Source organism: Roseisolibacter agri (genome assembly GCF_030159095.1).
GTDB lineage: Bacteria > Gemmatimonadota > Gemmatimonadetes > Gemmatimonadales > Gemmatimonadaceae > Roseisolibacter > Roseisolibacter agri.
Genome location: NZ_BRXS01000005.1, coordinates 513,803 through 570,787, shown reverse-complemented (window position 1 = coordinate 570,787; position 56,985 = coordinate 513,803). Strand labels below are relative to the sequence as shown.

48 protein-coding genes (2 of these 48 only partly in view) are annotated in these 56,985 nt (G+C 73.7%); 29 read left to right on the top strand and 19 right to left on the bottom strand.

The window, feature by feature from the left end; genetic code table 11:
* Positions 1-528 carry the beginning of an aspartate ammonia-lyase gene (locus tag rosag_RS17995; RefSeq protein WP_284351555.1) on the bottom strand. It extends 1,338 nt beyond the left edge of the window, so the window shows 528 of its 1,866 coding nt (coding positions 1-528); the start codon lies at positions 526-528; its stop codon lies off the left edge, out of view.
* A 200-nt stretch (positions 529-728) separates the two neighbouring features.
* On the opposite strand from rosag_RS17995, the gene rosag_RS17990 reads away from it, so the two are divergent.
* From rosag_RS17990 to rosag_RS17950, 9 genes are all read left to right on the top strand, one after another.
* Complete coding sequence (locus rosag_RS17990) at positions 729-2,072, top strand: APC family permease (protein ID WP_284351554.1); 1,344 nt, start codon at positions 729-731, stop codon at positions 2,070-2,072.
* A 14-nt stretch (positions 2,073-2,086) separates the two neighbouring features.
* Positions 2,087-3,175 (top strand): aromatic ring-hydroxylating oxygenase subunit alpha, encoded by a 1,089-nt coding sequence (locus tag rosag_RS17985; protein ID WP_284351553.1) that lies wholly within the window; start codon positions 2,087-2,089, stop codon positions 3,173-3,175.
* 49 nt (positions 3,176-3,224) lie between these two features.
* Complete coding sequence (locus tag rosag_RS17980; RefSeq protein WP_284351552.1) at positions 3,225-4,559, top strand: M23 family metallopeptidase; 1,335 nt, start codon at positions 3,225-3,227, stop codon at positions 4,557-4,559.
* A gap of 85 nt (positions 4,560-4,644) precedes the next feature.
* The gene (locus rosag_RS17975; RefSeq protein ID WP_284351551.1) at positions 4,645-5,031 is read left to right on the top strand and encodes a hypothetical protein; all 387 of its coding nucleotides are present in this window, start codon (positions 4,645-4,647) and stop codon (positions 5,029-5,031) included.
* Positions 5,032-5,036: 5 nt separating this feature from the next.
* Positions 5,037-7,109 (top strand): Ig-like domain-containing protein, encoded by a 2,073-nt coding sequence (locus rosag_RS17970; RefSeq protein WP_284351550.1) that lies wholly within the window; start codon positions 5,037-5,039, stop codon positions 7,107-7,109.
* Positions 7,106-8,278 carry a YncE family protein gene (locus rosag_RS17965; protein ID WP_284351549.1) on the top strand — a complete coding sequence of 391 codons (1,173 nt, stop codon included), beginning with the start codon at positions 7,106-7,108 and terminating at the stop codon, positions 8,276-8,278. Before rosag_RS17970 ends, rosag_RS17965 begins: the two co-directional genes overlap by 4 nt.
* A gap of 489 nt (positions 8,279-8,767) precedes the next feature.
* A complete protein-coding gene (gene leuS, locus rosag_RS17960; RefSeq protein WP_284351548.1) occupies positions 8,768-11,278 on the top strand; it encodes a leucine--tRNA ligase in 2,511 nt (836 codons plus the stop codon).
* A gap of 13 nt (positions 11,279-11,291) precedes the next feature.
* Positions 11,292-12,383, top strand: a complete 1,092-nt coding sequence (locus tag rosag_RS17955; protein WP_284351547.1) for an endonuclease/exonuclease/phosphatase family protein — start codon at positions 11,292-11,294, stop codon at positions 12,381-12,383.
* Between the two features lie 83 nt (positions 12,384-12,466).
* Positions 12,467-13,669, top strand: coding sequence for a PDZ domain-containing protein (locus rosag_RS17950; RefSeq protein WP_284351546.1), 1,203 nt, complete (start codon positions 12,467-12,469; stop codon positions 13,667-13,669).
* Positions 13,670-13,890: 221 nt separating this feature from the next.
* On the opposite strand, the gene rosag_RS17945 is transcribed toward rosag_RS17950, so the two are convergent.
* The gene (locus rosag_RS17945) at positions 13,891-14,388 is read right to left on the bottom strand and encodes a hypothetical protein (protein WP_284351545.1); all 498 of its coding nucleotides are present in this window, start codon (positions 14,386-14,388) and stop codon (positions 13,891-13,893) included.
* A 189-nt stretch (positions 14,389-14,577) separates the two neighbouring features.
* Here rosag_RS17945 and rosag_RS17940 point away from each other — a divergent pair, with 189 nt between their 5' ends.
* From rosag_RS17940 to dacB, 3 genes are all read left to right on the top strand, one after another.
* Entirely contained in the window at positions 14,578-15,186 is a 609-nt protein-coding gene (locus tag rosag_RS17940; protein WP_284351544.1) for a hypothetical protein, read from the top strand.
* A complete protein-coding gene (locus rosag_RS17935; protein WP_284351543.1) occupies positions 15,183-16,493 on the top strand; it encodes an acyltransferase family protein in 1,311 nt (436 codons plus the stop codon). Before rosag_RS17940 ends, rosag_RS17935 begins: the two co-directional genes overlap by 4 nt.
* 141 nt (positions 16,494-16,634) lie before the next feature.
* Positions 16,635-18,293 (top strand): D-alanyl-D-alanine carboxypeptidase/D-alanyl-D-alanine endopeptidase, encoded by a 1,659-nt coding sequence (dacB, locus tag rosag_RS17930; RefSeq protein WP_284351542.1) that lies wholly within the window; start codon positions 16,635-16,637, stop codon positions 18,291-18,293.
* Between the two features lie 82 nt (positions 18,294-18,375).
* On the opposite strand, the gene rosag_RS17925 is transcribed toward dacB, so the two are convergent.
* Positions 18,376-19,518, bottom strand: coding sequence for a saccharopine dehydrogenase family protein (locus tag rosag_RS17925; protein WP_284351541.1), 1,143 nt, complete (start codon positions 19,516-19,518; stop codon positions 18,376-18,378).
* A gap of 104 nt (positions 19,519-19,622) precedes the next feature.
* Between rosag_RS17925 and rosag_RS17920 the strand changes: the two genes are divergently transcribed.
* Complete coding sequence (locus tag rosag_RS17920; protein ID WP_284351540.1) at positions 19,623-20,096, top strand: CoA-binding protein; 474 nt, start codon at positions 19,623-19,625, stop codon at positions 20,094-20,096.
* Between the two features lie 336 nt (positions 20,097-20,432).
* On the opposite strand, the gene rosag_RS17915 is transcribed toward rosag_RS17920, so the two are convergent.
* The 6 genes from rosag_RS17915 to rosag_RS17890 form a co-directional block, all read right to left on the bottom strand.
* Complete coding sequence (locus rosag_RS17915; protein WP_284351539.1) at positions 20,433-21,911, bottom strand: GGDEF domain-containing response regulator; 1,479 nt, start codon at positions 21,909-21,911, stop codon at positions 20,433-20,435.
* Positions 21,912-21,958: 47 nt separating this feature from the next.
* Positions 21,959-22,975 (bottom strand): threonine ammonia-lyase, encoded by a 1,017-nt coding sequence (locus tag rosag_RS17910; protein WP_284351538.1) that lies wholly within the window; start codon positions 22,973-22,975, stop codon positions 21,959-21,961.
* 245 nt (positions 22,976-23,220) lie between these two features.
* Positions 23,221-25,770, bottom strand: a complete 2,550-nt coding sequence (gene gyrA, locus rosag_RS17905) for a DNA gyrase subunit A (protein ID WP_284351537.1) — start codon at positions 25,768-25,770, stop codon at positions 23,221-23,223.
* A 268-nt stretch (positions 25,771-26,038) separates the two neighbouring features.
* Complete coding sequence (locus tag rosag_RS17900) at positions 26,039-26,779, bottom strand: mechanosensitive ion channel family protein (protein WP_284351536.1); 741 nt, start codon at positions 26,777-26,779, stop codon at positions 26,039-26,041.
* A 121-nt stretch (positions 26,780-26,900) separates the two neighbouring features.
* A complete protein-coding gene (locus rosag_RS17895; RefSeq protein WP_284351535.1) occupies positions 26,901-27,152 on the bottom strand; it encodes a hypothetical protein in 252 nt (83 codons plus the stop codon).
* 6 nt (positions 27,153-27,158) lie between these two features.
* On the bottom strand, positions 27,159-28,196 hold the full coding sequence (locus tag rosag_RS17890) for a zinc-binding dehydrogenase (protein WP_284351534.1): 1,038 nt from the start codon (positions 28,194-28,196) through the stop codon (positions 27,159-27,161).
* A gap of 265 nt (positions 28,197-28,461) precedes the next feature.
* Here rosag_RS17890 and odhB point away from each other — a divergent pair, with 265 nt between their 5' ends.
* Both odhB and lpdA read left to right on the top strand, forming a co-directional pair.
* Positions 28,462-29,727 (top strand): 2-oxoglutarate dehydrogenase complex dihydrolipoyllysine-residue succinyltransferase, encoded by a 1,266-nt coding sequence (odhB, locus tag rosag_RS17885; protein ID WP_284351533.1) that lies wholly within the window; start codon positions 28,462-28,464, stop codon positions 29,725-29,727.
* A gap of 96 nt (positions 29,728-29,823) precedes the next feature.
* On the top strand, positions 29,824-31,248 hold the full coding sequence (lpdA, locus tag rosag_RS17880; RefSeq protein ID WP_284351532.1) for a dihydrolipoyl dehydrogenase: 1,425 nt from the start codon (positions 29,824-29,826) through the stop codon (positions 31,246-31,248).
* A 239-nt stretch (positions 31,249-31,487) separates the two neighbouring features.
* On the opposite strand, the gene rosag_RS17875 is transcribed toward lpdA, so the two are convergent.
* The 3 genes from rosag_RS17875 to rosag_RS17865 all read right to left on the bottom strand — a co-directional run bounded on the left by rosag_RS17875 (position 31,488) and on the right by rosag_RS17865 (position 33,803).
* Positions 31,488-31,904, bottom strand: coding sequence for a hypothetical protein (locus rosag_RS17875; RefSeq protein ID WP_284351531.1), 417 nt, complete (start codon positions 31,902-31,904; stop codon positions 31,488-31,490).
* Positions 31,904-32,470, bottom strand: a complete 567-nt coding sequence (locus rosag_RS17870; RefSeq protein ID WP_284351530.1) for an RNA polymerase sigma factor — start codon at positions 32,468-32,470, stop codon at positions 31,904-31,906. The genes rosag_RS17875 and rosag_RS17870 overlap by 1 nt, the downstream gene beginning before the upstream one ends.
* A gap of 214 nt (positions 32,471-32,684) precedes the next feature.
* Entirely contained in the window at positions 32,685-33,803 is a 1,119-nt protein-coding gene (locus tag rosag_RS17865) for a CaiB/BaiF CoA transferase family protein (protein WP_284351529.1), read from the bottom strand.
* Positions 33,804-34,103: 300 nt separating this feature from the next.
* Between rosag_RS17865 and rosag_RS17860 the strand changes: the two genes are divergently transcribed.
* Positions 34,104-34,988: a hypothetical protein gene (locus rosag_RS17860; protein ID WP_284351528.1), complete on the top strand. Its 885-nt coding sequence runs from the start codon at positions 34,104-34,106 to the stop codon at positions 34,986-34,988.
* Between the two features lie 78 nt (positions 34,989-35,066).
* Here the strand turns inward: rosag_RS17860 and otsB are convergent, their stop codons facing one another.
* Complete coding sequence (otsB, locus tag rosag_RS17855; RefSeq protein WP_284351527.1) at positions 35,067-35,879, bottom strand: trehalose-phosphatase; 813 nt, start codon at positions 35,877-35,879, stop codon at positions 35,067-35,069.
* A complete protein-coding gene (locus tag rosag_RS17850) occupies positions 35,876-37,447 on the bottom strand; it encodes an alpha,alpha-trehalose-phosphate synthase (UDP-forming) (RefSeq protein ID WP_284351526.1) in 1,572 nt (523 codons plus the stop codon). The genes otsB and rosag_RS17850 overlap by 4 nt, the downstream gene beginning before the upstream one ends.
* Positions 37,448-37,549: 102 nt before the next feature.
* Between rosag_RS17850 and rosag_RS17845 the strand changes: the two genes are divergently transcribed.
* The 10 genes from rosag_RS17845 to rosag_RS17800 all read left to right on the top strand — a co-directional run bounded on the left by rosag_RS17845 (position 37,550) and on the right by rosag_RS17800 (position 46,130).
* Complete coding sequence (locus rosag_RS17845) at positions 37,550-38,554, top strand: GHMP family kinase ATP-binding protein (protein WP_284351525.1); 1,005 nt, start codon at positions 37,550-37,552, stop codon at positions 38,552-38,554.
* A gap of 156 nt (positions 38,555-38,710) precedes the next feature.
* On the top strand, positions 38,711-39,883 hold the full coding sequence (locus tag rosag_RS17840; RefSeq protein ID WP_284351524.1) for an ArgE/DapE family deacylase: 1,173 nt from the start codon (positions 38,711-38,713) through the stop codon (positions 39,881-39,883).
* Positions 39,884-39,990: 107 nt separating this feature from the next.
* Positions 39,991-40,212, top strand: a complete 222-nt coding sequence (locus tag rosag_RS17835) for a hypothetical protein (RefSeq protein WP_284351523.1) — start codon at positions 39,991-39,993, stop codon at positions 40,210-40,212.
* Complete coding sequence (locus rosag_RS17830; protein WP_284351522.1) at positions 40,209-40,838, top strand: ribonuclease H family protein; 630 nt, start codon at positions 40,209-40,211, stop codon at positions 40,836-40,838. Before rosag_RS17835 ends, rosag_RS17830 begins: the two co-directional genes overlap by 4 nt.
* 133 nt (positions 40,839-40,971) lie before the next feature.
* Complete coding sequence (locus rosag_RS17825) at positions 40,972-41,154, top strand: hypothetical protein (RefSeq protein WP_284351521.1); 183 nt, start codon at positions 40,972-40,974, stop codon at positions 41,152-41,154.
* A gap of 86 nt (positions 41,155-41,240) precedes the next feature.
* Positions 41,241-41,987: a zinc ribbon domain-containing protein gene (locus rosag_RS17820; protein ID WP_284351520.1), complete on the top strand. Its 747-nt coding sequence runs from the start codon at positions 41,241-41,243 to the stop codon at positions 41,985-41,987.
* Positions 41,988-41,990: 3 nt separating this feature from the next.
* Positions 41,991-42,644 (top strand): c-type cytochrome, encoded by a 654-nt coding sequence (locus rosag_RS17815; protein WP_284351519.1) that lies wholly within the window; start codon positions 41,991-41,993, stop codon positions 42,642-42,644.
* 118 nt (positions 42,645-42,762) lie between these two features.
* A complete protein-coding gene (locus rosag_RS17810; protein ID WP_284351518.1) occupies positions 42,763-43,944 on the top strand; it encodes a hypothetical protein in 1,182 nt (393 codons plus the stop codon).
* 381 nt (positions 43,945-44,325) lie between these two features.
* The gene (locus tag rosag_RS17805) at positions 44,326-45,198 is read left to right on the top strand and encodes a hypothetical protein (RefSeq protein WP_284351517.1); all 873 of its coding nucleotides are present in this window, start codon (positions 44,326-44,328) and stop codon (positions 45,196-45,198) included.
* Positions 45,199-45,242: 44 nt separating this feature from the next.
* Entirely contained in the window at positions 45,243-46,130 is an 888-nt protein-coding gene (locus rosag_RS17800; protein WP_284351516.1) for a 3-hydroxyacyl-CoA dehydrogenase family protein, read from the top strand.
* 67 nt (positions 46,131-46,197) lie between these two features.
* Here rosag_RS17800 and rosag_RS17795 read toward each other — a convergent pair whose 3' ends face one another.
* Complete coding sequence (locus tag rosag_RS17795) at positions 46,198-49,491, bottom strand: TonB-dependent receptor (protein ID WP_284351515.1); 3,294 nt, start codon at positions 49,489-49,491, stop codon at positions 46,198-46,200.
* 319 nt (positions 49,492-49,810) lie between these two features.
* Positions 49,811-50,896: a phytoene/squalene synthase family protein gene (locus rosag_RS17790; protein ID WP_284351514.1), complete on the bottom strand. Its 1,086-nt coding sequence runs from the start codon at positions 50,894-50,896 to the stop codon at positions 49,811-49,813.
* Positions 50,897-50,987: 91 nt separating this feature from the next.
* On the opposite strand from rosag_RS17790, the gene rosag_RS17785 reads away from it, so the two are divergent.
* The 3 genes from rosag_RS17785 (at position 50,988) to thyX (ending at position 54,280) form a co-directional block, all read left to right on the top strand.
* The gene (locus rosag_RS17785; RefSeq protein WP_284351513.1) at positions 50,988-52,682 is read left to right on the top strand and encodes an FAD-binding oxidoreductase; all 1,695 of its coding nucleotides are present in this window, start codon (positions 50,988-50,990) and stop codon (positions 52,680-52,682) included.
* A gap of 318 nt (positions 52,683-53,000) precedes the next feature.
* Positions 53,001-53,468 carry a hypothetical protein gene (locus rosag_RS17780; RefSeq protein ID WP_284351512.1) on the top strand — a complete coding sequence of 156 codons (468 nt, stop codon included), beginning with the start codon at positions 53,001-53,003 and terminating at the stop codon, positions 53,466-53,468.
* 62 nt (positions 53,469-53,530) lie between these two features.
* Positions 53,531-54,280 (top strand): FAD-dependent thymidylate synthase, encoded by a 750-nt coding sequence (gene thyX, locus rosag_RS17775; protein WP_284351511.1) that lies wholly within the window; start codon positions 53,531-53,533, stop codon positions 54,278-54,280.
* A 308-nt stretch (positions 54,281-54,588) separates the two neighbouring features.
* On the opposite strand, the gene rosag_RS17770 is transcribed toward thyX, so the two are convergent.
* The 3 genes in view from rosag_RS17770 to rosag_RS17760 are tightly spaced (at most 9 nt apart) and all read right to left on the bottom strand, a layout consistent with a single transcriptional unit that may run on beyond the window.
* Complete coding sequence (locus rosag_RS17770; protein ID WP_284351510.1) at positions 54,589-55,110, bottom strand: hypothetical protein; 522 nt, start codon at positions 55,108-55,110, stop codon at positions 54,589-54,591.
* Positions 55,111-55,115: 5 nt separating this feature from the next.
* The gene (locus rosag_RS17765) at positions 55,116-55,697 is read right to left on the bottom strand and encodes a hypothetical protein (RefSeq protein WP_284351509.1); all 582 of its coding nucleotides are present in this window, start codon (positions 55,695-55,697) and stop codon (positions 55,116-55,118) included.
* A gap of 9 nt (positions 55,698-55,706) precedes the next feature.
* Positions 55,707-56,985: the 3' portion of an NEW3 domain-containing protein gene (locus rosag_RS17760; RefSeq protein WP_284351508.1), read on the bottom strand. 1,628 nt of this gene lie beyond the right edge of the window; the window shows 1,279 of its 2,907 coding nt (coding positions 1,629-2,907); its start codon lies beyond the right edge, outside the window — the gene reads right to left on this strand; it ends in the stop codon at positions 55,707-55,709.

Below are 56,985 nucleotides of genomic sequence, written 5' to 3'. Positions count from 1 at the left end.
CGGGACGTCGCGCTCGCCCAGCAGGTCGTGCTCGCGGCGCGTCGCGCCGCCCGCGAAGCCCATCGTGCGCCCGCGGCCCACCAGCGTCGCGTCCGCGCTGCGCAGCCGCTGCGAGATCGCCCGCGCCGCGCGCGCCACCAGCGCCGCGTAGATCGGCGGGTTCTCCTTCATCAGCTCGTCCAGCTGCGGCCGCGTCATCACCGCCGCGTCCACCGGCGACAGCGCGCGCGCGGTCGAGCCGTGGCGGCCCGCCTCGCCCAGCAGCAGCCCCTCGCCCACCCCCTCGCCGGCGCCCAGGGTGCTGAGGCGCACCTCGCGCCCCTCCGCCTTCCGCTCGATCGCGACCGCGCCGTCGAGCAGGATCGCGAACAGGCGACGCTCGTCCCCCTCGTTGAAGAGTGCCTCGCCCGGGGCGTAGGACTCGGGCGTGACGGCGCGCGCGAGCCGCCAGAAGTAGCTGTCGGGCAGCCCGTGCAGGAACGCGGTGCCGCGCAGGCGGTCGGCGAGGACGGAGGAAGTCGGGGTCATATCGTACAGGGAGTGAACTAAACGCGGACGCCGGTGCTGTCTTGCAACACGCGTGACCGGCAGGACGGGTCACGCGTGGGCCACGGGGCTGGAAAGTACCCCGCGGCCACCGACGGAGGTACCGCGTCCGGCTGGCGCCCCGCGTGTACCGGCGGCATCGTGCGCCCGTTCCGTCCCGCCCCGCCTCCCTCCCCTCCCGCGTGCGCCCGACCGGCAGCCAGGCCCCACCCGCGCACCTCGAGCGCGTCATCGGCCCCTGGGCCCTGGGCGCCAACGCGGTGAACCTCACCGTCGGCGCGGGGATCTTCGCGCTGCCGGCCGTCGTGGCGGGGATGCTGGGGCCCGCGGCGCTCGTGGCCTACGCCGTCTGCGGCGTGCTCATCCTGCTGGTGCTGGGCTGCTTCGCGGAGGTCGGCGGCCGCGTCACCGGATCGGGCGGCGCCGTGATCTACGTCGAGGAGGCGTTCGGGCCGCTCGCCGGCTTCCTGACGTGGGTCGTGTTCGCGCTGCCGTTCTCGGTCGCGTCGGACGCCGCCATCGTGCACGTGCTGATGGACGCGCTCGCGGGCTTCGTCCCCGCACTGGGCAGCGGTGTGGCGCGGCTGGCGGGGATGGCGCTGCTGGTCGGCGTGCTGGCCGCCGTGAACGTGCGCGGCGTGCGCGAGGGCACGCGCCTCTCCGTCGCGGTCACGGTCGCCAAGCTGCTGCCGCTCCTCCTGCTGATCGCGCTCGGCGTCGCCGCGATGCAGTGGCGGGCGCTCGCGTGGAGCGGCTGGCCGTCGGCGCGCGCGCTGGGCGCCACGTCGCTCGTGCTCTTCTTCGCCTTCATGGGCGCGGAGAGCGCGCTCACGCCCAGCGGCGAGATCCGCGACCCGGCGCGCACGGTGCCGCGCGGCATGCTGGGCGCGGCGCTCGCGCTCGTGCTGCTCTACACCGCGCTGCAGGCCACCGCGCAGGGCGTCCTGGGCGACGGGCTGGCGCGGCAGACCGACGCGCCGCTCGCGGCGACGGCCGCACGACTCGCGGGCGACGCGGGCCGGCGCATCGTGCTCGCGTGCACGGCGATCGCCGGGTTCGGCGCGCTGGCCGCCGACATGGTGGGCGCGCCGCGCGGCTTCCTGGCGATGGCCGAGCGCGGGCTGCTCCCCGCACCGCTGGCGCGCGTGCATCCGCGACGCCGCACGCCGTGGGTCGCGATCGTCGCGTTCGCGGCGTTCATCTTCGCGGCGGCCGCCACGGGCAGCTTCCGCGGGCTCGCCGTGCTCTCCAGCATCTCGCTGCTGCTCGTGTACCTGGGCGTGTGCCTCGCGGCGCTGCGCCTGCGGCGCACGCGGCCGCCCGCGCCGGGCACGTTCCGGCTGCCCGGCGGCCCGACGGTGCCGCTGCTGGCCGTGGCCACCGTCTGCTGGCTGCTCGCGCAGTCCACGCGCACCGAGGCGCTCGGCATGGCCGCGGTGCTGGCGCTGGCGACCCCGTACTATGCGCTGCGGCGTCGCACGCGCGCCGCGCCGCTCGCGCCCGCCGTCGCCCATCCGCCGCACTGACCCGCGTCCCTCGCATGCCGATCGTCTTCCCGTTCGACCCCGACATCGCGCGCGCCTCCACGATCCCGGCGCGGCTCTACAACGACCCGGTCTACCTGGAGCTGGAGCGCGAGCGCGTGTTCGCGCACACGTGGCAGCTGGTGGGGCGCGCGAGCGACGTCGCGACGACGGGCCAGTACCTGACGGCCGAGGTGGGGAACGACAGCATCGTCGTGGTGCGCGACGGCGCGACGCTGCGCGGCTACCACAACGTCTGCCTGCACCGCGCGGGGCCCGTCGCGCAGGGGTGCGGCAAGCGGCAGACGCTCCAGTGCCGCTACCACGGCTGGACGTACGGGCTGGACGGCCGCCTGCTGCGCGCCCCCGAGATGGAGGGCACCGCGAACTTCCGCGCCGACGAGATGCGGCTGGTGCCCGTGCAGGTCGCGCAGTGGGGGCCGCTGGTGTTCGCGAACCTCGACGGCAAGGCGCCGCCGCTGCTGGAGGTGCTGGAGGACGTGCCCGCGCGCGTCGCGCCCTTCCGCTGCGAGACGATGCGCTGGGTGACGCGCAAGTCGTGGGACCTCGCGTGCAACTGGAAGGTCTACGTCGACAACTACCTCGAGGGCTACCACCTGCCGGTGGTGCATCCCGGGCTGCACAAGGAGCTGGACTACGACAACTACCGCGTCGAGCCGCACCGCTACTACTCGGTGCAGCACGCGCCGCTGCGCGCGGTGCACGGCGGGAACGCCGCGGAGCGCCGCTACGATCCGGCGAGGACCGACGTGCCGGAGGCCGTCTACGTCTGGCTCTTCCCCAACACGATGCTGAACGTCTATCTGGGGCAGATGCAGACGAACGTCGTGCTGCCGCTGTCGCACGACCGCTGCCGCGTGGTGTTCGACTGGTACGCGGCCGAGCCGCCCGCCGACCACACGACGGACGCCGAGTGGACGAAGCTGATGGCGTTCAGCGACGAGATCCAGGACGAGGACATCGAGATCTGCGAGGCGGTGCAGCGCAACCTCCGCTCGCGCATCTACGACCGCGGGCGCTACTCGGCCGCGCGCGAGACCGGGGTGCACCACTTCCACTCGCTCCTGCACGAGTTCCTGACCTGATTCCCGGCGCACTCGCGCGCGGCTCGCGGGTATCAGGCGCACCATGTCCGTGATCCGTCCCCTCGCGCTCGTCTCGCTTCTCGCGCTGGCCGCCTGCGGTCCCGGCGCGCTCCGTGAGCAGCTGGAGCCCCGCCCGCCGCGCGAGGCGTACGTGCGCCAGCTGCAGGCGGCCGACCTGCACCGCACCGCCGTCGGCCGCGACTGGCTCGCCGCCGGCGACCGCGCGCTCGCCGCGCCCGCCGTCGCCGCGCTCCCGTTGCGCGAGCAGGGCGCGTTCGCGGCCGAGCAGCCGGGCGCGGTGGCGTGGCGGGTGGCGCCGAGGCGCGGGCAGCGGCTCACCGTGCGCGTCGAGGCGGCGGCCGACTCGGGGACGCGGCTGTTCAGCGAGCTGTACGCGGTGCCCGCCGACACCGCGCGCGCGCCGCGGCTGCTGGAGAGCGCGGACAGCCTCGCGACGAGCTACACGCTGGAGGCCGACGAGGACGGGACGACGTACGTGCTGCGCCTGCAGCCGGAGCTCCTGCGGGCGGTGCGCTGGAGCGTGACGTTCGAGACGGGGCCCTCGCTCGCGTTTCCCGTGGACGGCCGCGACAGCCGCGCGGTGCGCAGCGTCTGGGGCGCGACGCGCGACGGCGGCGCGCGCTCGCACGAGGGGATCGACATCTTCGCGCCGCGCGGCACGCCGGTGCTGGCCGGCAGCGACGGCGTCGCGTGGGCCGGCGAGAACCGCCTGGGCGGCACGGTGGTGTTCCTGCGCGACACGCGCCGCGGGCAGTCGCTCTACTACGCGCACCTCGACCGGCACGCGGTCGCGACGGGCGCGCGCGTGCGCACCGGCGACACGCTGGGCTTCGTCGGCAACACGGGGAACGCGCGCACGACCGCGCCGCACCTGCACTTCGGCGTCTACCGCCGCGGCGAGGGCGCGATCGATCCGTACCCGTTCGTCGACACGCGCGTGACCGCGGCCGCGCGGCCGGGGCGCGACACCACGCTCGTGGGCCGGCTGGCGCGCACGACGCGCGAGGACGCGGCGCTGCGCGCGGGCCCCGGCGAGCGCGCGGCGCGCGTGCGCGCGGTCCCGCGGCAGACGGTGGTGGCCGTCGAGGGCGCGTCGGCGGGGTGGCTGCGCGTGCGGCTCCCCGATCGCACGACCGGCTACCTCGCGGCCGGCGCCCTGGAGCCCGCCGACCGGCCGGTCGCGCGCGAGCAGGTGGCCGCCGCGGCGCCGGTGCGCGCGCGGCCCGATCCGGCGGCGCCCGACGTCGGGCTGGTCGCGGCGCCGGTCGAGGCGCCGGTCTACGGCCGCTTCGGCCGCTACGTGCTGGTGGAGGTGGACGGACGGCGCGGGTGGCTGGAGCGGCCGGCGGCGCGCGCGGACTAGGCCGGTATGGCCGGCTGAGCCGGCTGGACAGCTCTGACCGGGGCTCCCAACTTGGGCGCGCCGTACTCCCCCAGCCCCCGTCGTCATGCGCCCCGTCTCCCTGCTCACCGCCGCGCTGCTGCTGGGCGCGGCGCCGCTCGCCGCCCAGGGCCCCGCCCGCCCCGCCGCGTTCGACCCGTCCGGCCGCTACGCCATGAAGCTCGTGGTCGGCCGCGACACCGTCCCGTTCACCATCGTCGTCGCCGACAGCGGCGGACGCTGGGGCGGCACCTTCATCGGCTCCTCCGGCCGCGTGCGCCCGCTGATCTCGGTGGTGCCGCGCGACGGCGACGCGTCGCTGGTCATCCAGTGGGCGGAGACGAACGCCTTCGCGACCGTCCTGCTCCGCCTCCGCCCCGACAACACCGTGCGCGGCGCCGCCGAGTATCCGGACGGCACCTTCACGCTGCTCGGCACCCGCACCCCCAAGTGAGCCTGATGCCCACCGCCCTCTCCCTGCGCGGTCATGCCGCGCTCCTCGCCGCGGCCACGCTCGTCGCCACGGCGGTCGGCGCCCAGACGCCGGCCGAGCCGGCGCCCTCCTCGCTGCTGCCGGCGTCGCCCATCGCGCGCCTCGACGTCTCGCCCGCCGGCGGGCGCTTCACCGCCGGCGACTCGGCGCGCCTCGTGGTGCGCGCGCTCGACGCGGCCGGCCGGCCGATCCCCGGGGCCATCATCCGCTACACGATGCGCGGCGGCCAGGGCGAGGGCGCGATCGACACCACCGGGATGGTCGTCGCGAGCTCGGTCGGCAAGATGCCGCTGAGCGTCGTCGCGCTCGTGCCGGGGACGCGCCCGTTCATCCGCAACGTCGACCTGCAGATCGTCCCCGCCGCCGCCGCGCGCGTGGACGTGCGCACGCCGGTGTCGGCGCTGCTCGCGGGGCAGGTGCTGCGGATGGACGCGATCCCCTTCTCGAAGGCCAACGACCGCGCGCTGGAGCCGGTGCGGTGGACGAGCAGCGCGCCCGCCGTGGCGCGCGTCGATGCGAACGGGCTGCTGACCGCGGTCGCGCCGGGGAGCGCGACGCTCACCGCGACCGCCGGCGCCGCGCGCGCGACGGTGCCGGTGCGCGTGCTGGCCGCCGCGGGCGCGCGCGCCGTCATCGCCCCGGTGCCGACGTCGGTGCGGCAGGGCGACGTGGTGCGCCTGAGCGCCGAGGTGCGCGGCCGCGACGGGCGCGCGCTGTCGGGCGTGACGCCGACGTGGTCGTTCTCCCCCGGCGACGGGCAGATCGACGCGACGGGCGCGTTCGTCGGCTACCGCCCGGGCGAGTACCTGGTGACCGCCAGCTACGGCCCCGGCGCGAGCGCGACGACGCTGGTGAAGGTCGAGGAGCGCAACGTCCGCCGCCCGGTCGAGGTGGTGGGGCGCCTGCCGCGGACCGCGTTCCCGACGTCGGAGGTGTGGATCCACCCGAACGGGAAGGTCGCCTACCTGGGCACGCACGGCGGCGGCGACCGCGTGTACGCGATCGACATCTCGAACCCCGCCGGGCCGGTGGTGGTCGACTCGATCATGGCCAACACGCGCCTCGTGAACGACATGGTCACGACGGCCGACGGCAACGTGATGGTGTTCACGCGCGAGGGCGCGGCCGACCGCAAGAACGGCATCGTCATCGCCGACACGCGCGACCCGCTGCACCCCAAGCAGATCGCCGACTTCACCGACGGCGTCACGGGCGGCGTGCACTCGGTCTACCTGTACGAGCACCCGACGCACGGGAAGCACGTCTTCCTGACGAACGACGGCACCGGCGCGGTGGACGTCGTGAACATCGACGACCCGGCCAAGCCGCGCCGCGTGACGGAGTTCCGCACCGCGCGCCCCGACGCCGCGCGCTACGTGCACGACATCGACATCCACGACGGGCTGCTGTACGCCAGCTACTGGAACGACGGGCTGGTGATCCTCGACATCGGCAACGGGATCAAGGGCGGCACGCCGGCCAAGCCGGTGCTCGTGACGCAGTTCAAGTACGACCTCGACTCCCTGTATCGCGAGGTGGAGCAGGCGTCGGCGCCGGGCTTCACGCGCGGCACGCACACCGCGTGGCGGCAGCGCGGCGGCAAGTACGTGTTCATCGGCGACGAGGTCTATCGCAACGGCAACGTCAAGGGCGCGAAGGACGCGTCGGCGTCGCGCATGTACGGCACGCTGCAGGTGATCGACGTCAGCGACATCGAGCATCCGAAGTCGGTCGCGTGGTACACGCCCGAGCAGGGCGGCGTGCACAACGTCTGGGCGACGGGCGACACGCTCTACATCGGCGCCTACGACGCCGGCTTCCACGTGTTCGACATCGGCGGCGAGCTGCGCGGCGACCTGCGCGCGCAGGGGCGCGAGATCGCGTCGTTCAACACCGCCGACATGGAGGGCAACGTGAAGAACGCGGCCTTCACGTGGGGCGTGGTGGTGAACCCGAAGGACGGGCTGGCGTACGTGAACGACTTCAACAACGGGCTCTGGGTGATGCGCGTCGTGCCGAAGCCCCCGGTGGTGCCATGACGCGCCTCGCGACGGCGGCCGCGCTGCTCCTCGCGGCCACCCCGCTGCGCGCGCAGCAGCCGGCGCAGGCCGCGCCGCCCACGCGCGACTACCGCGTGTTCGTCGGCTCCGAAGGGGACGACCGCATCCAGCTGGTGCGGTTCGGCCCCGCGGGCGCGACGGTCGAGCGGCAGTTCCGCGTCGGCACCAACCCGACCGAGCTCCTCGGCCCGCACGGCGTGGGCGTCGCGCCCGACGGGCGGCACTACTTCGTCTCGACCGCGCACGGCACGCCCAATGGCGCGCTGCTCAAGTACACGACGGCCGGCGACTCGCTCGCCGGCCGCGTGACCCTCGGCGCCTTCCCGGCCACGCTGCAGGTGAGCCCGGACGGCAACTGGGTCTACGTCGTGAACTTCAACCTGCACGGCGACATGGTGCCGTCGTCGGTGTCGGTGGTCTACGCGCCCGACATGGCGGAGGTGGCGCGCATCCCGACGTGCACGATGCCCCACGGCTCGCGGCTGTCGCCCGACGGCACGCGCCACTACTCGGCGTGCATGATGGACGACGCGCTGGTCGAGATCGACGCCCGCAACCTGAAGGTCGCGCGCTGGTTCTCGCTGGCGAAGGGCGCGGAGCGCGGGATGACGGGCGCGCCGCCGCGGCGCACGGCCGCGGGCGGCGTCGCGAGCGGCCACGACATGACGAGCCACACCGACCACGCGGGCGCGCCCGCGCCGGTCGCCTGCTCCCCCACCTGGGCGCAGCCCTCACCCGACGGCAAGCGCGTCTGGGTGGCGTGCAACAAGTCGAACGATCTGGTCGAGATCGACGTCGCGTCGTGGACCATGACGCGCCGCATCCCGACCGGCGAGGGGACGTACAACCTCGCCGTGACGCGCGACGGGACGCTGCTGGTGGGCACCAACAAGCGCGGGCAGAGCGTGTCGCTCATCGACGTCGCGAGCGGCCGCGAGCTGGCGCGCATCCCGACCGCGCGTCGCGTGCCGAGCGGCGTGGCGCTGTCGCCGGACGACCGGTACGCGTTCGTGACGGTGGAGGGGATCGGCGCCCAACCCGGCACGGTGGAGATCATCGACCTGCGCGCGCGCCAGGCCGTGGCGCGGGTGGACGTGGGCCCGCAGGCCGGCGGCATCGACGTGTGGACGCAGCCTGCCGTTAGGTGAGGTGAGCCGGGGCTGAGCTCCGCACGTGGCTCGGGGCGGCGTGGGCGCCGGCCGGCTCGGAGATTTCGCGGGCGGAGCCGCGGCGCGTCTCTGCACCGCGAAATCTCAGGTCGCTCGGCCGGCGCCCACACCGCCCCTCCCCCCGAGCGTCGGCGCCGGGCACGCCACCAGGCGCGCGTCTCCCCTCGCGAGCGGCGGCCAGGCGGGGCCCGGCGCGAGCTGCGCCTCAGCTCAGCCGGCGCCCGAAGATCGATGCCGTGAAAGCGACGCGGGCCGAGAAGGGATGGGGGTGCGGGGGCGGTGGGGGATCGGCCGAGCGACCTGAGATTTCGTGGTGCGGAGACGCGCCGCGGCTCCGCCCGCGAAATCTCCGAGCCGGCCGAGCCCCCACCGCCCTCGCGCCCACGAGCGGAGCCCGGCGTGCAGCCCACCCAGCGCCCCGGGCGCCGCTAGATTGCGAGGTTCAACCCCTCGCCCGAATCGCCCCGCATGAGCAATCCCTCGCCCACGTCCGCGGGTCAGGAGCCCAAGGACGCCTACGACCCGACGTCGGTCGAGCAGAAGTGGCAGCAGCGCTGGCAGGAGCGCGGCACGCACGCCGTCGACCTGGCCGGCGGCGCGCGCCCGTTCTACCAGCTCATGATGTTCCCCTACCCGTCGGCCGAGGGGCTGCACGTGGGGAACCTGTTCGCGTTCACCGGCACCGACATCCAGGGCCGCTTCCACCGGCAGATGGGGCACACCGTGTTCCAGCCGCTGGGCTTCGACGCGTTCGGCATCCACTCGGAGAACTACGCCCTGAAGATGGGCGTGCACCCGATGACGATGACGCCGCGCAACGTCGGCAACTTCCGCCGCCAGCTGGACCGCGCCGCGCTGATGGTCGACTGGCGCTACGCGGTCGACACCAGTCAGCCCGACTACTACCGGTGGACGCAGTGGGTCTTCCTGCAGCTGCTGGAGCGCGGCCTGGCGTACAAGAAGAAGGCGGCCGTCAACTGGTGCCCGACCGACAAGACCGTGCTCGCCAACGAGCAGGTCGAGAACGGGCTGTGCGAGCGCTGCGGCACGCCCGTCGAGCAGCGCTTCCTGGAGCAGTGGTTCTTCCGCATCAGCGAGTACGCCGAGCGTCTGCTGCAGAACCTGGACTGGCTCGACTGGTCGGACACCACCAAGACCGCGCAGCGGAACTGGATCGGCCGCTCGCAGGGCGCGCAGATCGACTTCCTGGTGCCCAGCTCTGGCGACCTGTCGCCCGAGGACGACGCCGCCGTCGCCGGCGATCCGATCGTCATGGCCGGCACGCCGATCACCGTGTTCACCACGCGCGTGGACACGATCTTCGGCGCGACGTACCTGGTGCTGGCGCCCGAGCATCCGCTGGTGGACGCGCTGACGACCCCCGCGCAGCAGCGCGACGTCGACGCGTACCGCGCCGCGACCGCGCGGCAGGACGTCGTCACGCGCAAGGTCGACAAGGAGAAGACCGGCGTCTTCACCGGCTCGTACGCGCGCAATCCCGCCACGGGCGAGCTGATCCCCGTCTGGATCGCCGACTACGTGCTGATGGAGTACGGCACCGGCGCGATCATGGCCGTGCCCGCGCACGACGAGCGCGACTTCGAGTTCGCGACCAAGTTCGCGCTGCCCATCGTGCGCGTGGTGGCGGCCGAGGGCGAGGACGCCGACACGCCCGTGGAGGGCGGCGCGCACACGCACGACGCGGGCGGCCGCATCGTCAACAGTGCGCAGTTCGACGGCATGAGCGTCCCGCAGGCCAAGGAGGCGATCGTCGCCTGGCTGGCCGAGGGCGAGCAGGCGCGCGCGGTCACCAACTACCGGCTGCACGACTGGTGCATCTCGCGCCAGCGCTACTGGGGCCCGCCGATCCCGGTCGTGTACTGCGACGCGTGCGGCACCGTGCCGGTGCCCGTCGACAAGCTGCCGGTCGAGCTGCCGTTCCTGGAGGACTTCAAGCCCGACGACTCGGGCATCAGCCCGCTGGCGCGCGACGCGAGCTGGTACCACACGCCGTGCCCGCGCTGCGGCGCGCAGTCGCGCCGCGAGACCGACGTCAGCGACACCTTCCTGGACAGCGCGTGGTACTTCCTGCGCTATCCCAGCGCGGACCGCGACGACGTGCCGTTCGATCCCGCGCTGACGAAGAAGTGGCTGCCGGTGAACAGCTACATCGGCGGCAACGAGCACGCGGTGCTGCACCTGCTGTACTCGCGCTTCATCACGATGGTCCTGAAGGACATGGGGCACATCGACTTCGAGGAGCCGTTCACGAAGTTCCGCGCCCACGGCCTGATCATCCGCGAGGGCGCGAAGATGTCCAAGTCCAAGGGCAACGTCATCAACCCGGACGAGTACATCGACCAGTGGGGCGCGGACAGCTTCCGCACCTACCTGATGTTCCTGGGCCCCTACGAGGAGGGCGGCGACTTCCGCGACGCCGGCATCAGCGGCGTGCGGCGCTTCCTCGACCGGCTGTACGCCAGCGCGCGCGACATGACGACCGACGGCGCGCCCGACGCCGCCGTGCTGCGCAAGCTGCACCAGACCATCCGCAAGGTCGGCGACGACGTGCCGCGCCTGTCGTACAACACGGCGATCGCGGCGATGATGGAGTACGTCAACGTGCTGCGGAAGGGCGAGCGCACGCCGCACCGCGACGAGGTCATGCCGCTCGTGCAGCTGGTCGCCAGCTTCGCGCCGCACCTGGCCGAGGAGCTGTGGGAGCGCGGCGGCAACACGGGCAGCGTGCTCGACGCCGGCTGGCCGGCGTTCGACGCGGCGCTCGCGGCCGAGGAGTCGATCACGCTCGCCGTGCAGGTGAACGGCAAGACGCGCGGCACGGTGCAGCTCGCGCCGCAGGCGACGCAGCAGGACGCGCTCGCCGCGGCGATGGCCGAGCCATCGATCGCCAAGTTCGTCACCGGCGAGCCGCGGAAGATCATCTTCGTGCCCGGACGCCTGCTCAACCTGGTCGTCTGAGCGGGCGCACGCGATGAGCCTCGACGGCGTGCTCGTGGGCGTCGCGCTGGTGCTGGGGGCGGTGGCGGTCGGCGCCACCGCCCTCTCGCTCGTGCGGGCCAAGTACTGGTGGGTGCGCGTGTGGGACTTCCCGCGCGTGCAGCTGTTCGTGGCGGCGCTCGCGTCGCTGGGGCTGTGGGCGATGACCGGCGGCGTCGAGTTCCTCCCCGACCAGGGCGTGCAGGGGGCGCTCGGCGCCGTGCTCGTGGTGCAGGGCGCGGCCATCTGGCGCTACACGCGCCTCGCGCCGCGCGAGGTGCAGCACGCGCGGCATCCCGAGCCGGCGCGCGCGCTCTCGCTCGTCGAGTCCAACGTCCTGCAGACCAACCGCGAGTCCGACCGGCTGATCGGCGTCGTGCGCGCGGTCGATCCCGATGTCATGCTGTTCGTCGAGACCGACCACTGGTGGCAGGAGCGCCTCGACGCGGCGTTCGCCGGGTCGCATCCACACGCGCTGCGCTGCGCGCTCGAGAACACGTACGGGATGCTGCTCTACTCGCGGCTGCCGCTGGAGGACGCGCGCATCGAGTTCCTGCTGAAGCCGGACATCCCGTCGATGCAGGCGACGGTGCGGCTGCGCGGCGGCGAGCCGCTCTGGCTCAACTGCGTGCACCCGCGTCCGCCCGCGCCCGGCGAGAGCGACGAGTCGCTGGAGCGCGACGCCGAGCTGCTGCTGGTGGGCAAGCGCGTGCGCGACGCGCGGCTCCCGGTCATCGTGCTCGGCGACCTGAACGACGTCGCGTGGTCGCGCACCACGCGCCTCTTCCAGAAGACGAGCCGCCTGCTCGACCCGCGGAAGGGGCGCGGCTTCTACAGCACCTTCCACGCGCGCTATCCGGGGCTGCGCTGGCCGCTGGACCACGTCTTCTTCTCCGACCGCCTCCGGCTCGTGCGCATCGCGCGCCTCGGCTACGTCGGGTCCGACCACTTCCCGGTGCACCTGGTCCTGGACCTGGAGCCCGAGGCGGCGGCCGAGCAGCAGGCGCCCGAAGCGAAGGCGTCGGACCTCGCGGAGGCGCACGAGACGGTGGCCGAGGCGCGGAACGGCGGGACGAGCCGGGGCTGAGGGGCGGGCGGCGGGCGGCAACCCTGCCGCGCGCGCCCGGTGTCACATCGGCGAACCCCTCGCCACTCCGGAGCGACCTTCCGATGCGACCCCTCCACGTCTCCCTCGCCGCGCTGGCGCTTTCCGCCGCCGCCGGCGCCGCCGACCCCGCCACCCTGGGCGCGCAGGTGCGCACCCGCACGCCCGCCCCCTCCACCGCGCGCGGCGGCGACGTCTACGTCGAGCGCGGCGACGGCTTCACGCGCATCCGCTCGTGGACCAACGACGACAACCGCGCCGTCCTCGGCATCATGCTCGGCTCGGGCGACGACCGCGGCGTGCGCATCGCCGACGTCAGTGACGGCGGCCCCGCCGCCAAGGCCGGGATCGAGGAGGGCGACCGCATCGTCTCGATCAACGGCACCTCGCTCACCGTCGCCCGCGAGGACGCCGACGATCCCGAGCTGCAGGGCCTCGGCGCGCGCCGCCTGACGCGCGCGCTGGCCGCGCTCAAGCCGGGCGACGAGGTCACGCTGGTGGTCGCGCGCGGCAGCGAGCGCCGCACGGTGAAGGTGAAGACCGTCAGCGGCGAGAGCCTCGCGCAGACGAACGGCGCGCGTGTCTTCACGCTCCCCGGCGGCGCCAGCGGCTACGTGTTCGGCCGCGACTCGGCCGGCCGCGCGCGCGCCGAGGCGAGCGTCCGCGCGTGGCGCGACAGCATGCGCGTGCAGGCGGAGCGCCGCCCCGCGCTCGGCATCGCGGTGCAGCCGTCGGGCTCCGTGCGCGACACGCTCGGCCTCTTCGTCAGCAGCATCACCAGCGGCGGCCCGGCCGAGAAGGCGGGGCTGGTGGAGGGCGAGCGCATCGCCGCCATCAACAACGTCGACGTGCGCGTGCCGCGTGAGGACGTCGAGGACCGCATGTCGGGCAGCGCGCGGGCGTCGCGCTTCACGCGCGAGCTGCGCAAGGCGAAGCCGGGCGACGACGTGACGCTGCGCGTGTGGCGCGACGGCGCGTACCGCAACGTCACCGTGAAGGTCGGGCGCGCCGCGGACGTGTTCAAGTACGAGGGCGGCGCGGGCTTCGGCTTCGGCGAGGATGGGCTGTTCACGCTGCCGCGCATGCCGATGCCCGCGATGGCGCCCATGGCTCCGATGGCGCCCATGGCCCCGATGGCGCCGATGGCGCCCCTGCCGGGCGGCGTGCGCATCCTCCGCACGCCGCGGGCGGCGCCGCTCGCGCCCGTGGCCCCGCGCGCGCCGATGGCGCCGGCGGTCCGCACGCTGCGCCGCTGGACCGAGGTCTGACGCGGTAGGTGGAATGAAGACGCGGCGCGGATCGGCGCGCCCGACCCGAACGACAACAGCAGCAAGGATAGGATCGGACCAGATCGGATAACGACGGATGGCTCCGCGTGGCGGCGAGGGATCTCGCGCTCCACCGGAGCCATCCGTCGTTATCGGACCTCATCCGATCTTATCCTTGCGAATGCAGTTCGCTGTTCGGGTCCGGTGCGACCGCGTCGTGCTCAGGCCTCGTCGCCCGCGAGCGAGTGCGCGAACCGGCTGGCGAGGCCGGGGTGACGACGGAAGAGATACGTGCCGATCGTCGCCGCGGCGATCAGGTTCGCGGCCAGCACCTGGTACCACGCCAGCTGCCCGAAGTACTCCGAGCGCGCGAGGATCGCGGTCAGGCCGTAGAAGCCGATCTCGAAGAAGATGAAGAGGATGAAGAAGCCGATCAGCACCGACGGCTCCTCCTCCGCGTTGTTCATCACCGTCGCACCGATCAACCCCGCGACCACGAACGCCGCGTAGTGGAACGCCGTGTAGCCGAGCACCGCTCCCGCGGTCGCGGGTGCACCGGGCATCCCGAACAATGAGCTGAGCGACGCACCCAGCATCGTCGGTGTGGCCAGCGGTCGTCCCGCGACGGAGTCGAGGATCAGGAACCAGATGGCGACCGCCGTGGCGGCCAGCGCACCGGCGACGACGCCCTCACGCAACGTCCGGTGTTGCTCGAGCATGTGCGTCCCTCCTGCTTCGGGGAGAAGGTGCGAGGCGACCCGCCCCGCCGCGCCGTGCGCCGGGAATCGGACGTCCCGTGTGCAATAGGAGGCGCGATCCGGGACTCGGCAAGGGTGCCCGGGGCGCCGCCTCCGGCCGGGCCCGCCGCCCGCCCTCGACACCTTCCGGACCGGACACCAGCTTTCGGCATGCACCGCCCCTCCCCCTCCGCCGCGCGCCGCGCCGCGGCCCGCCGCCCGCTCCTCCCCGCCCTCGCGCTCGTCGCCCTCGCCGCCTGCGGCGGTGGCGCCAAGCCCGCCAGCGGTGACGCTACCTCCGGCGACTCGGCCGCCGGCGACAACCTCGTCGCCCGCACCCGCGCCGCCGCCGCCCGCGACGAGGGCCCCGTGGTCTGCGGCCCCGGCACCGACGAGGCGCTGACGCTCGCCGTCCGCGAGTACATCAAGCAGGCGACGCCCAAGCCGCAGCGCTTCCTCGTCTCGGTCGGGACCGACTCCGCCCTCCCCGAGGCCGGGCAGCGCGCCCTCCAGGACAAGGGCCCGATGTACCTCTTCCCCGCGCAGCCGGCGCTGCAGCAGCAGATGCGCACGCTGCTCCACGACAAGGGCGACTACACGACGCTGCTGCTCGTGCTGCGCGACGCCACGCGCCGCGACAGCACGGCCACCGTTCGACTCGACGGGCATTACGTGGGCGGCGAGGACGACGGCAAGCCCGCCGGCCCGCGCGTCTACCAGGTGAGCTGCGCGGCCGGCAAGTGGAGGCTGGCCGGCGCCGCTCCGGAGCGCGGCGCATGAGCGACACGACGATCACCATGGGGGCCACGCTGGCCCCGCCGGTCGAGGCGCCCCCGCGGCCCACCGCGCCCGCGCCCACCGGCACCGAGACGGTCCGCGCCGCCGCGCCGGCGCCGCGCGCGCGCGAGCGCCTGCTCTCCCTCGACGTCTTCCGCGGGATGACCGTCGCCGGGATGCTGCTCGTGAACAACCCCGGCACGTGGGGCGCGATCTACCCGCCGCTGGAGCACGCCGAGTGGCACGGGTGGACGCCGACGGACCTCATCTTCCCGTTCTTCCTCTTCATCGTCGGCATCACGACGCAGCTCTCGCTCGGCGCGCGCCGCGCGCAGGGCGCCACCGACGGCCAGGTGCTCCGTGCGCTGCTCAAGCGCGGCGCGATGATCTTCCTGCTCGGCCTCGCGCTCAGCGCGTTCCCCTTCTTCCAGTGGGGCGAGATCAAGGGGATCCCCGACGCGTCCTTCCTCGACCGCGTCGTGTACCGCGCCGAGCACCTGCGCATCATGGGCGTGCTGCAGCGCATCGGGCTCGCGTACATCGTCGCGGGGCTGCTCACCTTCAGGACGACGCTCAAGCAGCAGGTCGTCATCCTGGCCGTGATCCTCTACGGCTACTGGATCGCGATGACGGTGCTGCCCGTCCCCGGCACGGACACGCTCGGCATCTTCCTGCTGGGGGAGCCGGGGCACACGCTCGACGCCTGGCTCGATCGCGTGATCCTCACGCCCGCGCACCTGTGGGCGGGCGGCGGCGGCCTGCGCGACCCCGAGGGCCTGCTCTCCACGCTCCCCGCCGCGGGCACGGTGATGCTCGGCAACTTCGCGGGGCGGTGGATCGGCCGGCGCGAGCACGGCCTCGCCGAGCGGCTCAACGGGCTGTTCGCGGCCGGCGCGCTGGCGATGATGTTCGGGCTCATGTGGCACTGGGTCTTCCCGATCAACAAGTCGCTCTGGACCAGCTCGTACGTGCTGTTCACGGGCGGGATGGCCGCGGTCGCGCTCGCCACGATCATGTGGCTGGTGGACGTGCACCGGTACAGCGGCTGGACCAAGCCGTTCGTGATCTACGGCGTGAACCCGATGCTGGCCTTCCTCGGCTCGGGGCTGATGGCGCGCATGATCTACTCGATCCTCAAGGTCGACGTGAACGGCCGCCCCGTCGCGCTGCAGAAGGCGATCTACGACGCGGCGTTCGCGTCGTGGCTGGCGCCGAAGAACGCGTCGCTCGCCTTCGCGCTCGCCTTCGTCGGCCTCTGGCTCGCGATCCTGTGGGTCGCGTGGCGCCGCAACTTCATCTTCAAGGTCTGACGGCCTAGTCTGCGGGACGCGCGGCGCCGCGCGACGATCCGGAACGTGGCGCCGCGGGCGGGGTGATCGTCGGGAGGGCGCGGTCGTGCGCCACGCGATCGCCCCCGCCGCCTGGAACGCCTGTTGCCCCGCCGCACCGTCATGACGTCTGTCGCCCCTCCCGCGCGCGCGGCGCGCCGCCCCCTGGCGGCCGCCGCGCGCCTCGTGCTCACGACCGCGCTGGCCGCGCTCGCGGTGCCGCTCGCGCCCGCGGTGCACGCCGCGCCGCTCCCCTTCCTCGACTCGGCCGCGACGGTCGAGGCGCAGACGGCCCGGAAGAAGAAGGCCGCGCCGAAGCGCCGCACCACGCGCAGCAGCGCCGCCTCGCGCCGCGGCAGCGCGCGCCGCGCCGCCGCTCGTCCGGCCGCCGCGCCGCCCGCCCCACGCTGGACCACGCCGCGCAGCGCGGCCGCGCTCGCGAGCGACCTCGGGGCGATCCTCTCGCGCCGCGAGGACGGGCAGTGGGGCGCGATGGTCGTCTCGGTCACGCGCGGCGACACGCTGTTCGCGCGCGACGCCGACGCGCCCATGGTCCCCGCGTCCACGATGAAGATGTACACGTCGGCGCTCGCGCTCGACCGCCTGGGACCGGACTGGCGCTTCCGCACCGAGGTGCTGCGCGAGGGCGCGCTGGACGGCGACGGCACGCTGCGTGGCAACCTCGTGATGCGCGGCGACGGCGACCCCGCGTTCTCGCGCCGCTTCCAGCCGGGCAACGACTACGCGGCGCCCGTGAAGCTGCTGGCCGAGCGCGTCGCGGCGGCGGGCGTGAAGCGCGTGACGGGCGACCTCGTGGCCGACGCGAGCGCGTTCGAGGCGCGCACGATCCCCGAGGGCTGGCTGACGCGGTACGCGGGCGCGGGCTACGCGGCCCCCTTCTCCGCGCTCTCGATCAATGAGAACATCGTCGTCGTCGCGATCCACCCGGACGGCCGCGTGCTGCTGGAGCCCGCGACCACGGGCATCCGCGTCGAGAGCTCGGTGACGACGCGCGCGGGCGGCGGCAACGGCGTGCGCGTCATCCGCGCGGCCGACGGCCACGTCGTCGCGCGCGGCTGGATCGGCCGCAAGGCGCCGGTGCGCCGCCTGCAGCTCGTCGTCGCCGACCCGCCGACGTTCGCGGCGGGCGCGCTGCGCGCGGCGCTCGCGGAGCGCGGCATCACCGTCGATGGCCAGCTGCGCACCGGCCGCGCCGCCGCGGGCGCCGAGCGGGTCGCGGCGGTCGAGTCGCCGCCGCTGGCGGACCTCGTGGCGGTGATGAACCGCGAGAGCATCAACCACTTCGCGGAGATGATCTTCCGCAACGCGGTGCGCGGCCCCGCGCGCGAGGGCGAGGGCTCGGCCGTCGCGGGCAACGCGATGCTGCAGCGCTTCCTCACCGAGAAGGCGCACGTGCCCACGTCGGCCGTGCAGGTGAGCGACGGCAGCGGCCTCTCGACGCTCGACCGCGTGACGGCGCGCTCGATGATCCACCTGCTGGGGCTCGCGCACCGCGCGCCCTGGGGCTCGGTCTTCCACGCGTCGCTGCCGGTGGCCGGCGAGAGCGAGTTGATGCGCGGCCGCATGCGCGGCACGCCCGCGCAGGGCAACCTGCACGCGAAGACCGGCACGACGAACGACGTGATCGCGCTCGGTGGCTACGTCACCGCGGAGAACGGCGAGGTGCTCGCGTTCAGCTTCATCTTCAACGGGCGCGATCGCTGGAACGCGCGCGCGACGATCGACGCCATGGGGGCGACGATGGCCGGCTTCTCGAGGTAGCTCACGCAGCACGCAGCACGCAGCACGCGAAAGGGCCGGCCTCCACGCGGAAGCCGGCCCTTCGTGTGTCACGCACGCGCGATCAGATCGCCCGCACTTCGATCCCCCGCCGCCCCAGCTCCTCGATGTAGCGCGCGGGCGGGATGCACTCGTCGGGCGTGCACACCTTGCCACGCCCCGTCTCGCCGGCGACCTGCATCTGCGCCGTGATCGAGAGCGAGTAGCCCGTCGTGCGCATCATCGCGCTGATCCCGTGCTCGGCGTCGTAGCGGTCGATCACCTCCCAGCCCAGTCGCGCCGGCCGGCCGTCCTTCGTGCCCTCGACGACCACGCGCAGCGCGACGACGTCGTGCCCGCCCGGCTTCTTCAGCTTCGGCGTCACCGCCGTCACGAACGCGTCGCGCGGCACCACGCGGTGCCCCTTCACGTCGATCGGCTGCAGGTCGAGCAGCCCCAGTTCCCGGATCGCCGCCATGATGTGCGCGTGGCCCGGGTAGCGGAGCGTCTTGTACTCCATCGTCGGGATGCGGCCCTCGTAGCGGAACGGCATCGTCGACAGCCCGCCCGCCGTGTGGAACGCCTCCAGCGTGCCGAGGGGCGCCGGGAAGTCCACCGGCTCGATCTCGGAGAGCGGCGTCACCTGCGCGCGCTGGCCATCGCGCAGCACCCACGACATCGTCGTGTAGTAGTCGAGCGCCCCCTCCAGCGAGTAGACGATCTGGTAGTTCAGCGGCGGCTCGGGGTTCTGCGGCAGCCCGCCGACGAACATGCGCACCGCGGACACCTCGTCCAGCTGGTCGATGCCGTGCTGCGCGAGGATGTTCACCATCCCCGGTGCCAGCCCGCAGTCGGGGATGATGCTCACGCCGCGCGCGGCCGCCTCCGGCTCCAGCGCGCGCTGCTGGAAGACGATGTCGGTGTTGCCCCCGAGGTCGCAGTAGTGCGCGCCGGCCTCGATCGCGAGGCGGGTCATCTCGAGGTTGAAGTAGTACGGGAGCGCGCACATGACGGCGTCGCACTCGCGCATCAGCGCCAGCACCGCCTCGCGGTCGCGCACGTCCAGCGGCGTCGGGATGAGCCGCGGCCCCGAGAAGGGGGCGAGGAAGGGCGCGATCGTGCCGACGTGCAGGTCGGCGAGGCGCACCTCGGTGACCGCCGGGTTCTGCAGCAGGTCGTAGGCGCAGGCGGAGCCTTGCAGCCCCGCACCGAGCACGAGCATCCGCATCGATGAGTCTCCTGGTCGAGTTGGGTTGAGCGCCCGCAAGCTAACGGCCGGCGCCCGCGCTCGCCTGCGCCCCTCGCGCACGCTCCTCGCAGGAGGGGGTGGCCATGACAGCCGCCGCCATCCGCCCCAGCCCCCAGGATCCCGACTGGCGCTCCCGCCTGCTCGAGACGCCCGCCGCCATCGCCGCGCTCCTCGGCCGCGTGAAGCGCATCGCCGTGCTGGGCATCAAGACGCCGGAGTCGATGCAGCCGGCCTTCTACGTCCCCAAGTACGCGCAGCGGGCGGGCTACGAGATCGTCCCGGTCCCGGTCTACTACCCGGAGGTCACCGAGATCCTGGGCGAGCGCGTCTACCGCCGGCTCGCGGACGTGCCGGGCCCCATCGACCTGGTGAACGTCTTCCGCCGCCCGAAGGACCTCCCGGCCCACGTCGACGACATCCTCGCCGCCGGCCCGCACGCCGTCTGGCTGCAGTCGGGCATCTATCACGACGAGGTGGCGGAGCAGCTGGCGCGCGCGGGGATCGCGGTCGTGCAGGACCGGTGTCTGATGGTCGAGCTGCGCGGAATGGGGATATAGCGCGGCGGGCCGCGGGCTGCGGATCGTGCGCCCTGCATCGCCGCGCCGGCCCCCTCCATTGGAGAGGTGACGGATGCTCCGGATGACGCGGATCAGACGGATCGCTCCGTCCCGGCGCACGGGACATCGCCGCCGCGCGGGACGACCCGAAGGATCCGTTCTCATCCGGAGCATCCGCATCCCCCATCGGCAAACGGGTACGGCACACCGGACCCGACCTACAAGCGCAGACAGGATGACAGGATGACCAGGAGGCTCTGTGCGGCGTATGGAACGACGCGCCACGCGGAGCCTCCTGGTCATCCTGTCTCGTAGTTCACGCAGCAGACGGCAGAGTCAGAGCCGCACGCGATTCCGTCCGTCCGCCTTCGCCCGGTACAGCGCCGCGTCCGCGCGCGCGAACAGGTCCTCCACGCTCTCGATGCGCGCCGCGGGGAACGTCGCCACGCCGATGCTCGCCGTCATGCGCAGCTCGCGCTCGTCGTCCCATGGGCGGAACGCGAACCCCTCCACGCGCTCGCGGATGCGCTCCGCGAACACCACCGCGCCGTCGTCGTCGGTCTCCGGCAGCACGATCAGGAACTCCTCGCCGCCGTAGCGCCCCACCATGTCGCTGCTGCGCGCGGCGGCCATCAGCAGCTCCGACACCGACCGCAGCACCGCGTCGCCCACCAGGTGGCCGTGCGTGTCGTTGACGCGCTTGAAGTGGTCGAGGTCCAGCAGCAGCAGCGCCACGGACGTGTCGTAGCGCAGCGCGCGCTCCATCTCCGTCGTCAGCCGCTCCGTGAGCGCGCGGCGGTTCAGCAGCCGCGTCAGCGAGTCCGTCGTCGCCAGGTGCTCCAGGCGCGCGTTGTCGGCGCGCGTCGTCTCGATCACCTGCGCGCGCTGCACCACCGCCACCGCGGCGCCGATCACCGCCTCCGCGAACGCCACGTCCTCGGGCGTCAGCGGCGGCTGCTCGCGCGTGCGGCGCAGCAGGAACACGCCGCGCTGCGCCGGGTCGATCGCGAACGGCAGCGCCATCGCGCTGCGCACCGGCACCTCCGTGCCGTCCAGCCCCACCACGGCGCGCCCGCCGTACAGCGGCGACGACGCGACGTCCTCCAGCAGCACCGGCTCGCGCGTGTCGAACGCCTGCCGCACCTCGGGATAGTCGGCGATCGCGATCTGCCCCTTCTGCAGCTTCGGGTTCTCGAACGCCGTCGCGACCACGCCCACCTCGTGGTGCGGGCCCGTGAGGATCACCGCGCAGTGCGACACGCTGAGCGCGCGCGCCACGCGGCGGGCCAGCAGGTGGTAGACCTCGTCCGCCGCCAGGTCGCCCGTGACCTCGTGCAGGATGTCCACCAGCTTGCGGCGGTTCTCGGCGTCGGCGCGGGCGCGCTCCAGCTCCTCCTGCGTGCGTCGCAGCGTGTCGCGCTGCGTGCGGAGCACCGCGCCCACGCGCAGCTGCGCCTGGATGCGCGCGACCAGCTCCTTCACGCGGAACGGCTTGCGCACGTAGTCCGCGGCGCCCAGTCCGAGCGAGCGCACCGTCGCCTCCTCCACGGGCGCGGAGGAGAGCATCAGCACCGGCACGTCGCGCCACCGCGGCTCGCGCTTGATCCGCTCCAGCAGCTGCACGCCGTCGCCGTCGGGCATGAAGATGTCCAGCAGGAGCAGGTCGGGCGGCCGCTCCTCGCCACTGCCCAGCAGCTCGAGCAGCGCGGTCGCGCCGGGCACGGCGGTGACCTCGTAGCCGTGCTCCTCCAGCACCCACGACACGCTCTCGACGACCGCCGGATCGTCGTCCGCGATCAGGATGCGCGCGCTCATCGTGGCCGCTCCGGGCATGGGGCGTTCGGTCCGGGCGCGGGCGTCGGTCAGCGGCCGGAGGCCGCGGGCGCGCCGGAGCCGTCCGGCGCTCCCAGCACGCTGCACAGACCCGGCCACTCGATGTTGCCCCCGCTCAGCACGCACACCGTGTCGCCGTCGGCGGCGGGCGCCACCAGCCCCTCGCGCAGCGCCGCCAGCGTGATCGCGCCGCTCGGCTCCGCGACGAGCTTCATGCGGTCCAGCAGCGCGCGCATCGCCGGCGGCAGCGCGGCGTCGTCCACCACCACCACGTCGTCGACGTAGGCCTGGTGGTGCGCGAAGGGCGCGGTGCCCACCTCCACCGCGAGCAGCCCGTCGGCCAGCCCCTTCGTCTGCCCGAGGTGCACCGGGCGCCCCTCGGCGCGCGCGCGCGTCAGCTTGGGCGCCCCCGCGGGCTCCACGCCCACCACGCGCGTCCCCGGCGACAGCAGCTTCACCGCCGTCGCCACGCCCGCGCTGAGCCCACCGCCGCCCACCGGCACCAGCACCAGCTTCACCGTCGGCAGGTCCTCGACGAGCTCCAGCCCCGCGGTCCCCTGCCCCGCGATGATCGTCGGGTGGTCGTAGGGCGGCACGAGCACCGCGCCCGACTCGCGCACCAGCTCCATCGCGCGGCCCATGCGGTCGGCCGTCGTCGTCCCCGCCAGCTCGATGCGCGCGCCCAGCCGCTCGGCGCCCGCGCGCTTGGCCGGCGTGACGGTGGTCGGCATGACGACCGTCGCCGGGACGCCGAACAGCCGCGCGGCCAGCGCCACCGCCTGCGCGTGGTTCCCCGACGACGGCGCGACCACGCCGCGCGCCCGCGCCGCCGGCGGCAGCTCGGCCAGGAAGGTGTAGGCGCCGCGCAGCTTGAACGCGCCGCCGCGCTGCAGCATCTCGGGCTTCACCCACACGCGCCCGCCCGCGGTGGGCGGCACCACGTCGTCGGCCGGCAGCAGCGGCGTGCGCACGGCCACGCCGCGCAGCGCGGCGGCGGCCGCGCGGAGGGCGTCCAGCGTGACGAGCGGAGTCGCGGTGGTGGTCATCGACGGGCGGCGGGTGGAGGCGCGAGGGCGGCGGCCGACACGATATGGCTCAGGCCGCTTTGACCCCGTTCCGCCGAATCTAGTGACTCGCGGGAACGCGACCAAATCGCGCCGCCGCCCCTCGCACCACTCGTACCGCAGGAAAGCGCCACAGCGGGGTGGAGGGGCGACGGCCGAACGCACGACGGCCCTCCGGCAGCTGCCGGAGGGCCGTCGTCACCGCATGGTGCCTCGGCCGAACGGGCTCACTCCGCCGCGTCCGACCCCTCGGCGCCGTCGCCGTTGTCCCCGTTGTCGCCGGCGACCGAGTCGTCGGCCTCCAGCCCCTCGGCGTTCTCGTCCTTCTCCGAGACCACCCGGGCCACGGCGCAGACGAAGTCCTTGGCGTCGAGGTTCACCAGCTTCACGCCCTGCGCGTTGCGGCCGGTGTTGCGCACCTCGTTGACGGCCGAGCGGATGATCACGCCGTTCTTGGTGATCAGCATGATCTCGTCGTCCTGCACGACCTCCATCAGCGCGACCAGCCCGCCCGTCTTGTCGGACAGCTTGCCGGTGATGATGCCCTTGCCGCCGCGGCCCTGCACGCGGTACTCGGTCAGGTCGGTCACCTTGCCCATCCCCTTCTCGGTGACGAGCAGCAGCGTCGCGTCGATGCGGCGCACGACGACCATGCTCACGACCTTGTCGTCGGGGCGCAGGTCCACGCCCTTCACGCCGGTCGTGTCGCGGCCCATGTCGCGCACCTGCGACTCCGGGAAGCGGATCGACAGGCCGTGCTTGGTGGCCAGCACCACGTCGTTCGTCCCGCTGGTGATCTGCACGTCGATCAGGGCGTCGTCCTTCTCGATCTTGATCGCCTTGATGCCCGTCGCGCGCACGTTCCCGTACTCGCTGAGCTGCGTCTTCTTGACCGTGCCGTTGCGCGTGCAGAAGAACAGGTACTGGTCCTCGCGGAACTCGCGCACCGCCACCATCGACCGGATCCCCGTGTCGGGCGACACGTTGATCAGGTTCACGATCGGCTTGCCGCGGGTCGCGCGGCCGGCCGCCGGGATCTCGTGGACCTTCAGCCAGAACACCCGGCCGTCGTCCGTGAAGATCATGATGTAGTCGTGCGTGCTCGCGATGAAGAGCCGCTCGATGAAGTCGGTGTCCTTGAGGTCCTGGCCCGACAGCCCGCGCCCGCCGCGCCGCTGCTTGCGGTACGTCGTCACCGGCGTGCGCTTGATGTAGCCCGAGTGGGACATGGTCACGACCATGTCCTCCTCGGCGATCAGGTCCTCGATCGTGAACTCGCCCTCGTCGGACGTGATCTCGCTGCGGCGGTCGTCGCCGTACTTCGCGACCACCTCCGCCAGCTCGTCCTTCATGATCTGCATCCGGCGCGGCCGGCTGTTGAGGATCTCCTTCAGGTCCGCGATCATCGCGCGCACCTCGCGGAGCTCCTCCTCCAGCTTGTCGATCTCCAGGCCCGTGAGCTTGGCGAGGCGCATGTTCAGGATCGCCTCGGCCTGCCGCTCGGAGAGCTTGAAGCGGCGCTGCAGCTGCCCGCTCGCCGTCGGCGTGTCGGGCGCGGCGCGGATGATCTTGATCACCTCGTCGATGTTGTCGACGGCGATCTTCAGACCTTCCAGGATGTGCTCGCGCTCGAGCGCCTTGTCGAGGTCGAACTGCGTCCGCCGGACGATGACGTCGTGCCGGTGGTTGATGTAGTGCAGCAGGACGTCGCGCACCGGCATGACCTTCGGCACCAGCCGCCCCGTCGCCGCGTCGGGCACGAGGGCGAGCATGATGACGCCGAACGTCGACTGCATCGTCGAGTGCTTGTACAGCTGGTTCAGCACGACGCGCGGGATGGCGTCGCGCTTCAGCTCGATCACGATGCGCATGCCCTCGCGATCCGACTCGTCGCGCAGCGCGCTGATCCCCTCGACCTTCTGCTCGCGGTGCAGCTCCGCGATCTGCTCCACCAGGCGCGCCTTGTTCACCTGGTACGGCAGCTCCGTGACGACGATCTGCGACTTGCTGGAGGACTCCTTCTCCTCGATCACGGCGCGCGCACGCATCACGACGCGGCCGCGGCCCGTCTCGATGTAGTCCTGGATCCCCTGGCGGCCGTAGATGTACGCGCCGGTCGGGAAGTCCGGTCCCTTGATGTGCTTCCGGATCGCCGACGGCTCCAGGTCCGGATTGTCGATCAGCGCGACGAGCGCCGCGGCGACCTCGCGCAGGTTGTGCGGCGGGATGTTGGTCGCCATGCCGACCGCGATGCCCGAGCTCCCGTTCACCATCAGGTTCGGGATGCCGGCCGGGAGGACCGTCGGCTCCTGCAGCCGGTCGTCGAAGTTGGGCGCGAAATCGACGGTGTTCTTGTCGATGTCGTTCAACATCTCCGTCGCCGCGCGCGTCAGGCGCGACTCGGTGTAGCGGTACGCGGCCGCCGGGTCGCCGTCCACGGAGCCGAAGTTCCCCTGGCCGTCCACCAGCGGATAGCGCAGCGAGAAGTCCTGCACCATGCGCACGAGCGCGTCGTACACCGACTGGTCGCCGTGCGGGTGGTACTTGCCCAGCACGTCGCCCACCACCGTCGCCGACTTCTTGTACGGGCGCCCGGGCGTGAGGCCGATCTCGTTCATCGCGTACAGCACGCGTCGCTGCACGGGCTTCAGCCCGTCGCGCACGTCCGGCAGTGCGCGCGACACGATGACGCTCATCGAGTAGTTGATGAACGACTCCTTGATCTCCTCGTCGATCAGACGCGGAAGGATGCGTTCGCGATTGTTCGGAGCGGTCATGAGCTACCTGGCGGTCCGGCCGGTGGGGACGACGCACGCGGGGCCTTCAGGGCCCCGCGCGGCAACCTCCCAATCTACCCATCGGGACGCCTGAACGCAACCCGAAACTCCCGCCGTAAGTGACGCCACCGCACGCACTTACAGCCAGGCGAGCGGAAGGGCGTCCGGAGCCCGTTGCCGGGACGCGCACGGGGCCGGGAGCGACTGGCTCCCGGCCCCGTGACACGGCCGTGATTCGGCCCCCGACGGCGCTCCCGGCGCCCTGCGGTCAGCCCTCGCGCCGCGTCTCGTCGGCGCGCGCCTCGGCCTCCTCGAGGGCCTCCTCCTCCGCCGCCTCGCGGGCGATCGCGTCGCGCTCCGCCTTGTAGCGCTCGTACCACTCGCGCGTCACCTCGCCCGCCAGCTCGCGGTTCCCGAGGCCGAACGAGAGCGCCATCGCCAGCGCGATCGCGCCGAACAGGATCGCGAACGCCGTCGTCACGATGTCGGTCGCGATCCCCAGCTCCTGCAGCGCCATGAACACCGCGAGGATGATCACCCCCCAGCGGCCCACGCGCGCCAGCGTCGGCCCGCCGTGCAGCCCGCCCGCCGACGCCATGATCAGCCCACCCACGAACCCGCCGAGCACGATCCCGACGATGATGATCACGATCGCCGCGATCACGCTCGGGATGTAGCTCACCAGCTCCGAGAAGACGTTCGCCAGCGACTGGAAGCCGAGCGCGTTGGCGGCGATCAGCATCACCGCGAACATCACGAACCAGAACAGCAGGTTCGCGATGACGCGCGCGGGGTTCAGCTGCGTCCCCGAGCGCTCCACGGCGTGCAGCACGCCGCCGCGCTCCAGCATCTCGTTCAGCCGCACGCGGCGGAGCAGGCGGCTCGTGCCCTTCTCCACCAGCTTCGCCAGCAGGTAGCCGGCGAACAGGATGACGAGCGAGCCGAGGAGCGACGGGACGAACAGGCCGAGCTGGGCGAAGCTTTCCTGCAGGCGGGCGAAGAAGTCCATGCGAGCGCCGGGATGGGCGGCGTGTCGTGGCGGGAGGGAGGATGGCCGAGGGTGACGGCGGTCACGCGCCGGTCAATCTACCGGGCCCGGCCCGTCGCGTCAGTTCCGGCGCAGTCGCGGCTCAGTTGCGGGTGCCGCGCCGCACGTCGAACAGGGCGCTCCGCCGGCAGGTCGGGCAGATCAGCCACTCGCGGCGCCGCGCGTAGCCCAGCCCGAACGAGCCGCCGCCGATGGGGCGCCGGGTGAGCGTCGCGCCGTCGCGCGGACACAGGGCCGGCCGTCCCTCCGCCACCGCGGCGCGGAGGGCCTGCTGCTCCTCGGGCGTGTACTGCGCCGCCTCGGCGGGCGGGGTCGGCTCGGAGGGCTCGGACATCGAAGCTCAGGCGACGCGGACGACGACCTTCCCGAACTGGTCGCCGCTGGCCAGGCGCTCGTAGGCGCGGCGCCCCTCGGCCAGCGGCGTCACGGAGTCGATCACGGGCAGCAGCCGCCCTGCGCGCAGCTCCCCGATGATGGTCGCGTACTCGGCGTCCGTCCCCATCGTGGAGCCGAGGAGCGACCACTGGTTCCAGAACATCCGGCGGACGTCGGTCTGCACCATCGCGCCCGACGTCCCGCCGCACGTCACGAGCCGCCCGCGCCGGCCGAGCGCCAGCAGCGAGCGGCTCCAGGTCGCCTCGCCCACGCTGTCGATCACGACGTCCACGCCGCGCTTGCCGGTCGCCTCGCGGATCACGCGCGGCACGTCCTGCGTGCGGTGGTTCAGCACGTGGTCGGCGCCCAGCGCGCGCGCGCGCTCGAGCTTGTCGTCGCTGCCGCTCGTGACCCACACCGTCGCGCCGATGCGCTTGGCGATCTGCAGCGCCGCCTGCGCCACCCCGCCGCCGATCCCCCAGATCAGCAGCTGGTCGCCGGGGCGCACCTGCGCGCGCGTGACGACCATGCGCCACGCGGTGAGCGTCGCCAGCGAGAAGGCCGCGGCCTGCTCGGCGCTCACGCCGTCGGGGACCGCGTGCACGCTGCGCCCCGGCACCACCACCCGCTCGGCCATGAAGCCGGGGACGTGCTCGCCGAAGATCCGGTAGCGCGGACAGAGCGGCTCCTCGCCGTCGAGGCAGTACTCGCACACGCCGCAGCTCGCACCGGGGTTGATCGCGACGCGGTCGCCGGGCCGGACGTGCGCGACCTCGCTGCCCACCGCCTCGACGATCCCCGCCCCGTCCGACCCGACCACGAACGGCGGGACGATCGTGATCCCCGGCAGCCCGCCCACCATGTAGAGGTCGAGGTGGTTGAGCGCCGCCGCCTCGATCCGGACGAGCACCTCGCGCGGCCCCGGCGGCGCGGGCTCGGGGAGGTCGTCGCGGTACGCGAGATGGTCGAGGGAGCCGTGACCGGCGAGGGTGAGAGCACGCATCGGATCCGGGAAGCGGAGGACGGAACGGCGGAGAACGGAACGGAGGAGGACGATGGGGCGTGAGACGGAGAAGCGGCCCTTCGAGCTCGACGCTTCAAGCGGAGATCCGCCGTTTCGTCTCACGCCCTTCCGTCCTCCGCTCCATCGTCCTCCGCGGTTCCGTCCTCCGCTGTACCGGACCGTTATATTGGGCGGAACACTAACCGGCCCGCGCGGCCGCGAGCCAGCGCGCCGACTCCACTCCTCTGCTCTCTTCGGATCGGTCATGATCGCGATCAAGGTGCCGCCCCTCGGCGAGTCCATCGTCGAGGCGACGATCTCGCGCTGGTTGAAGCGCGAGGGCGACGCGGTGACGGCGGGTGAGACGCTCGTCGAGCTCGAGACGGACAAGATCACCGTCGAGGTGCCGGCGCTCGCCGCGGGCGTGCTCACGAAGCGCCTGAAGAACGAGGGCGACGTGGTGGCGGTCGACGAGCAGCTGGCCGAGATCGACGAGACGGCCGTCGCGGCGGGTGCTCCCGCGGCGAGTGCCGCCGCCGCGCCGTCGGCTTCGGCTCCGGCGCCCACCGCGACGCAGCCCGCGGGTGAGGCCACCGCCGCGGCCGCGGGCGCCGCATCGGGCACCGAGGTGAAGTCGTCGCCGGCCGCGCGCCGTCTGGCCACCGAGTCGGGCGTCGACCTCGCGAGCGTGGCCGGGACCGGCCGCGGTGGCGTCGTGAGCAAGCCGGACGTCGTGCAGGCGGCGGCGCAGGGCGCAAAGCCGGCGGCGGCTCCCGCACCTGCCGCGGCGCCGGCTCCGGCGCGTCCGGCGGCGGCCGGCGGCAACGGCAGCGGCCCGCGCGAGACGCGCGAGAAGATGACGACGCGCCGCAAGCGCATCGCCGAGAACCTGCTCGCGTCGCAGCAGCAGACCGCGCACCTGACGACGTTCAACGAGATCGACATGACCGCCGTCACGCAGCTCCGCGAGCGCGTGCGCGAGCGCGTCGAGAAGGAGCACGGCGTGCGCCTCTCCTTCATGCCGTTCTTCGTGAAGGCCGCGGTGATGGCGCTGCAGCAGTACCCGACGGTGAACGGCAAGATCGAGGGCGACTCGATCGTGCTGCACCACTACGTGAACATGGGCATCGCCGTCGCCAGCGACGCGGGCCTCGTGGTGCCGAACATCAAGGACGCCGACCGCAAGGGCGTCCTCGAGATCAGCCGCGACATCGTCGCCGTCGCCAAGCGCGCGCGCGACGGCAAGCTGACGATGGACGACCTCACCGGCGGCACGTTCACGATCACCAACGGCGGCGTCTTCGGCTCGCTCGTCTCGACGCCGATCATCAACTACCCGCAGGTCGGCATCCTCGGGCTGCACAAGGTGCAGGACCGCCCCGTCGCGATCGACGGCCGGGTCGAGATCCGCCCGATGATGTACATCGCGCTGTCGTACGACCACCGCCTCATCGACGGCCAGCAGGCCGTGCTCTTCCTCGTCCGGATCAAGGAGCTGATGGAAGATCCGGCCGCGATGCTGATCGCGTAATTCGAAGCGTCGAGCGTGGAGCGGCGAGCGGCGAGGATCTCCTCTCGCCGCTCGCCGCTCCACGCTCGACGCTCATCGTCTCCATTCGAGGCTTTCATGGCCGATACCAATACGTCCGCCCCCGACGTCCTCGTCCTCGGCGGTGGCCCCGGCGGCTACGTCGCCGCCATCCGCGCCGCGCAGCTCGGGCTGCAGGTCGTCTGCGTCGAGATGGACCGGACGCTCGGCGGCACGTGCGTCAACGTCGGCTGCATCCCGTCCAAGGCGCTGCTGCAGTCGTCGGAGCACTACGAGTTCGCGCGCCTGCACGCCCAGGAGCACGGCGTGCGCTACGAGGGCGTCGGCTTCGACCTCGCGACGATGATGAAGCGCAAGGACGACGTCGTGGGGGCGAACACGAAGGGCGTCGAGTTCCTGTTCAAGAAGAACAAGGTCACCTGGGCGAAGGGGCGCGGCACCGTCGTGCAGGCGGGCGCCGGCGGCAACGTCGTCGAGGTGCGGGGCGAGGACGGCGCGGTCACGCGCTTCGCGCCGAAGCACGTCATCCTCGCCACGGGCTCGGTGCCGATCGAGCTGCCGTTCCTCAAGTTCGACGAGGAGCGCGTGCTCTCGAACGTCGGCGCGCTCAAGATCCCGGAGGTGCCGAAGCGCCTGATCGTCATCGGCGGCGGCGTCATCGGGCTGGAGCTCGGCTCCGTGTGGCGCCGGCTGGGCGCCGAGGTGACGGTCGTCGAGCTCGCGCCGACGATCCTCCCCGGCAACGACGAGGACATCGTGAAGGAGGCCACCAGGGTCTTCACGAAGCAGGGCCTCGTGCTGAAGACCGGCGTGCGCGTCACGGGCGGCGGGCGCGAGGGCGACGTCGTCCGCATCACGGTCGACAGGGACGGCCAGTCGGAGACGCTCGAGGCGGACTACGTGCTCGTCTCGGTCGGCCGCCGGCCGGCGCTGCACGGCGTCGACGCGCAGGCGCTCGGCCTCGAGCTCGGCCAGCGTGGTGAGGTCGCGGTCGACCACCAGATGCGCACCTCGATCCCCACGGTGTTCGCAATCGGCGACGTGGTGGGCGGCAAGCTCCTCGCCCACAAGGCGGAGGAGGAGGGCGTCGTGGCGGCCGAGGTGATCGCCGGCAAGCCGGTCGAGATGCACTACCGCTCGATGCCGTCGGTGGTCTACACGTGGCCCGAGGTCGCCACGGTCGGCCTCGCGGAGCACGAGGTGAAGGCCGAGGGGCGCAAGTACAAGGTCGGCAAGTTCCCGTTCAGCGCCAACGGCCGCGCCCGCACGATGGGCGAGACGACGGGCCTGGTGAAGTTCATCGCCGACGCCGAGACGGACGAGCTGCTGGGCTGCCACATGCTGGGCGCCAACGTCTCCGACCTGATCCAGGAGGTCGTGCTCGGCTTCGAGTACCGCGCGTCGTCCGAGGACATCGGCATCACGGTGCACTCGCACCCGACGCTGTCGGAGACGGTGAAGGAGGCGGCGCTGGCGGTGATGGGGCGCGCCATCCACATCTGACCTCGCGCATCACGGCGAAAAGCAGTTGCAAGGATGAAGATCTGAACAGATCTGAGAACGACGGATGGCTCCGCGTGGCGGCGAGGGATCTCGCACTCCACCGGAGCCATCCGCTTTCATCAGACCTTCTCAGCCTTTCATCCTTGCTGCCGTTGCCGTTCGGGTCCGGCGCAACGCACGAAGGGCCGGGACCTCTCAAGGTCCCGGCCCTTCGCGTCGATACCTGGCAGTGTCGCCGGTCAGCGCAGCAGCATGCCGAGCGCGGTCCCGGCAGCCAGCAGCGCCGCGCCACCAGCCACCGCGAGGGCGGTGCTGAACGGCGCGGGACGCTGATACCAGGGAAGCGGAGCGGCCGGCGCGCTGGCCGGGATGGCGGCCATGAGACGCTCCATGACCGGAGCCGGGGTCATCATGCGGCGGCGACGCTCGGTCTCCTCCGTGATGCGGCTCCACAGCTCGACCTCGCGGCCGCTGGTGCGGCGCGCGGTGGCCTCGCTGGTCTCCCCGTCGAGCCACTGCTGGACCACGAGCGCGGGATGACCGTCGCCGGTCAGCGCCACCTCGCGGTCGGCCAGCGACTCGCCATGGTTATTCGACGACGGCTCGGGAGAGCGCGCCCGGCCACGACCGCCGTCGGGATTCAGATTGTCGACCATCAGGCGTATTTCTCCTCGAGCAGTGCCTGGAGCGCCTCGCGTGCTCGGTGAACGCGCATCTTCAGGGCTCCCACGGTGGTCCCCAGCAGGTCCGCCATCTCCTCGTACGACCGTCCCTCGACGTGCTTCATGACGAACGCCTCACGGAGACTGGGAGCGAGATGGGCCAGGGCCTGGTCCAGGTCGCGTCGCAGCTCGGAGCGGTCGAGGTCCTCGTCGGGGGTCGCGTAGTTGGACGGCTGGTCGTCTTCCTCGTAGCTGACGTGGGTGCGCCGGATGTTCTTGAGCCAATCCTTGCACCCATTCGCCACGATTCGGAACAGCCAGGCGTCGAAACGCCCGCGCACCTCGGCGAGATGGTGGTACGCCTTGATGAACGACTGTTGGAGAATGTCCTCCGCGACGTCCGGACTGCCGGTCATCCCCAACGCGTGACGGTACAGCGGATCGCTGTATCGCTGGATGAGGACGGAGAACGCGTCGCGGTCGCCCGCGAGCACGCTCGCAATGATCTGCTGATCCGCGTCCGCGGGATCGGTCGTCGTGCCCTGTACCGTGGTCTGCACGGTGTGAGCATAACTTCCGCGCGGCGCACCGGATAGCCCCGGCAATAGGGGGATCGCTGCGACGGTCACGCCCTAAGGACGACGGGGTTCCGGGGGCGTAACGGTCATTTTCGAACGCTGTTCGGGGGTCGCGGACGGGCGTCCGTCTGGCCCCCGGACCTCCCGATCGGTACTCCGCGATCCGGCGGAGGATCGCCCCGGACTGGGCGCCCGGTCAGGCCGCCGCGCCGCCCCCGGCGAAGGCCGCCCAGCCGCGGGCACGCACGAGAGCGCCATGCTCGTCCAGCCGCGGCGGGGGGAGCCGGACGCTCCCCGGGACGCTCGGCGCCACGCCGGTGAGGGGAGAGGCGTCGACCTCGCGCAGCGCCTCGAGCACGGTCTGGACGACGCCGGCCGGCACCCCGACCGCGTCGAGCCGGGCCAGCCACTCGGCCGCCGGGCGCGTCTGGAGCCGCGCATCCATCGCGGCGATCAGCGCCTCGCGGTTGGCCAGCCGGGCCGGGTTGGTGGCGAAGCGCGGGTCGCGCCCCAGCTCCGGGACGTCGAGCGCGGCCGCGCAGGCGCGCCACTGCCCGTCGTTGCCGACCGCGACGACGATCGCGCGGTCGGCGGCGTCGAACAGCTGGTAGGGCGCCAGGTTGGCGTGGGCGTTCCCCCAGCGCTGCGGCTCGCGCCCGCTCACGAGCGCGTTCTGGGCGACGTTCACCAGCCCGGCGGTCCCGCTCGCCGCCAGCGAGACCTGCACGTGCCGCTCGCCGGGCGGCAGCGGCGCCCGCGGTCCGCCGCGCCCGACGAGCGCCCCGAGAACGGCGATCGCGGCATCCTTGCCGGTGAGGACGTCGGTGACGGCGATCGGCGCCCGGAACGGCGGCCCGTCCGGGTCGCCGTTGAGCGACATCCACCCGCGCTCGGCCTGCAGCACGAAGTCGTAGCCGGGTCGGTCGCTGTCGGGGCCGAAGCCGGAGATGGTGCACCAGACCAGCCTGGGGTGCGCCGCCAGCAGCGTCGCCGGGTCGAGCCCGCGGCGGGCGAGCGCACCGCGCCTGAAGTTGTCGACGACGACGTCGGCGTCGGCGATCAGGCCGCGAATGAGGGCCTGATCCTCGGGGCGGTCCAGGTCGGCGGCGAGGCCGAGCTTGTTGCGGTTGATGCTGAGGTAGTACGCGCTCTCGCCGCGCTCGTCGAACGGCGGGCCCCAGGCGCGCGTCTCGTCGCCCTCGCCCGGCCGCTCGACCTTGAGGACGTCGGCGCCCAGGTCGCCCAGCAGCATCGTGCAGAGCGGGCCCGCGAGCACGCGGCTCAGGTCGAGGACGCGGATGCCGGACAGGAGCATGCTGCCTCTATTATGCCGTTGAACTGTTGGCTAGATTGCCGCCCGCGACCCGGCTGGCGGCCGCTCCACGGCCGGAAGCTCGTCGCGCGGATGGTCGGGCGGCAGCCCCGAGGGGCGTGGCGCGGGCGTTCACGATCGGTCGTCGGCGGCCCTGCCGGGCCCGACCGAACTTGCGTAGGCCTCGCAAAATCATAAACTTACCGCGTCCTCTCGCGCAGCCGGAGCGCGGCGCGCCCTTCCGGCCCGACGTTTCCCCTGTCTGAAAGGGGGGTGCGCGGCCCCTTCCCGGAGCAGCGAATCATGGCGGAACAGGTGCAGAGCACGGAAGAGACGCCGAAGGCCGACGCCCCCACGCCGGCGCCTCCGAAGCGCGGGCTCGGGCACCGCGGAGCGGACCCGCGGGATACGGCGGCCGAGCTGGCGGCCCGTGCCCACCAGATCAGCCTGGAAGCCGGGAGCAAGATGTCGGGCGCGATGCGCGACCTCATCCACGCGGCGGCCGGCATCTCCGGCTTCGTGGTCGAGACGGCGCGCGACGTCGTGCAGTTCATGGTGCGGCGCGGCCAGATGGCGCAGGACGAGGCCGAGAAGCTGATCCGGGAGGCCGAGGAGGCGTACGGGCACCGCGTGGCGGCCGGGTACGTGCCGGGCGCCGGCATCCCGCCCCGCCCCGAGCCCGCCGCGGCGCCTGCCGCGCCCGCGGCCCCGACGGCTGCCGCGGTCCAGGCGCCGGCTCCGACGGCCGCCGAGCCCGAGGTCGCCGCCAAGCCCGCGAAGGCGGCGGCGCCGGCCAAGCCCGCGAAAGCCGAGTCGCCGGCGAAGGAAGCTCCGAAGGAGCCGGTGAAGGAGGCGGCGAAGCCGGCGGCCAAGGCGCCGGCGGCCGCCGCGCCTGCCCCGGCCGCGAAGGTCGCCGCGAAGGAGCCGGCCAAGCCGGCCGCCAAGGAGCCGGCGAAGCCCGCCGCCAAGACCGCGCCGGCCAAGACGCCCGCCAAGCCGGCCGCGAAGGAAGCGGCGAAGCCCGCCGCGAAGGCGCCGGCCAAGCCCGCCGCGAAGGCCGGCAGCGTGAAGGCGCCGCCGGCGAAGGCCCCGGCGAAGGCCGCGGCCAAGCCGGCCGCCAAGGCTCCGGCCAAGGCGCCGGCCAAGGCCGCGCCCGCGAAGAAGGCGGCGCCGGCGAAGAAGCGCTGACCTCCTCGCACTGCTCACAGCCCGCGCCTGGAGTGGGGCGGTCGCCGACTGGCGACCGCCCCACGTCGTTTCCGCCCCTCACGCTCCGCGCAGCGCCAGCAGCCGGTCGAGGAGCGCGTGCACGTCGGTGGGAGCGTCCACCCGCCACGCGGCGTGCGTCTCCTGCTCCGCCGTCCCGACCCGGATGGTGAGCGCGTGGGCCGACGCGCCGCGCAGGCGCCGGAACGCGTCCTCGTCGGTGCGGTCGTCGCCGATGAAGAGCACGAGCCCCTCGGGTCCGAGCGCGCCGAGCCGTCGCGCCAGCGCGAGCGACGCGGTGCCCTTGTCGACCTCGGCGTCGATCTTCACCTCGTGGATCATCTTCCCCTCGTGCACCCGCAGCCCCTCCTGCGCGGCGGCGGCGTGGACCGCCGCGGCGAGCGCGGGAACGGACGCGGGATCGGCGAGGCGCCAGTGGACCGACAGGCTCCACGTCTTGTCCTCGAGCAGCGCGCCGGGAACGGCAGCCACCGGCCCCGCGAGCGCGTCCGCCGCGCGCGCGACCCGCTCGGCGAACGGGAGCACCTCGGGCGCGATGTGGCGGGTGCCGTCCGGATCGACGGTCTCGACGCCGTGGTTGCCGACGACCCAGAGGCCCGGGAGGCCGACCAGCCGCGCGCCGTCGTCCGCGCCGCGCCCCGTGACGAGTCCGACGTAGACGCCCGGTGCGGCAGCGAGGCGAGCGAGCGCGCGCCGGGCGTCCTCGGGCACGCGCGCGTCCTGCGGGCGTGGCGCGAGCGGCGCCAGCGTGCCGTCGATGTCGAACAGCGCCAGCAGCGGCGACGCGGCCGCGACGCGCTGCAGCGCGTGCTCACCGAACGCCGCGGCGAGGGCCGCGGTCGGCGCGCTCACCGCGGGGCGTCGGCGAGCGGCGCGGCGCCCTGCGCCCGCGGCCGAACGCGCGGGCGAGGCAGCGGCTCGGCCGCGGGCGGCGCCAGCTCGTCCACGCGCGCGAGGATCGACGCCAGCCAGTCGAAGATGGTGGCGCGCCGCAGCCGCGCGCGCATCGCGCGCATGCGGGCGCGGCGCTGCGCCTGCGGCATCGCGATCGCCTCGCGCAGGCCCGCGACCACGCCGTCGACGTTGAACGGGTTGATGAGCACCGCGCCCTCGATCTCCTCGGCCGCGCCGGTGAGGCGGCTGAGCACCAGCACGCCCTGCTCGTCGACGTTGCAGGCGACGAACTCCTTGGCGACCAGGTTCATGCCGTCCTGCAGCGACGACACGAGGCAGAGGTCGCCCGCGCGGTAGATCGCCGCCAGCTCCTCGGCGCCGATGTTCTCGTGAAAGAGGACGATCGGCGTCCACTCCGGCGTGCTCCACCGCGCGTTGATGGCCGCGACGGACGCGAGCACCTCGTCCTCCAGCGCCTTGTACGACGCGAGCTCGCTGCGCGACGGCGTCGCGACCACGAGGAACGTCAGGCACTCGCGCATCTCCGGCGCCTCCTCGAACAGCTGGTCGAGCGCGCGCAGCCGCTCGGGGATTCCCTTCGTGTAGTCGATGCGGTCGACGCTGACGCCGAGCGTGGCGCCGTTCGCGCCGTAGCGCACGCGCAGCTGCTCGGCGCGGCGCGCCGCCTCGGCGCGGCGCGCGAGGCCCTCGTAGCGCGCGACGTCGATGCTGATGGGAAACGCGCCGACGTGCACCTCGCGTCCCTCGAAGTGGATGCGCCGGTGCTCGCGACGCATCTGGACGTCGGGGACGAGCGCGGCCACGCAGTCCATGAAGTTCATCGCGTACCGCTCGGTGTGGAACTCGAGCAGGTCGTTCCCGAGCATGCCGCGCAGCACGCCCTGCTGCGCCTCGGTGGGCAGCAGCCGCAGGATGTCCGGCGGCGGAAACGGGATGTGCCAGAACTGGTGGATGAACGCCTTCTGCCCGGTCGCGGCGAGGCGCTCGCGCACCATCGCGGGCGCGGCCGCGAAGTGGTAGTCCTGGATCCACACGACCGCGTCGCCCGGCGCGCGCGCGACCTCCTCGGCCACCGCGTCGGCGAAGCGCGCGTTCACCGCGTGGTAGCGCGCCCAGTGCTCGGCGCGCGTCTCGTAGTGCTGCAGCAGCAGGTGGCACAGCGGCCAGAGCGCGCTGTTGGCGAAGCCGAGGTAGTAGCCCTCGACGTCGGCATCGTCCAGCCAGACGCGCCGCAGCGTGTAGCTCGGGCACTCGGGCGGCACCATGAGGCGGCCGTCCTCGCCCGCGGTCTCACGGTCGGCGCTGCCCGAGCCCCACGCGACCCAGGTGCCGCGCGTGCGCTGCATGGTGGGATCGAGGGCCGAGACGAGGCCCCCGGGCGGACGGCGCAGCGCGATCCCGTCCTCGGCCGACGCGTCCTCCGAGCGGACGTGCTCGTACGGCTCGCGGTTGGAGAGCAGGATGAGGGTGCGCCCGGCGAGGTAGCGTTCGAGATCTTGCGGCATCGTCCGCGCGGAAGGGGCAACGCGCGTGCCCTGCGCGCGTCGCGGAGGGGAACCGTCGGGTCCGCAGGTGACGGCCGGCGGGCGCGCGTGCATGTTGCGCGCATGTCCGAGACCGTGACCGAGATCGTGGCTCGCGCGCCCACGCGCCTGGACTTCGGCGGGGGCTGGACCGACGTGCCCCCCTACTGCGACGAGGAAGGCGGCCAGGTCTGCAACGTCGCCATCGCCCGCCACGCGACCGTGCGGCTCCGCCCGCTCGGCGACGGCGACGAGGACGCATCGGGCGGGCGCGCGCCCGACGCGCGCCTGGCCGCCGCGTCGCTGCGCCGCGCGGGGCTGCACGCGCGCGTGCGCGCGGAGGTGACGAGCGACTTCCCGGTGGGCGCGGGGCTGGGCGGCTCGTCGGCGGCGGGCGTGGCGCTGGCGGCGGCGATCGCGGCGTGGCGCGGCACGCTGGCGCCGGGTGCGGCGCCGGACCACGCGACGCGCGACGCGCTCGCGGAGTGGAGCCGCGCCGTCGAGGTGGAGGACGCCGGGATCGCGGGCGGTCGGCAGGACCACTACGCGGCGGCGCACGGCGGCGCGCTGCACCTGACGTTCGGCGCCGCGGCGGGCGACCGTCCCGCGGCCGCGCACCCGCTCGCGCTGTCCGACGCGACCGTCGACGCGCTGGAGCGCCGCGCGCTGGTGATCTACACCGGCGAGTCGCGCATCTCGGGCGACACGATCACCGCGGTGCTGGACGCGTACCGCGCGCGCACGCCGCGCGTGGTGGACGCGCTGCGCCGCATGGGCGCGCTCGCGCGCGAGATGTCCGACGCGCTGGCGTCGGGCGACCTGGACGCGCTCGGCGCGCAGCTGGCGGAGCACTGGACGCACCAGCGCGCGCTGCATCCGTCGATCACGACGCCGCGGATCGACGCGATCATGGAGTGCGCGGCGCGGGCCGGCGCGCTCGGCGCGAAGGCGCTGGGCGCATCGGGTGGCGGATGCGTGGTCGTGCTGGCGGCGGACGGACGCGAGGACGAGCTGGAGGCTTCCATCGAAGGCCTTGGAATCGCGCTCCCGTTCAGCATCGACCGCGTCGGAGTCTGCGTGGAACGATGAAGCGGAGGACGATGGAGCGGAGGACGGAACCGCGTGAGACGGTACGGCGGACTCTCCGAGCCTGAAGCGTCAAGCGAAGATCCGCCTCCTCGTATCGCGCAGTATCGTTCTCCGTCTCATCGTCCTCCGCTCCATCGTCCTCCGCCGCACGATCCCATGACTGTCCCTTTCGCCGACGCGCTGTCGCTGACCCGCGCCCTCGTCCGCATCGACTCGCGCAACCCCGACCTCGTGCCGGGCGCGCCGGGCGAGCGCGACGCCGCGGCGCTGCTGGCCGACGTGCTGCGCGGGTGGGGGTTCACGGTCGAGGTGCAGGAGGCGGCGCCCGGACGGCCCAACGTGCTGGCGCGGCTGGGGCGCGCGGAAGCCGGCGCGGGCACGCTGATGCTGAACGGCCACCTCGACGTCGTCGGCACGGAGGGGATGACGCACGCGCCGTTCGACGCCGAGGAGCGCGACGGCCGCCTGTACGGCCGCGGGTCGACGGACATGAAGGCCGGCATCGCGGCGATGTGCGCGGCGGCCGCGCGTGCGCACGCGGCAGGCGCGCTGCGCGGCGAGGTGCTGGTGGCCGCGGTCGCGGACGAGGAGTACGAGAGCGTCGGCACGCGCGCGCTGGTGGCGTCGCTGCGCGAGCGCGGCGCGCGCGTGGACGGCGCGATCGTCACGGAGCCGACGCGGCTCGCGATCATGCCCGCGCACCGCGGCTTCGCGTGGTACACGGCGACGGTGCACGGCCGCGCGGCGCACGGCAGCCGCTACGACCTCGGCATCGACGCGATCCGGCACGCGGGGCTGCTGCTGGCGGAGCTGGACGTGCTGGACGTCGACGAGCTGCCGCGCCGCGCGCCGCACGCGCTGCTGGGCCGCGGCTCGCTGCACGCGTCGCTGATCGAGGGCGGCATCGGGCTGACGACGTATCCCGACCGCTGCGTGCTCCGACTGGAGCGGCGCACGATCCCTGGCGAGAGCGCGCAGGGCGCGCAGCGCGAGATCGAGGAGGCCGCGGCGCGCGTGCGTGCGCGCCGTCCCGACTTCCGCGCCGACGTCGCGCTCGACTTCGCGCAGCCGCCGAGCGACGTGCCGACGGACGCGCCGCTGGTGCGGGCGCTGGACGCGGCGCTGCGCGCGGCGGGCGAGGCGGCGCCGGTGGCCGGCATGAGCGCGTGGACCGACGCCGCGCTGCTGAACGAGGCCGGCATTCCCGCGATCTGCTTCGGCCCCGGCGACATCGGGCTCGCGCACGCGGCGGAGGAGTACGTGGAGATCGGGGAGATCGGGCGGGCCACCGACGTCATGCAGGGGCTCGTCTCCAGCTGGTGCTCCTGACGTCGCTCGGCGCTCGGCGCTCGGCGCTCGGCCCGCTCGCGAGACGAGGCGAGCGTCGAGCGCGGAGCGCCGACTGGACGACTTCGGGCGGTCGTTAGGTTGGATTCATGGCTTCCCTCTCCACCTCTCAGTACGACGCGCTCGAGCGCGCGATCACGGACGGCCGGCGCATCGCCGTGCAGCGCCCCGGCGCGGGCGAGGTCGTCGTCCTGCCGCGCCGGCTGCGGCTCGTCGGCGGCCGCGAGCTGATCGAGGCGGCGCATCCGACGACCGGCGACCGGCTCACGCTCTACATCGACGAGATCCTCGGCTTCGAGGTCGTGAAGTGAGCGCGGCGTTCCCCGTCGTCGCGGTGTACGCCGACGAGTCCTGCCTGGGCAACGGCAAGGCCGGCGACACGCCCGGTGGCGGCGGCGGGCTGCTCGAGTGGCGCCATCCGAAGAGCGGCGAGATCCTGCGCTGGGACTACTGGTTCGCCGAGCCCGACACGACGAACAACCGCATGGCGCTGCGCTCGGTCATCGAGGCGTTCCGCGGGCTGTCGCGGAAGGGGCACACGTTCAGCGTCGTCTTCACGAGCGACTCGAAGTACATCGTCGACGGGATGACGTCGTGGGTGCCCGGCTGGATGTCGCGCGGCTGGACCCGCAAGACGGGCCCGATCGAGAACCTCCAGCTCTGGCAGGAGGCGGTGGAGTCGCTCGGCCCGCACGAGCGCGAGTGGCGCTGGGTGCGCGGCCACAACGGCCATCCGCAGAACGAGTACGCCAACCACCTGGCGACGCGCGCGGCGGCCGAGCAGACGCAGTCGGGCGGGCTGGTGCCGTCGGAGTTCGACGCGTGGATCGCGGCGCAGCGCGCCAAGGGGACGGTGAAGACGGCGCTCGAGCCCTTCCCCGACCCGGCGGCCGTGCGCCCCGCACCGCCCTTCCCGCGGGTCCCGGCCGGGCGCTGAGCCGCCCGCGCCGACCGGCGCGCTGGCCAGTGGCGTGACGGCGCCACGGCCCGGACGGCGTTGCCCGTCCGCCACGGCGGGCGTCCCTGGGGAGAGACGACCGCCGTCGGTCGCATCCGCCCTCGCCCCCGCGATGAAGAAAACGCTGCTCATCCTCGCCATCGGCTGCCTGCTCGGCTACTCGATGGGGTACAAGGACGCCCGGGCGCACGACCGCCCGGTGTACGAGCGCATGCTCGACAACGTCGGGGGCGCCGCGCGCGGGAAGTACGGCGGCGACATCGACAAGAACTCCGACGCGGCCACCGACCGCTGAGGAGGGAGCCGGTCGCGCCGGACGGAGGCGGCGCGACCGCGGCACGGTTGGTGGTGTACAGCGCGGCGCCCCCAACCGGAGCGCCCATGGACGACCTCGACCGGCTGTACCGCCTCCTCGTCGACACGCTGCGCGCTGAGGCGCCGCACCTGCTCCGCCAGCGCTTCACCGTCGGCGACCTGGCCCAGCAGCTCGTGCCGTACCGGCTGCACCGCCGCACGCTGGGCTTCGACTCGATCCAGCAGTACGAGCACGCACTGCTGCGGCTGGTGAGCGGCGAGCGTGGCTACCTGGCGTCCGAGGCCGTCGTGCGGGATGCCGCCCGCCAGGCGCTGAGCGGCCCGCAGCCCGACGCGGACGCGCTCCGCCGCTTCGCCGACGCGCCGGCCGCCCTCGCGCCCGAGCCGCTCCGCGCGATCCTCGGCGACCTGCCGCCGGACCAGGCGTCGCAGCCCGCAGCGCAGCACGCGCCATCGCCCGCGCCCACACCGTCGATGCCGGCCATGCCGGCGTCGTCCCACTTGGCCGGCACGCCCGCGGCCGCTAGCCTCCCCGCCGACCGTCCGGTCGCCCACGCGCCGGCGCCGGTCAGCGACCAGCCGCCTCCGATGCCCTTCCCCACCCGCCCAGCCACACCCGTCGTCGGCGGCCGCTGCCCGTACTGCGGGCAGGCGCTGCCCGAGGGTCGCGCGGTCACCTTCTGCCCGTACTGCGGCCAGAACGTGACCGTTGTCCGCTGCCCCGCCTGCAGCACGGAGCTGGAGGCCGGCTGGCGCTTCTGCGTGACCTGCGGGCGGGCGATGGACGGGGCCGGCGCCGGCCCTGCGGGCTGACGCATGGCCCGCGGGGGGAGCGGACGCGGCAGCCCGGCCCGGAAGCCCGCGCGCGGTGGCCGGCGCGGCGGTCGTGGCGGCGGCTCGCGCTGGCCGGTCGTCGTCACGACGCTGCTCGTGCTCGCGGTTGGCGGAGCGTTCGCGGCGGCGTGGCTGGGGCTCGTGCCGGGCGTGCAGCTGCGGGAGATCGCGGCGCCGAAGGACAGCCTGGCGACGGCCGGCTCCGACGCGCCGCTCGTGTCCGACTCCGTCGCGCTGGCCGACAGCCTCACGGCCGACTCGACGCTGGCGTCCGCGGACCCGGGCGACGACGCGCTGCCCGTGCCAGCCGCCGACTCCGCCGCCGGCGACGCGCTCTTCCGCGGCGTCGGACGGTGCGCGGGCTGCCATGGCGCCGCGGGCGAGGGCGTGGACGGCCTCGGCCCGGACCTCCGCGACGAGGCCTGGCTGCACGGCGGCACCCGCCGCGAGATCCAGGCGGTCATCGCCCGCGGCGCGCCGGCCCCGCGCGGCGGCTTCACGGTGATGATGCCCGCCTACGGCGGCCAGCTGGACGCGACGCAGCTGGCGCAGCTCACGGCCTACGTGTGGACGCTCTCGCGCCCCGGCGCCGTGCTGCCCGACAGCGCGCCGGCCCTGCCGCTGCCGCCGCCCTGACGGCGGTTCCGTCGCGCGACGCCGCGACGCGCGCGCGCACAACGTGCAAAGGATGGCGAGGTCGTGGATCCCGTGCCGCCTCCGGCGGCGCTCCGTCCCCGCTCACGCCCAGGCACGCATGCCCGCACGCATGATCGACCTCCGTCCGCAGCACCCGACCGCCGCGCCCGCGCGGCGACTGCTTCCGCTCGTCCGCCTGGCGCTGGCCGGCGCGCTGGCCCTGCCGCTGCTCGCCGCGTGCGGCGGCGGCGCCGCGCCCGAGACGGCGCCCACGCCCTCCACCGGCGGTGCGGCCAGCGGCTCGGCGACGCCGCAGCCCGCCGCGGTCTGGCCGCTGCGCACGCGCGAGCACGTGGACCTGTGGCTGCACGGCTTCGCGATGCTCGTCGACGACACCGCGCAGGTGCCGATCTTCCGGCGCGGCTACCGCGCGGCGGCGCAGGCGGCGAAGGGCAACACGACCACGCAGCTGGACGCGGAGCGCGACCGGCTGCGCCAGCGGCTGGCGACGAACCCGCGCCTCGCGCTCGGCGCGCAGTTCGTCGTGATGCCGTTCGCGTCGTGGGACGAGCTGAAGGGCGCGGCGAACGTCTTCGCGCAGGCGGGCGGCGATCCGCAGCGCGCGAGCGACCAGCGCACGGCCGCGATGATCGCGTTCCTCGCGGGCACGTTCCCGACGGCGGCGGACCGCGAGTGGCTGCGCCTGTTCGTGAACGCGCTCGACGACGAGAGCACTCGCTTCTTCCACCGCTACTGGATGGACGCGCAGCGCGACCGCTCGCCCGCGCTGGCGGCGGCCGACACGATGTGGCAGCGCGTCGCGCGGCCGGCGCTGCAGCGCTTCCTCAACAACACGCAGCAGCGCGACGGCGAGCTGCTGCTGAGCATCGTCCTCGGCGGCGAGGGGCGCACGCAGACGGGCGGCACACGCACGAGCAACCTCGTGACGGTCGGCTTCCCCGCGAGCGCCGCGGATGCGGCGGAGGTGTCGTACGCGGCGGCGCACGAGGTGGCGGGCACGATCGCCGGCAGCGTCGTGGGCGACAACGTGACGCCGAACGAGCAGCGCGCGGGGCTCGCCGACCGGTACGTGAGCGCGGCGCAGGTGCGCGGTGGCCTGATCCTGCTGCAGAAGACCGCGCCGTCGCTGGCCGCGGGCTACGCGCGCTTCTACCTGCGCGAGGCCGGCCGTTCGGCCACCGGCGACCCGGTGGCGGCGCTCGTCGCGGCGTTTCCGCTGCCGTCGGCGATCGCGGACGCGCTGACGCGACAGATCGACATCACGCTCGGCGGGATCTGAACGGCGACCGCGGACTGCGGGCTGCGGATCCGAACGACGAACTGCTTCAGACAGGATGACCAGGAGGCTCCGTGTGCGCGACGTCGATCGCACTCCACGGAGCCTCCTGGTCATCCTGTCGAAGCAGTTCGCTCTTCAGGGTCCGGCGCGCCGGGCCCTCTTGCCTCTTGGGGAGGATGCGGATGCTTCGGATCCGAGCGGATGCTCCGGATCGCGCCGCGTGGCGGCGACGCTCCGTGCTCTCGAGCGGAGCGATCCGAAGGATCCGTCGCATCCGAAGCATCCGCATCCTCCCCAACAGCCGGTGAGCCGGGGCGCGACGGCGGTTGCCGGGGCATGTAGCCGATCCGCAGCCCGCAGCCCGACCGTTAGATTGCAGCCGTGCCCGACGACGTCCCCAGCCAGCCGCCGGTCCCCGCGCGCACGACGCTCGATCCGCACGCGATCGAGCGGGTGCTCGCGCGCGCGGCCGCGCTGCAGGTGTCGGCGCCCGGTTCCGTCGAGGGGATGAGCGAGGCCGAGCTGCTGGACGTCGCGCGCGAGGCGGGGCTGTCGGTGGAGCACGTGCGGCGCGCGCTGGCCGAGGAGCGGCTGCGCGGCGCGATGGCGCCCGCGGGCGACGGACCGCACGACGAGACCGGGCTCGCGGCGCGGCTGGCGGGGCCCGGCCGCGCGTCGGCGTCGCGGCTGATCGCGGGCAGCGCGCCCGCCGTGCTCGCGCAGCTCACGCAGTGGCTGGAGCGCGAGGAGTGCATGCGCCTCGTGCGGCGCATGCGCGACGGCGGCGTGTGGGAGCCGCGGCGCGACTTCGTGGGCAACCTGCTGCGCGGCCTGCGCGGCGGCGGACCGACGCCGGCGCTGCGCACGATCGCCGCGCTGGGCGCGGCCGTCGTGCCCGTGGACGACACGCACACGCTCGTGCGCCTGGAGGCCGACGTCTCCGCCGGACGGCGGCAGCGCATGCTCGTCGGCGGCGTGACCGCCGCGAGCGGCGTGCTGGCCGGCGGCACCATCCTCGGCGTCGGCGTGGTCGCGGGTGCGCTGCTTCCCGTCGTGATCCCGCTGGCCGCGCTGCCCGCGCTCGCGGGCGGCGGCACCGCGTGGGCGCTCGCGCGCGGGCACCGCGCGACCGTCGACCACGCCGTGCGCGCGCTGGAGCACGTGCTCGACCAGCTCGAGCACGGCGTGCCCACGACGGCGCGGCCGGCGACGCTGCGCGACGTCATCGACGGCGTGCGGCGCTCGCTGCGATGAGCGCTGCGATGAGCGCGCCCGCCTCGCCCTCCCTTCCCCACTCCATGACGCAGATCCGATCCGTCGCCGTGCTGGGCGGCGGCATGATGGGCAGCGGGATCGCGCACGTCTGCGCGGCCGCCGGCTTCGAGACCGTGGTGCGCGAGGTCACCGCCGCGATGGGCCAGCGCGCGCAGCAGGCGGTGGAGCGCTCGCTGGCGCGCGCGGTGGAGCGCGGCAAGCTCGCGGCCGACGCGCGCGACGCGGCGCTGGCGCGCCTGCGCTACACGACGGAGCTCGACGCGCTGGCGCAGTGCGACCTCGTGATCGAGGCGGTGGTGGAGGACCTCGAGGTCAAGAACCGCGCGTGGCGCGAGCTGGACGCGATCTGCCGGCCGGACGCGATCTTCGCCACCAACACGTCGAGTCTCACGGTCGCGGCGATGGCCGCGGTGACCGCGCGCGCCGACCGCGTGGTGGGGCTGCACTTCTTCAACCCGGTGCCGGTGATGCGCCTGGTGGAGGTCGTGCGCACGGTGACGACGAGCGACGCGACGGTGGCGGAGGCGTTCGCGTTCGCGCGGGCGATCGGGAAGGAGCCGATCGCGGCGAAGGACGTCTCGGGGTTCGTCGTGAACCTGCTGCTGGTCCCCTACCTGTTCGACGCGATCACGCAGCTCGAGCGCGGGATCGCGAGCGTGCACGATCTGGACGTCGGCATGAAGCTCGGCGCCGGCCACCCGATGGGGCCCCTGGAGCTGTGCGACTTCGTGGGCCTCGACACGCTCCAGCGGATCGGCGAGATCATGTTCGCCGAGTACCGCGAGCGCCGGTACGCGCCGCCGCCGCTGCTGCGCCGCATGGTGCTGGCGGGGATGCACGGCAGGAAGTCGGGCCGCGGGTTCTACGACTACACGCAGGATCCCCCGAAGCCCAGCGCGCTCGGGCTCTGACGACGAAGGGGCTCCCCGATGTCCGGGGAGCCCCTCGACGCTCGACGCTACACGCTCGACGCTGCCGTCAGAAGCTGTAGCGCAGCCCCAGCTGCATCTGGAACTGCTGCGTCAGCGTGAACTGCGACGGCGTCGCGGTGCCGAAGTTCTCGTTCACGCGGTACGCGAACTTCTGCGTCGTCGCGCTGAAGCCGGACGGCGCGAGGAGGACGGCGTCGGCGCTCGCGACCTCGAGGCGGCGGCCCCAGTCGCGGTCGATCCCGTTCAGCACGTTGAAGAAGTCCGCCACCAGCTCGATGTTCTGCGTGCCCACCGTGCGGAACTTCTTCGCCACGCGCGCGTCGAGGACGTTCTGCCACGGATTGCGGCAGGCGTTGCGGCCCACGAAGCGGCCACGGGCCTCGCGCAGGCAGTCGTTCTCGCCGATCAGCCGCTCCAGCACCTGCGCCGGCGTGCCGGTGCGCAGCGCCGCGTCCGCCGGCAGGTTGAGCGACGCGATCTCGGCCACCGTCGGCACGTAGACGCGGTCGTTCGCCTGGCCGTCGCCATTCACGTCGAACTGGTAGCGCGGCGTGTACGGACGGCCGGAGAAGCCGCGGTAGATGGCGCTCAGGTTGAAGCCCCACGGCAGCTCCACCGACGGCGACACGACGATCGTGTGCGTGCGGCTGAAGTCCGCCGGACCGCGCTGCGCGTCGACGTCGTTGGGGTTGCCGGCGACACGCGTGTTGGCGAACAGGTCGCCGCCCGCGATGCAGCACGACACCGAGCCGTTGTCGCGCGTGTTGTCGTAGGTGTACGCCGCGGTGACGTAGGCGCGCGCGATGCGGCCCGTCAGGCTGGCGATCCCCTGGAACGAGTCGGCCCGGCCGCGCGAGTTCTGGACGAAGACGTTGTCGAACGCCGGGTTGACGCGGCTGTTGCGGCGGTTGATGGCGCCGTTGCTCGCGGTGATGGTCGCGGCGTCCACGAACACCGGGATGTGCCCGTCGGCGACGAAGCGCGGCGTCGCCACCAGGTTCGCGTCGGTCACCAGGTAGTTGTCGCGCGTCATCGAGTACACGGCCTCGACGCCGGCACGCCAGCCGCGCGCGATCTCGCGGTCGTAGCCGAGGTTCGACTTCCACGCGTAGGACTGCTGGAAGTCGTCGCTGAACACGTTGACCGTCGGCGTGCCCGCCGCCGCGGTGCCGCCGCCGACGCACGTCGTCGGGATGCTCGCCGGGTTCTGCGCGTAGGCCGAGAAGTTCGGGCGCGGCACCGTGCCCGTCGCCGTGCAGTTGAGGCTCAGCTGGCTACGACCCGTGTTGGACAGGACGTTGCCCATGAACACGAAGGGCGTGCGCCCGAAGAAGAGGCCCGTGCCGCCGCGGATGACCTGCCGGCCGTTCGCGCCCGGGTCGAACGTGAAGCCCACGCGCGGCGCGACGTTGTTGCCGTCGGTCGGCGTCTTGTCCGTCCGCAGCCCCGGGAACGCGGCCGCGACGTCCGGGTTGGCGCGAGCGGCGTCGGGATAGTACGACCCGTCGTAGCGCACGCCGTACTGCACGAACAGCTTCGGCGTGACCTGCCACTCGTCCTGCGCGTACACCGCGCCGTCCCACGCCGTGAACTCGGCGATCGGGTTCCCCAGGCTGACGCCGTTCTCGATGAAGGGGAGCGCGCGCGTGAAGCTCGTCGGCCGGTTCTGGACGAAGGCCGTCAGCGAGTTGTAGGTGAACGTCCCCAGCGAGTTCAGGAAGAAGTCGTTGAAGACGTGCACCCGGTTCACGTTCACGCCGAGCTTGTACGTGTGGGCGCCGCGCGTCCAGCGGAGGTTGTCGATGAACTCGAACGTCTTCGTCTCCAGCAGGTTGCTGTGCAGCACCGGGTCGGCGCCGAAGATCACGGACGTGGTGCCCGTGCGCCCGGCCGAGCCGATGCCGCTGATCGTCACCTGCGGCAGCGGGACGCCGAACTGGCCCGACGGATTCGACGGGCGGGGCTTGTCCTCGTAGGCGTACTGCGCGCGCAGCTCGTTGCTGAGCCCCACGGCGAAGAGCGACGTCAGCGAGCCGACGATGCTGTTCGTGGTCGTCTTGTACGGACCGCCGTTGGAGAGGAAGTCGCCGGCCCCGCTGGGCGCGGTGTTCACGCGGTCGTTCTTCTGCTCGAACGAGACGAAGTTGTCGCGCACCGACAGCGTGTGGCGCTCGCCGAGCTGCCAGTCCACGCGGCCGAAGAGCGCCGTCTCGTTGACCTCCTGGCGGAACGCGCCGACCTCCGACGCCAGGTCGTAGCCGAGCGAGTCGCGCGCGACCTGAAGGATGCGGGCGAGCGTGTCCTGCGCGAAGCGGAACGCGGGCGAGCCGACGCTGAACGTCCCCGCCGACGCGTCGAACACGGGCCGCGGCTCGCGGCGGCGCTGCTGGTCGGCCGTGACGAAGAAGTGCGCGCGGTCCTTCACGATCGGGCCGCCGAGCGCGATCCCGTACTGCTGCGAGCTGAAGTCGAGCGGCTTGTTGCCGTTGAAGTCGCGCGCCGTGATCGGCAGCCCGCCCAGCTTGTCCTGCCGCGCGTAGTCGAAGATCGCGCCGCTGAAGCGGTTGGTGCCCGACTTGGTGACGGCGTTCACCGTGCCGCCGGTGAAGTTGCCGCGCTCGACGTCGTAGCCGGCGGTGATGACCTGGATCTCCTTCACCGCCTCGATCGAGTAGCTGAACGGCGCGCGGTCGCCGCCGCGGGCGTCGCCGCCGAAGAACTGCTCGTTGTTGTTGACGCCGTCCATGAGGAGGTTGGACGCGGCCGTGCGCCCGCCGCCGATGGACTGCCCGCCGCCGGCGCCGCCGCCGGAGACGTCGCTCACGCCCGGCGTGAGCACCACCAGGTCCTTGAAGTTGCGCCCGTTGGTGGGGAGCGTCGCGATCTGCCGCTCGTCGATGCGCGCGCTGGCGCCGGTCTTCTGCGTCTCCACCAGCGGCGTCTGCTCGGCCACCACGCTGACGGCCGAGAGCTGCGTCGCAGAGGTGGCGAGCGTGAAGTCGATGCGCTCCACCTGGCCGAGGCCGATGCGCACCGCGGGGCGCTCGACCGGGCGGTAGCCGATCATCTGCGCGCGGACGACGTAGCGGCCGGGGTTCAGGAACGGGATCTGGTAGCGGCCCTGCGCGTCGGTCTGCGTGCCGCGCCGCACGCCCGACTCGGCGTCGGTGGCGACGACCGTGGCCGCCTGCACCGGCGCGCCCGCGTCGTTGGTGACGACGCCGCGGACGGCGCCGGTGGTCGTGGCCTGTTGCGCGCGGGCGGGGATCGCGGCGGCCGTGAGGAGCAGGACGGCCCGTGCCGCGCCCGATAGCACGCGTCGCGTCGTCTGAGAGAACATGGAGGGGAGGTCAGGAGAGGAGGGCGTACAGGCCCGCCGACGTCGGCGGCACCCGAGCATATCCTCTCCTGGCGCGGGTGGCCAGCGCTGCGGCGTTACGCCTGCGTCACACCGCGCGCGCCAGTCGTGAGGCGCGCCCGACCGGAAGTGCGAACGGCATCGCAAGGATGAAGATCTGACCAGATCTGATAACCACGGATGGCTCCGCGTGGGTGCGAGGAACGTCGCCCGACGCGGAGCCATCCGCTCTTATCCGATCTTATCGGACTTTCATCCTTGCAAATGCCGTGGGCGGTTCAGATCCGCAGCCCGCCGCGCCTCACTGCCAGGCCAGCCGGAACTCGCGCCGCCGCACGCGCTCGACCAGCCAGCGCACCGCGCGGTTGCTCATCACGAGCAGCGAGCCGGCTGTCAGCAGTGCCTTCACCTCCCGCCGCGAGATCTTCACCGTGCCGCCCGGCCGCAGCATCGCCGAGCTGTGCGTCAGGTCGCGCAGCGTCGCGTAGGCGTAGAGCAGCGGCAGGATGCAGAACAGGCGGATGGATACCGCGCGGCGCGGGATGAGCAGCAGGTAGCGGCGCGCCTCCTCGAGGTCCGCCCACGCGAGCTGGATCAGCCGCTCGATCGCGCCGCGCGTCTCGGCCTCGCGGTCGGCGTGCAGCAGCGCGGCCTGCGAGCTGCCGTGCTCGCGCAGCAGCTGCTCGGGCACGTAGATCGAGTTCTCGACGACCGCGTCGTGCGCGACGTCCTTGAGGATGTTCACCGTCTGCAGCGCCTCGCCGAACGCGCGGCACCGCTCGCGCAGCCGCGCGTGGTGGCCGCGGCCGATCGACGGCACGTGCTCGTGCCAGAGGTCCGTCAGCAGATAGCCCACCGTGCCCGCGACGTAGTAGCAGTACTCGCGGAACTCCTCGACCGTCTGGATGCGGATGCCGTGCGGGTAGAGGAAGACGAACTTCTTCATCCCCATCGCCATCTCGCCCACCCACTGGCGTACGATCGCGCGCGTCGACGCGGGCAGCGTGTGGAAGTAGGCGAAGACGAGGTCCGCGTGCTCCACCAGCGCGAGGTGCGCCGGCTCGCCGGTCACCGCGGTGCACCGCGCCGGATACGCGTCCGCCGCGGCCTGCCCATCGAAGCACTCCATCAGCGCGTCGAACAGCGGGCCCTTCGCCTCGGGCGCCATGCCCGGCGCGTCCTCCACCGTGTCGGCGATGCGGCAGATGAGGTACGCCGTCAGCACCGCGCGGCCGAGGGGGCCGGGGAGCGCCCGGATGCCGATGGCGAAGGTGCGCGAGACGTGCGGGAGGATGACCTCGCAGAACCGCCGCGCGTCGCGGCGCGCGACGGCGGCGGCGACCGCGGCCTGCGCGTCGGGCGGGAGGGCGACGGGAACGGACGACATGGACGGAAGATAGCCGGTCCCGCAACGCTCCGTCCTCCTTGCACTTGCACCTGCACTTGCGCGGGCGGGTGCAGGGGCGATTTCGTGCGGCATGACCGCTCCGCCCGCCCATCCGCCGCACTTTCGCGGCGCCTTCCGCCGCGACGACGCCGCCCGCGCCGCCTACGCGGAGGCCGCCGGGATCGGACAGGTGGTGCCGCGGGCCGTCGCCGTACCCGCCGATCCGTCGGACGTGCAGGCGCTGGTCGCGTGGGCCGCGGAGACGGGGACGCCGCTGGTCCCGCGCGGCTCGGGGAGCAGCATGGCGGGCGGCGCGATCGGCGACGGCGTGATCCTGGACGTGAGCCGCCTGCGCGCCCTCGGCGCCGTCGACCGCGCGGCGCGCCGCCTGTTCGCGCAGCCGGGCGTGGTGGGCGCGGACGTCGACGCGCGGGCGCGCGAGTCGGGGCTCCGCTTCCCCGTCGACCCGTCGAGCTGGCGCTTCTGCACCGTCGGCGGGATGGCGGCGGCCAACGCCGCCGGCGCGCACTCGCTGCGCCACGGCGCGATGCGGCCCTGGGTGACGGCGCTCGACTGCGTGTTCGCCGACGGCTCGCGCGCGGTGGTGCGGCGCGGCGCGCCCGCGCCCGACGTGCCGGCGGTGCGGCGGCTGCTGCGCGACGTCGCGCCCGCGGCGCGCGCGGCGGCCGCGCGCGGCGTCCCGCTGCGGCGCGCGGTGCGCAAGGACTCCTCGGGCTACGCGCTGGCCGACTGGCTGGCGTCGGGCGAGCTGGTGGACCTGCTGGTGGGGAGCGAGGGGACGCTGGCGGTGTTCGCGGGGCTGGAGCTCGCGCTCTCGCCGGTCCCCGGCGCCACGGCGAGCGTGCTGGGCGCGTTCGGCTCGCTGGACGACGCGGTGGCCGCCGCGGTGGAGGCGCGCGATGCTGGCGCCGTCGCGTGCGAGCTGCTCGACCGCACCTTCCTCGACGTCGCCGCGCGCGGCAGCGACCTGCCGGGCGCGGGCCGCCGCACCGGGTGGCGCGCGCCGCGCGGCACCGAGGCGGTGCTGCTCGCCGAGGTCGAGGGCGCGTCGAGCCAGGAGGCGGGCGACGCGGCGCGCCGCCTGCGGCGCGCGTTCGAGCAGGGCGGCGCGCACGAGGCGGTGATGGCGCTGGAGCCCTCCGCGGAGCGCGTGCTGTGGGCGCTGCGGCACGCGGCGAGCCCGATCCTGGCGCGGCTCGACCCCGAGCTGAAGTCGATGCAGTTCATCGAGGACGGCGCGGTGCCGCCGCGGCGGCTGGCGGAGTACGTGCGCGGCGTGCGCGCGGCGCTGGCGCGGCACGAGCTGCGCGGCGTGATCTTCGGCCACGCGGGCGACGGCCACGTGCACGTGAACCCGCTGGTGGACGTGCGCGACCCGGCGTGGCGCACGCGCGTGGCCGGGGTGCTGGAGGACGTGACCGCGCTCGCGGCGAGCCTGGGCGGCACGCTCGCGGGCGAGCACGGCGACGGCCGCCTGCGCACGCCGCTGCTGGCGCGCACGTGGGCGCCCGAGGTGCTGGCGCTGTTCGCCGCGACGAAGCGCGCGTGCGACCCGGCGGGGATCCTCAACCCGGGCGTGAAGGTGCCGACCGACGGGCAGCAGGCGCTCGCGGCGATCAAGTACGACCCCGCGCTGCCGCCGCTTCCCGACGCCGCGCGCCGCGCGCTGGACCACGTGGCGGCGACGCGCGACTACGCGGCGGACCGCCTCGCGCTGGTGGACGCGGAGCCGGCGCCGGCGCCCGCGGCGAGCGCGCCGCACTGACGCGCACCGACGCGCACCGACGCGCACCGACGCGCACCGACGCGCACCGACGCGCATCGACGCGCATCGACGCGCACCGACGCGCATCGACGCGCATCGACGCGCATCGCCGTGCGTCGTGACTTTTGCGTCATGATGCGACAATGGCGGGCGCGCAGCTGAACGCCTCGACACGCGCGCGTCGCAACGCGGTGTGCGCGCGACACTTCCGCTCGCGCGCGGGGCGGTTATGCTACGCGCCGCTGCATCATGCTGCATCATGCGCCGTCCGTACTTCCCGCGACTGCGCGCCGACGCCGGCGTGCACGAGGCCATCCGATGGATGCAGAATCGCAGGTGCTGCACGCGATGCGGCGGCTCGAGGTCGCGATGACCGCGACCGCCGGCTACGCGCCGCCCGACTCGCGCCTGATCGAGAACGCCGCGGAGGCGGTGACGCGCGAGCTGGTGGCCCTCGGCCAGGGACCGGACGCGGTGCGCCGGCTGGCCGCGTGGGTGGCGCGCTGCCCGCTGGCGCTGGAGCGCGCCGACCTGACGGAGCGCATGCGCCGCGCGGTGGAGCGCACGCTCGAGACGTGCGAGATCGAGCGCCGCACGCCGACCGACTCGCACCGCGCCGTCACGCCGCCGTCCGCGATGCCCGCCGTGGACGCGGGGCCCACGGCGGGAACGACGGGCGAGCACCGGCTCCCGCTCTTCCGGACCGACGAGCACATGGTCGCGATGACCGCGGCGCTGGCGGCGTCGCTCGCGGGGCCCCTGGGGGTGGACCGGGCGCGCGAGTAGGTTGCGGGCGCCGCGCGGTCGGGTCGTCCGAGCGCCGCGCCCGACCCTCCGCCGAGCGCCCGATGTACTTCACCGAGCCGACCGTCACGCTGATCGCCCGCCCGCAGTTCGTCGAGCCCGCGCACCTGCCGGTCGCCTGGAAGGGCGAGAGCAGCGACGGCGAGCGGCTGGCGGAGTTCGCGGGCCGCCTGTGCTACATGTCGCAGCACAACCCCGCGGGGCGCACGACGGCGGAGTACATCGAGAACATCAAGCGGCAGCGCCACGGCTCCGTGCTGGAGCACGCGAACTACTCGCTGCTGCTGGAGGGCGTGAGCCGCTCGCTGACGCACGAGCTGGTGCGGCACCGCGCGGGCATGGCGTACTCGCAGCTGTCGCAGCGCTACGTGGACGAGAGCCAGGCGAACTTCGTGGTGCCGCCGGCGATCGTGGGCGACGCGGAGCTGGAGGCTGCGTGGCGCGCGCAGGTGGAGGGCGCGCAACAGGCGTACGTGGCGCTCGTGGAGCAGCTGATGGAGCGCTACAAGTGGGTGGACGACAAGGTCCACCGCCGCAAGATGGCGCGTGAGGCGGCGCGCGGCGTGCTGCCCAACTCCACCGAGACCAAGATCGTGTGCACGGGCAACGCCCGCGCGTGGCGCACGCTGCTGGAGCTGCGCTCCAGCGAGGCCGCGGAGCTGGAGATCCGCCGGCTGGCGGTGGCGGTGCTGCGCGTGCTGCAGGCGGAGTCGCCGGCGTTCTTCGGCGACGTGGAGATCTACGTGGCGGCGGACCGCCGCGAGGCCGCGCGCTTCGTGCACAGCAAGGTGTGATCACCGGCTGACTGCCGCGTGGACGAGGGCCGGTGCCTCTGGTGCCGGCCCTTCATGCATCCGTGAGCCGCGGTGCGGGCGCGGTCGTGGGCTGCGGCTCCACAGCGATCGGGGGCGCTGCGGAGCCCACGATCGCGCTGCGCGCATCAGGTCTCCTTGCTGCGATCGCAGGTCGCCTCCGCCCACGACCGCGCCCGCACCGCCATGCATTCGCGCGCGGCGTGCGTCCGGTGGGCCGTCGCTCGACGCTCAGCTCTCGCTCACCCCTTCGTGCTGGTGGTCGCGCGAGCCTGGACAGCCGCCGCGGGTCACGGGTAGGCGACCACCTGCCACGCCAGCACGCCGGCCAGCTGCGCGGGCGTCGGCACGATGCCGTTCTTCCCGCTCACCTTGTTGGCGTTCAGCTGGACGCCGATGGGGGCGCCCGCGGTCGCGTCGGTGCCGGTGGCGACGGTCAGCCAGCTGTCGGTGCCGAGCCGCGTCTGCACGCCGCTGTTGACCGCCTGCGCGCTCGGCGGCACGCTGGTCTGCACGTAGTTCACGTAGAAGGTGCCCGGATCCGACGCGAGCCGCACCTGCAGCTGCCACCCGCGGTTGCCGCGCGCGGTCACGCTGCCGGTGTAGCAGAAGCCCGGCGAGCAGAGGTTGCCGGCCTGCGCGTTCTGCGTCAGCGGCGAGGCCGTGTGCGCGAACACGCCGCCGACCACCGTCGACACGACGTTGGTCGCGGTCTTCGGGCCGGGGCCCTGCGCGTGCACGGGGCGGCTCCACGCCGCGAGGCCGAGCGCGAGCGCGGCCCACGCGGCGCGGCACCGGAAGGGAGCGGGCATGGCCATCACTTCGCCGCCAGCGTGAAGGTCAGCGTGAGGTTGTAGGTGCCGGAGCGGTCGGTCTCGTACACCCAGCGCGACGCGAAATAGACGTCCTGCGACCACGCGGCCCGCGCGGCCGGCGTGACGGCGAACGGGATGGTGCGGTTCGACTCGGCGTTCGCGGCGCTCACGTCGCGCGCGGTGTTGGTGAACACGCCGGCCGTCGTGCTCCAGAGCGCGTCCGACGCGCTCTTGGTGCCCGGGCCGCTGAAGGCGCCGGTGACCGTGACCGCGAACGGCCGGTTCGCCGCGACCTCGAGGTTCACCTTGCCGCCGAACGGCACGTACGTCGACGAGCCCGCGGGCGTCGCGCTGGCGGTGAACTGCGCCGCGGTGAGCGTCGCCGGCGCCGTCAGCGTCGACGTGGTCCGCATCTGCAGCACGTCCTGCACGCGCATGCACAGCGTCACGGATGCGCTGGGATTGCCCGTCAGGGCGATGGCCGTCGACGGACACTGCGCCCCGGCCTCCGATGCGCAGAGCGTCAGCGCAGCCGCGGCCAGCGCGGCGGGCAGGGAATGGCGGATGGACATGAGGCTGGGCACGGGAGGCGGCTACCGCTGCTGACGACCGGCGTCCTGCGACTCCGCGGCGCGCACGGCGGCCGCGGCCGAGTCGCTCGCGGGCCGCCGCGCGACCTGCAGGCGGAGCGGGCGTGGACGCACGAGCAGCTGGAGGGGCGGCACGTTGCCGGTGCCGACGACGAAGGACGGCATCGCGGACGCGACGCGCAGCGGCTCGCGCGCCTGCGAGAAGTCCACGCTGGTCACGTAGCGGCCCGGCGGCAGCGCGTCGAAGCGCGCGAGGCCGGGCGACACCGCACGCGCGACCCACGTGCGGCCCGCGCTGTCGCGCGCGGTGACGATCGAGCGCTCCAGGTCCTCGCGCGACACGCGCGTCGAGTCCGCGTCGTCGGCGCGCAGCAGCACGTCGATCGCCGCCAGCGCGACGACCGCCATGTCGCCGCCGCGTCCCTCCGCGCCGCCAGCGCCGCCCGCGGCGACCCACCCGAGCGGCAGCGAGCGGACGTCGATCGCGGCGACGTCGCTCGACGGGCCGACGAAGCGGTAGCGTCCATCGCGCCCCGTCACGACGGTCTCGCGGCCGCGGCGCACGACGATGCCTTCGACGCCGCGCTCGCTCCGGCCGCGGCGCCCATCGCCGTCGGTGTCGGCGAACACGTGGCCCTCGACGGTGCCGCTGCGGCCGAAGCGCGGCAGACGCAGCGCACGCTCGACGCGCAGCGACCAGATCCAGCCGGGCGCCGCGCTCGCGCCGAGCGCGCTCGCGAAGTACAGGGGGTTCCGCTCGGCCTCGACGTCGAGCTGGACGCCGAGGGGGAGCTCGATGCCGAGCGTGCCACTGAGCGTCGTGAGCCAGGCGCCGGGCGTGACGAACGAGGTCGAGCGCGTGGCCGCGCCGCCGGTGAGGAGCCGCACGCCCGACACTGCGAGCAGCGGCACCTGGTCGGCGCGCAGGCCGTACTCGATCTGGCGGGCCGGGAAGCCGCTACCGGCGCCGTTGTCGGTCACGGCGCCCGTGCCCGCGAGCGTGCCGGCGACGCCCGACAGGTGCACGGTCCCCGACACGCGCGAGGTGAGCGCGCGGTCGACGAACGCGGTCGCGTCGGCGCCGGCCATGGTGCGCGTCCGCACGCCGAACGCGCCGTCCACCGACGCGCCGAGCGCGCCGCCGCCGGCCTGCACGCTGCCGAACAGCGAGCGGTCGCCGCTGCCGAAGCGGCCCGCCGGCGCCTCGCTCTCGTAGGCCGAGCTGCGCGCGCCGACGTGGAGCGACGCGAGCGACGCGAGGCGCGTGCTCGCGCCCACGGTC

What these genes read in the sequence shown, in the direction of transcription:
- rosag_RS17815 (WP_284351519.1), top strand. Translation starts at nt 41,991, where the DNA reads ATGGCCCGCGGGGGGAGCGGACGCGGCAGCCCGGCCCGGAAGCCCGCG.
- rosag_RS17975 (WP_284351551.1), top strand. Translation starts at nt 4,645, where the DNA reads ATGCGCCCCGTCTCCCTGCTCACCGCCGCGCTGCTGCTGGGCGCGGCG.
- rosag_RS17955 (WP_284351547.1), top strand. Translation starts at nt 11,292, where the DNA reads ATGAGCCTCGACGGCGTGCTCGTGGGCGTCGCGCTGGTGCTGGGGGCG.
- rosag_RS17780 (WP_284351512.1), top strand. Translation starts at nt 53,001, where the DNA reads ATGGATGCAGAATCGCAGGTGCTGCACGCGATGCGGCGGCTCGAGGTC.
- rosag_RS17790 (WP_284351514.1), bottom strand. Translation starts at nt 50,896, where the DNA reads ATGTCGTCCGTTCCCGTCGCCCTCCCGCCCGACGCGCAGGCCGCGGTC.
- rosag_RS17920 (WP_284351540.1), top strand. Translation starts at nt 19,623, where the DNA reads ATGACAGCCGCCGCCATCCGCCCCAGCCCCCAGGATCCCGACTGGCGC.
- rosag_RS17890 (WP_284351534.1), bottom strand. Translation starts at nt 28,196, where the DNA reads ATGCGTGCTCTCACCCTCGCCGGTCACGGCTCCCTCGACCATCTCGCG.
- dacB (WP_284351542.1), top strand. Translation starts at nt 16,635, where the DNA reads ATGACGTCTGTCGCCCCTCCCGCGCGCGCGGCGCGCCGCCCCCTGGCG.
- gyrA (WP_284351537.1), bottom strand. Translation starts at nt 25,770, where the DNA reads ATGACCGCTCCGAACAATCGCGAACGCATCCTTCCGCGTCTGATCGAC.
- thyX (WP_284351511.1), top strand. Translation starts at nt 53,531, where the DNA reads ATGTACTTCACCGAGCCGACCGTCACGCTGATCGCCCGCCCGCAGTTC.
- rosag_RS17860 (WP_284351528.1), top strand. Translation starts at nt 34,104, where the DNA reads ATGGCGGAACAGGTGCAGAGCACGGAAGAGACGCCGAAGGCCGACGCC.
- rosag_RS17925 (WP_284351541.1), bottom strand. Translation starts at nt 19,518, where the DNA reads ATGCGGATGCTCGTGCTCGGTGCGGGGCTGCAAGGCTCCGCCTGCGCC.
- rosag_RS17915 (WP_284351539.1), bottom strand. Translation starts at nt 21,911, where the DNA reads ATGAGCGCGCGCATCCTGATCGCGGACGACGATCCGGCGGTCGTCGAG.
- rosag_RS17940 (WP_284351544.1), top strand. Translation starts at nt 14,578, where the DNA reads ATGCACCGCCCCTCCCCCTCCGCCGCGCGCCGCGCCGCGGCCCGCCGC.
- rosag_RS17785 (WP_284351513.1), top strand. Translation starts at nt 50,988, where the DNA reads ATGACCGCTCCGCCCGCCCATCCGCCGCACTTTCGCGGCGCCTTCCGC.
- rosag_RS17795 (WP_284351515.1), bottom strand. Translation starts at nt 49,491, where the DNA reads ATGTTCTCTCAGACGACGCGACGCGTGCTATCGGGCGCGGCACGGGCC.
- rosag_RS17770 (WP_284351510.1), bottom strand. Translation starts at nt 55,110, where the DNA reads ATGCCCGCTCCCTTCCGGTGCCGCGCCGCGTGGGCCGCGCTCGCGCTC.
- rosag_RS17845 (WP_284351525.1), top strand. Translation starts at nt 37,550, where the DNA reads ATGTCCGAGACCGTGACCGAGATCGTGGCTCGCGCGCCCACGCGCCTG.
- lpdA (WP_284351532.1), top strand. Translation starts at nt 29,824, where the DNA reads ATGGCCGATACCAATACGTCCGCCCCCGACGTCCTCGTCCTCGGCGGT.
- rosag_RS17810 (WP_284351518.1), top strand. Translation starts at nt 42,763, where the DNA reads ATGCCCGCACGCATGATCGACCTCCGTCCGCAGCACCCGACCGCCGCG.
- rosag_RS17825 (WP_284351521.1), top strand. Translation starts at nt 40,972, where the DNA reads ATGAAGAAAACGCTGCTCATCCTCGCCATCGGCTGCCTGCTCGGCTAC.
- rosag_RS17820 (WP_284351520.1), top strand. Translation starts at nt 41,241, where the DNA reads ATGGACGACCTCGACCGGCTGTACCGCCTCCTCGTCGACACGCTGCGC.
- rosag_RS17910 (WP_284351538.1), bottom strand. Translation starts at nt 22,975, where the DNA reads ATGACCACCACCGCGACTCCGCTCGTCACGCTGGACGCCCTCCGCGCG.
- rosag_RS17875 (WP_284351531.1), bottom strand. Translation starts at nt 31,904, where the DNA reads ATGGTCGACAATCTGAATCCCGACGGCGGTCGTGGCCGGGCGCGCTCT.
- rosag_RS17865 (WP_284351529.1), bottom strand. Translation starts at nt 33,803, where the DNA reads ATGCTCCTGTCCGGCATCCGCGTCCTCGACCTGAGCCGCGTGCTCGCG.
- rosag_RS17965 (WP_284351549.1), top strand. Translation starts at nt 7,106, where the DNA reads ATGACGCGCCTCGCGACGGCGGCCGCGCTGCTCCTCGCGGCCACCCCG.
- rosag_RS17840 (WP_284351524.1), top strand. Translation starts at nt 38,711, where the DNA reads ATGACTGTCCCTTTCGCCGACGCGCTGTCGCTGACCCGCGCCCTCGTC.
- rosag_RS17900 (WP_284351536.1), bottom strand. Translation starts at nt 26,779, where the DNA reads ATGGACTTCTTCGCCCGCCTGCAGGAAAGCTTCGCCCAGCTCGGCCTG.
- rosag_RS17895 (WP_284351535.1), bottom strand. Translation starts at nt 27,152, where the DNA reads ATGTCCGAGCCCTCCGAGCCGACCCCGCCCGCCGAGGCGGCGCAGTAC.
- rosag_RS17945 (WP_284351545.1), bottom strand. Translation starts at nt 14,388, where the DNA reads ATGCTCGAGCAACACCGGACGTTGCGTGAGGGCGTCGTCGCCGGTGCG.
- rosag_RS17950 (WP_284351546.1), top strand. Translation starts at nt 12,467, where the DNA reads ATGCGACCCCTCCACGTCTCCCTCGCCGCGCTGGCGCTTTCCGCCGCC.
- leuS (WP_284351548.1), top strand. Translation starts at nt 8,768, where the DNA reads ATGAGCAATCCCTCGCCCACGTCCGCGGGTCAGGAGCCCAAGGACGCC.
- odhB (WP_284351533.1), top strand. Translation starts at nt 28,462, where the DNA reads ATGATCGCGATCAAGGTGCCGCCCCTCGGCGAGTCCATCGTCGAGGCG.
- rosag_RS17985 (WP_284351553.1), top strand. Translation starts at nt 2,087, where the DNA reads ATGCCGATCGTCTTCCCGTTCGACCCCGACATCGCGCGCGCCTCCACG.
- rosag_RS17970 (WP_284351550.1), top strand. Translation starts at nt 5,037, where the DNA reads ATGCCCACCGCCCTCTCCCTGCGCGGTCATGCCGCGCTCCTCGCCGCG.
- rosag_RS17850 (WP_284351526.1), bottom strand. Translation starts at nt 37,447, where the DNA reads ATGCCGCAAGATCTCGAACGCTACCTCGCCGGGCGCACCCTCATCCTG.
- rosag_RS17835 (WP_284351523.1), top strand. Translation starts at nt 39,991, where the DNA reads ATGGCTTCCCTCTCCACCTCTCAGTACGACGCGCTCGAGCGCGCGATC.
- rosag_RS17935 (WP_284351543.1), top strand. Translation starts at nt 15,183, where the DNA reads ATGAGCGACACGACGATCACCATGGGGGCCACGCTGGCCCCGCCGGTC.
- rosag_RS17800 (WP_284351516.1), top strand. Translation starts at nt 45,243, where the DNA reads ATGACGCAGATCCGATCCGTCGCCGTGCTGGGCGGCGGCATGATGGGC.